This is a genomic window from Kribbella deserti (assembly GCF_042434725.1).
Classification (GTDB): domain Bacteria; phylum Actinomycetota; class Actinomycetes; order Propionibacteriales; family Kribbellaceae; genus Kribbella; species Kribbella deserti.
In genome coordinates, this window is sequence record NZ_JBHLTC010000027.1 from 1 (window position 1) to 47,820 (window position 47,820).

41 protein-coding genes are annotated in these 47,820 nt (G+C 69.1%); 13 read left to right on the top strand and 28 right to left on the bottom strand.

Going from position 1 to position 47,820, the window contains the following annotated elements; genetic code table 11:
• Window positions 1-135 precede the first annotated feature (135 nt).
• The 3 genes from ACFFGN_RS20555 to ACFFGN_RS20565 all read left to right on the top strand — a co-directional run bounded on the left by ACFFGN_RS20555 (window position 136) and on the right by ACFFGN_RS20565 (window position 5,856).
• Complete coding sequence (locus tag ACFFGN_RS20555; protein WP_380050079.1) at window positions 136-1,371, top strand: MFS transporter; 1,236 nt, start codon at window positions 136-138, stop codon at window positions 1,369-1,371.
• 145 nt (window positions 1,372-1,516) lie between these two features.
• Window positions 1,517-2,461, top strand: coding sequence for a pectate lyase family protein (locus ACFFGN_RS20560; RefSeq protein ID WP_380050082.1), 945 nt, complete (start codon window positions 1,517-1,519; stop codon window positions 2,459-2,461).
• Window positions 2,462-2,619: 158 nt separating this feature from the next.
• On the top strand, window positions 2,620-5,856 hold the full coding sequence (locus ACFFGN_RS20565) for a substrate-binding domain-containing protein (protein WP_380050085.1): 3,237 nt from the start codon (window positions 2,620-2,622) through the stop codon (window positions 5,854-5,856).
• On the opposite strand, the gene ACFFGN_RS20570 is transcribed toward ACFFGN_RS20565, so the two are convergent.
• From ACFFGN_RS20570 to ACFFGN_RS20605, 8 genes are all read right to left on the bottom strand, one after another.
• Entirely contained in the window at window positions 5,783-6,238 is a 456-nt protein-coding gene (locus tag ACFFGN_RS20570) for a hypothetical protein (protein WP_380050088.1), read from the bottom strand. The two genes, ACFFGN_RS20565 and ACFFGN_RS20570, sit on opposite strands and share 74 nt — an antisense overlap.
• Before the next feature lie 267 nt (window positions 6,239-6,505).
• Entirely contained in the window at window positions 6,506-7,492 is a 987-nt protein-coding gene (hemB, locus tag ACFFGN_RS20575; protein ID WP_380050091.1) for a porphobilinogen synthase, read from the bottom strand.
• Window positions 7,493-7,497: 5 nt separating this feature from the next.
• The gene (locus ACFFGN_RS20580) at window positions 7,498-9,231 is read right to left on the bottom strand and encodes a bifunctional uroporphyrinogen-III C-methyltransferase/uroporphyrinogen-III synthase (RefSeq protein WP_380050094.1); all 1,734 of its coding nucleotides are present in this window, start codon (window positions 9,229-9,231) and stop codon (window positions 7,498-7,500) included.
• Window positions 9,228-10,109, bottom strand: a complete 882-nt coding sequence (gene hemC / locus ACFFGN_RS20585; RefSeq protein WP_380050097.1) for a hydroxymethylbilane synthase — start codon at window positions 10,107-10,109, stop codon at window positions 9,228-9,230. Before hemC ends, ACFFGN_RS20580 begins: the two co-directional genes overlap by 4 nt.
• Window positions 10,106-11,464: a glutamyl-tRNA reductase gene (locus ACFFGN_RS20590; RefSeq protein ID WP_380050100.1), complete on the bottom strand. Its 1,359-nt coding sequence runs from the start codon at window positions 11,462-11,464 to the stop codon at window positions 10,106-10,108. The genes hemC and ACFFGN_RS20590 overlap by 4 nt, the downstream gene beginning before the upstream one ends.
• On the bottom strand, window positions 11,461-12,222 hold the full coding sequence (locus ACFFGN_RS20595) for a redox-sensing transcriptional repressor Rex (protein ID WP_380050103.1): 762 nt from the start codon (window positions 12,220-12,222) through the stop codon (window positions 11,461-11,463). The genes ACFFGN_RS20590 and ACFFGN_RS20595 overlap by 4 nt, the downstream gene beginning before the upstream one ends.
• Window positions 12,223-12,503: 281 nt before the next feature.
• Window positions 12,504-12,743 carry a glutaredoxin family protein gene (locus ACFFGN_RS20600; protein WP_380050106.1) on the bottom strand — a complete coding sequence of 80 codons (240 nt, stop codon included), beginning with the start codon at window positions 12,741-12,743 and terminating at the stop codon, window positions 12,504-12,506.
• The gene (locus ACFFGN_RS20605; protein WP_380050109.1) at window positions 12,740-14,194 is read right to left on the bottom strand and encodes a class I adenylate-forming enzyme family protein; all 1,455 of its coding nucleotides are present in this window, start codon (window positions 14,192-14,194) and stop codon (window positions 12,740-12,742) included. Before ACFFGN_RS20605 ends, ACFFGN_RS20600 begins: the two co-directional genes overlap by 4 nt.
• A 268-nt stretch (window positions 14,195-14,462) precedes the next feature.
• Here ACFFGN_RS20605 and ACFFGN_RS20610 point away from each other — a divergent pair, with 268 nt between their 5' ends.
• From ACFFGN_RS20610 to ACFFGN_RS20620, 3 genes are all read left to right on the top strand, one after another.
• Window positions 14,463-15,347, top strand: coding sequence for an HAD family hydrolase (locus ACFFGN_RS20610; RefSeq protein WP_380050112.1), 885 nt, complete (start codon window positions 14,463-14,465; stop codon window positions 15,345-15,347).
• Between the two features lie 13 nt (window positions 15,348-15,360).
• Window positions 15,361-15,933 (top strand): sigma-70 family RNA polymerase sigma factor, encoded by a 573-nt coding sequence (locus ACFFGN_RS20615; protein ID WP_328990676.1) that lies wholly within the window; start codon window positions 15,361-15,363, stop codon window positions 15,931-15,933.
• A 397-nt stretch (window positions 15,934-16,330) separates the two neighbouring features.
• On the top strand, window positions 16,331-17,269 hold the full coding sequence (locus ACFFGN_RS20620; RefSeq protein ID WP_380050114.1) for a DUF5667 domain-containing protein: 939 nt from the start codon (window positions 16,331-16,333) through the stop codon (window positions 17,267-17,269).
• Between the two features lie 616 nt (window positions 17,270-17,885).
• On the opposite strand, the gene ACFFGN_RS20625 is transcribed toward ACFFGN_RS20620, so the two are convergent.
• From ACFFGN_RS20625 to ACFFGN_RS20660, 8 genes are all read right to left on the bottom strand, one after another.
• Complete coding sequence (locus ACFFGN_RS20625; protein ID WP_380050117.1) at window positions 17,886-19,151, bottom strand: hypothetical protein; 1,266 nt, start codon at window positions 19,149-19,151, stop codon at window positions 17,886-17,888.
• Window position 19,152: 1 nt separating this feature from the next.
• Entirely contained in the window at window positions 19,153-20,484 is a 1,332-nt protein-coding gene (locus ACFFGN_RS20630) for a hypothetical protein (RefSeq protein WP_380050120.1), read from the bottom strand.
• 135 nt (window positions 20,485-20,619) lie between these two features.
• Window positions 20,620-21,798 carry a lysophospholipid acyltransferase family protein gene (locus ACFFGN_RS20635; RefSeq protein ID WP_380050123.1) on the bottom strand — a complete coding sequence of 393 codons (1,179 nt, stop codon included), beginning with the start codon at window positions 21,796-21,798 and terminating at the stop codon, window positions 20,620-20,622.
• Entirely contained in the window at window positions 21,791-22,798 is a 1,008-nt protein-coding gene (locus ACFFGN_RS20640; protein WP_380050126.1) for an NAD-dependent epimerase/dehydratase family protein, read from the bottom strand. Before ACFFGN_RS20640 ends, ACFFGN_RS20635 begins: the two co-directional genes overlap by 8 nt.
• A 29-nt stretch (window positions 22,799-22,827) precedes the next feature.
• Window positions 22,828-22,929 (bottom strand): 30S ribosomal protein bS22, encoded by a 102-nt coding sequence (locus tag ACFFGN_RS20645; RefSeq protein ID WP_008356322.1) that lies wholly within the window; start codon window positions 22,927-22,929, stop codon window positions 22,828-22,830.
• Window positions 22,930-23,103: 174 nt separating this feature from the next.
• Window positions 23,104-23,628, bottom strand: a complete 525-nt coding sequence (locus tag ACFFGN_RS20650) for a GNAT family N-acetyltransferase (protein WP_380050131.1) — start codon at window positions 23,626-23,628, stop codon at window positions 23,104-23,106.
• 105 nt (window positions 23,629-23,733) lie between these two features.
• Window positions 23,734-23,949, bottom strand: a complete 216-nt coding sequence (locus ACFFGN_RS20655; protein WP_012923942.1) for a helix-turn-helix domain-containing protein — start codon at window positions 23,947-23,949, stop codon at window positions 23,734-23,736.
• Between the two features lie 184 nt (window positions 23,950-24,133).
• Window positions 24,134-25,309, bottom strand: a complete 1,176-nt coding sequence (locus ACFFGN_RS20660; protein WP_380050136.1) for an acetoin utilization protein AcuC — start codon at window positions 25,307-25,309, stop codon at window positions 24,134-24,136.
• Window positions 25,310-25,457: 148 nt separating this feature from the next.
• Between ACFFGN_RS20660 and ACFFGN_RS20665 the strand changes: the two genes are divergently transcribed.
• The 4 genes from ACFFGN_RS20665 to ACFFGN_RS20680 all read left to right on the top strand — a co-directional run bounded on the left by ACFFGN_RS20665 (window position 25,458) and on the right by ACFFGN_RS20680 (window position 29,321).
• The gene (locus tag ACFFGN_RS20665; protein ID WP_380050139.1) at window positions 25,458-26,597 is read left to right on the top strand and encodes a GDSL-type esterase/lipase family protein; all 1,140 of its coding nucleotides are present in this window, start codon (window positions 25,458-25,460) and stop codon (window positions 26,595-26,597) included.
• A gap of 245 nt (window positions 26,598-26,842) precedes the next feature.
• Window positions 26,843-27,811 (top strand): tryptophan--tRNA ligase, encoded by a 969-nt coding sequence (trpS, locus tag ACFFGN_RS20670; protein WP_380050142.1) that lies wholly within the window; start codon window positions 26,843-26,845, stop codon window positions 27,809-27,811.
• Between the two features lie 24 nt (window positions 27,812-27,835).
• Window positions 27,836-28,591: an endonuclease/exonuclease/phosphatase family protein gene (locus ACFFGN_RS20675; protein ID WP_380050144.1), complete on the top strand. Its 756-nt coding sequence runs from the start codon at window positions 27,836-27,838 to the stop codon at window positions 28,589-28,591.
• A gap of 70 nt (window positions 28,592-28,661) precedes the next feature.
• A complete protein-coding gene (locus tag ACFFGN_RS20680; protein ID WP_380050147.1) occupies window positions 28,662-29,321 on the top strand; it encodes a hypothetical protein in 660 nt (219 codons plus the stop codon).
• Between the two features lie 22 nt (window positions 29,322-29,343).
• Here ACFFGN_RS20680 and ACFFGN_RS20685 read toward each other — a convergent pair whose 3' ends face one another.
• From ACFFGN_RS20685 to proC, 3 genes are read right to left on the bottom strand one after another with little or no spacing between them, the layout of a single operon-like run.
• Window positions 29,344-30,240 carry a TIGR03560 family F420-dependent LLM class oxidoreductase gene (locus ACFFGN_RS20685; RefSeq protein WP_380050150.1) on the bottom strand — a complete coding sequence of 299 codons (897 nt, stop codon included), beginning with the start codon at window positions 30,238-30,240 and terminating at the stop codon, window positions 29,344-29,346.
• A gap of 21 nt (window positions 30,241-30,261) precedes the next feature.
• Window positions 30,262-31,896: a hypothetical protein gene (locus ACFFGN_RS20690; protein ID WP_380050153.1), complete on the bottom strand. Its 1,635-nt coding sequence runs from the start codon at window positions 31,894-31,896 to the stop codon at window positions 30,262-30,264.
• Window positions 31,897-31,951: 55 nt separating this feature from the next.
• Entirely contained in the window at window positions 31,952-32,761 is an 810-nt protein-coding gene (gene proC / locus ACFFGN_RS20695; RefSeq protein ID WP_380050156.1) for a pyrroline-5-carboxylate reductase, read from the bottom strand.
• Window positions 32,762-32,866: 105 nt separating this feature from the next.
• Between proC and ACFFGN_RS20700 the strand changes: the two genes are divergently transcribed.
• The gene (locus ACFFGN_RS20700) at window positions 32,867-33,337 is read left to right on the top strand and encodes a hypothetical protein (RefSeq protein WP_380050159.1); all 471 of its coding nucleotides are present in this window, start codon (window positions 32,867-32,869) and stop codon (window positions 33,335-33,337) included.
• Window positions 33,338-33,346: 9 nt separating this feature from the next.
• On the opposite strand, the gene ACFFGN_RS20705 is transcribed toward ACFFGN_RS20700, so the two are convergent.
• The 9 genes from ACFFGN_RS20705 to ACFFGN_RS20745 all read right to left on the bottom strand — a co-directional run bounded on the left by ACFFGN_RS20705 (window position 33,347) and on the right by ACFFGN_RS20745 (window position 45,280).
• A complete protein-coding gene (locus ACFFGN_RS20705) occupies window positions 33,347-35,944 on the bottom strand; it encodes a tetratricopeptide repeat protein (RefSeq protein ID WP_380050162.1) in 2,598 nt (865 codons plus the stop codon).
• A gap of 160 nt (window positions 35,945-36,104) precedes the next feature.
• The gene (locus ACFFGN_RS20710) at window positions 36,105-36,560 is read right to left on the bottom strand and encodes a hypothetical protein (protein WP_380050165.1); all 456 of its coding nucleotides are present in this window, start codon (window positions 36,558-36,560) and stop codon (window positions 36,105-36,107) included.
• A 262-nt stretch (window positions 36,561-36,822) separates the two neighbouring features.
• Window positions 36,823-39,360 carry an ATP-binding protein gene (locus ACFFGN_RS20715; protein WP_380050168.1) on the bottom strand — a complete coding sequence of 846 codons (2,538 nt, stop codon included), beginning with the start codon at window positions 39,358-39,360 and terminating at the stop codon, window positions 36,823-36,825.
• 114 nt (window positions 39,361-39,474) lie between these two features.
• Entirely contained in the window at window positions 39,475-40,404 is a 930-nt protein-coding gene (locus ACFFGN_RS20720; RefSeq protein ID WP_380050172.1) for a proline dehydrogenase family protein, read from the bottom strand.
• A gap of 978 nt (window positions 40,405-41,382) precedes the next feature.
• Complete coding sequence (locus ACFFGN_RS20725) at window positions 41,383-42,108, bottom strand: ABC transporter permease (protein WP_380050175.1); 726 nt, start codon at window positions 42,106-42,108, stop codon at window positions 41,383-41,385.
• A gap of 8 nt (window positions 42,109-42,116) precedes the next feature.
• Complete coding sequence (locus ACFFGN_RS20730) at window positions 42,117-42,839, bottom strand: ABC transporter ATP-binding protein (protein ID WP_380050178.1); 723 nt, start codon at window positions 42,837-42,839, stop codon at window positions 42,117-42,119.
• Between the two features lie 59 nt (window positions 42,840-42,898).
• Entirely contained in the window at window positions 42,899-43,471 is a 573-nt protein-coding gene (locus tag ACFFGN_RS20735; RefSeq protein ID WP_380050181.1) for a TetR/AcrR family transcriptional regulator, read from the bottom strand.
• Window positions 43,471-44,343 (bottom strand): sugar phosphate isomerase/epimerase family protein, encoded by an 873-nt coding sequence (locus tag ACFFGN_RS20740; RefSeq protein WP_380050184.1) that lies wholly within the window; start codon window positions 44,341-44,343, stop codon window positions 43,471-43,473. The genes ACFFGN_RS20735 and ACFFGN_RS20740 overlap by 1 nt, the downstream gene beginning before the upstream one ends.
• Window positions 44,344-44,356: 13 nt before the next feature.
• Window positions 44,357-45,280, bottom strand: coding sequence for a Ppx/GppA family phosphatase (locus tag ACFFGN_RS20745; protein ID WP_380050187.1), 924 nt, complete (start codon window positions 45,278-45,280; stop codon window positions 44,357-44,359).
• An 80-nt stretch (window positions 45,281-45,360) separates the two neighbouring features.
• On the opposite strand from ACFFGN_RS20745, the gene ACFFGN_RS20750 reads away from it, so the two are divergent.
• Window positions 45,361-46,116 (top strand): DUF3109 family protein, encoded by a 756-nt coding sequence (locus ACFFGN_RS20750; RefSeq protein ID WP_380050190.1) that lies wholly within the window; start codon window positions 45,361-45,363, stop codon window positions 46,114-46,116.
• 37 nt (window positions 46,117-46,153) lie between these two features.
• Window positions 46,154-46,786: a VOC family protein gene (locus ACFFGN_RS20755; protein WP_380050193.1), complete on the top strand. Its 633-nt coding sequence runs from the start codon at window positions 46,154-46,156 to the stop codon at window positions 46,784-46,786.
• Window positions 46,787-47,820 lie beyond the last annotated feature (1,034 nt).

Below are 47,820 nucleotides of genomic sequence, written 5' to 3' on the forward strand. Positions count from 1 at the left end.
CGAACCCACCCAGCAACCCGCGCCACACCCAAAACGCAACAGGCTCTGCAACCGGGTAGCGCCGCAACAACCCGGCAGCGGCCTCGAGGGGTAATCGCTTGCCCCAGAGCGCCCGGCGGACGAGAATCGCCGGTTGTGCCTGATCCTCGCCGTCTGTTAGCCGATATCCGGCCACTCCGGGAGTATCCGGCCTACCGGCGATTGTGGATCGGGCAGTCACTCTCCTCGCTCGGCAGCTTCATGACCGGCGTCGCGGTGGCGATCCAGGTGTACGACCTGACCGGCTCGTCCTTCGCCGTGGGCGCGGTCGGCCTCGCCACCGTCGTACCGACCGTGGTGCTCGGTCTGCTCGGCGGCTCGATCGTGGACGCGGTCGACCGCCGCAAGCTGGTCCTGATCACCAGCCTTGGCCTGATGGTGGTCGCGATCGGCCTCACCGTGCAGGCCTTTCTCGACCTTCGGCAGCTGTGGTTGCTCTACGTGCTCGCGGCGGTCGGCGCGGGATTCACCGCGGTGGACATGCCCGCGCGGCGAACCATCACGGCCCGGCTGCTGCCACCCGAGCGCCTGGCGGCAGCCGCCGCGTTGCACCAACTGAACTTCCAGGTGACGCTCATCCTCGCGCCGCTACTCGCTGGAGTGCTGACCGCGGCGGCCGGGCCCGAGGCGGTCTATATCGCCGACGTGGTGACGTTCCTGGCCGTGCTGTACGGCGTATGGCGGCTCGCGCCGATGCCGCCCCACGGTGGCGGGACGACGGTCAGCTTCCGGGCGGTCGCCGACGGCCTCGCGTACGCCCGGCGGAACCGGCTGATCGCCTCGATCTTCCTGACCGACCTGTTCGCCACCGGACTGGCCATGCCGAGCGCGCTCTTCCCGGCGCTGGCCGCCACCCATTTCCATGGCGGGCCGGAAACTGTCGGCCTGCTCTACTCGTCGATCGGTATCGGCGGACTCGTCGCGGCGGTGCTGTCCGGCCCGCTGAGCCAGCTGCGCTACCAAGGCCGGGCGATGCTCGTGGCGGTCGGGATCTGGGGCGGCTCGATCGCGGCGGTCGGGTTCACCTCGTGGCTGTGGCTCGCGGTGGCGCTGCTGATCCTGGCGGGCGCCAGCGATATCGTCACCACGGTCTTCCGGGCGACGATCCTGCAGGTGAACACCCCGGACGAGCTGCGCGGCCGGCTGAACAGCCTCGATTTCGTGATCGGCGCGGGTGGTCCGCGTGTTGGTGACGCTCGTGCCGGTACGGTGGCGGGCGTCACCGATCCAGTGGTCAGCATCATCGCCGGCGGGCTCGCCTGCCTGACCGCGGTCGTGGTCCAGGCCGCCACCACCCGCACGCTGACCGGTTACACCGCCGACCAGGGCTGATTCCGTCGTCGCGTCAGGCAATCGCTTTCCGTCAAAGTCCACAGCTTCGTCGCGATTGTCCATCCGAGCTTGCCTAGCGTGCCCGTATCGGCCCTCTAGCGCCGATCCCGGATTGAGAATCCGCAGCAGAATGGGAGACGGAACCATGCGCACAGCGATGAAGCGACAAGGCCTGGCGATCACAGTGGTGATGATGTCGGCAGCGGCCCTGCTGGTCGGATCGGCCGGTACGGCGGCAGCGGTCGGTACGCCGACCGGATATGGCGCCGGCACCACCGGTGGCGGCAGCGCCTCGGCGGTCACCGTGACCACCGCCTCGGCCCTGACCTCGGCGCTGGCGAGCAGCGGCGCGAAGGTCATTCGGGTCAGCGGCATGATCGCGATCAGCGGCATGAACGACGTGACGTCGAACAAGACCGTGATCGGCGTCGGTTCCGGCTCGGGTATCACCGGCGGCGGCCTGGACGTCGACGGCGCCACCAACGTGATCATCCAGAACCTCAACTTCCGCAACTGGTCCGACGATGCCATCAACGTCCAGGACAGCTCCACGAAGATCTGGATCGATCACAACAGCTTCTCCAACGGCTATGACGGCGCGGTCGACATCAAGCGCGGCTCGGACTTCATCACCGTGTCGTGGAACAAGTTCGCCAACCACGACAAGGCGATGCTGCTCGGTCACAGCGACAGCAACGGCAGCCAGGACCGCGGCCACCTGCGGGTCAGCTACCACCACAACTGGTTCGACGGCACCACCCAGCGGCACCCGCGGGTCCGCTTCGGTAACCCGGTGCACGTCTACAACAACTACTACGGTGGCGTAAGCGGTTACGGCGTCGCGTCCACGATGGAGGCGGGTGTTCTGGTCGAGGGCAACTACTTCGAGAACACCCGCGATCCGTTCCACCGTGGCGAGGGTGACTCCCCGGCCGGCGCACTGCTTGCCCGCAACAACCACTTCGTGAACTCGGGTGGTGGCCAGCAGGGTGGCACGGTCAAGGCCATTCCGTATTCGTACTCGCTGGATGCCGCCAGCACCGTGAAGTCCAAGGTGCAAAGCGGAGCGGGCACGGGCAAGGTCGCCTGACGCTCAACTATCGCTCGGCCATGGCTCCCGCACCTGGTGTGCGGGGGCCTTGCGATTTTCCCCATCGCGACGCCTTGTCCTCACTCGGTGCGATGGCTATGTTACGCAAAGTCCCGCAGCTGGATACCGCCCGTCCGCGGGGACAAAGTGAGGCACAGATGACGGAATCGAATGCGATCGAACGCGACCCCGTTCGCCGGTTGACGATCGGCCTGGTGACGGCCAACGTCTCGGTGGGCGTCGGCGCGACGTTGTGGTCGGCCGTGCTCGACGCGGCCGAGCGCCACGACGTCAACCTGATCTGCTTTCCCGGCGGCGAGGTCCGTACCACCGACCGGCCGCCCAACTCGGTGTACGACCTGGTCGATCCGGAACTGCTCGACGGGCTGATCTGCTGGACCTCGGCCCTCGAACTGCCCGCCGACCATCGCCGTACCAGCCGGCTGACCGAACGCTTCAACCGGTTGCCGCTGGTCAGCCTGAACGGCGCGATCGGCGCGGCGGATCCGCTCGTACTCGACAGCTATCACGGTATGTGCGCGGTGATCGAGCATCTGATCGAGGTGCACGCCCGTACCCGGATCGCCTTCATTCCCGGCACGGCCGCGAATCCCGCCACGGCGGAACGACTGCGCGCGTACTCCGACACCCTGTCGCGGCGCAGACTGCGGCTGGACCCCAAGCTGATCTCGACCCCGGGCGACTCCCGCACCGGCGCGGGCGCGTCGGCCATGCACGCCTTGCTGGACGCGCGCGGCCTTCAGCCCGGGCGCGACTTCGACGCCGTGGTCGCGTGCAGCGATCTGCTCGCGGCGGAGGCCCTGCGCGTGCTTTCGCAACGGGGCATTACTGTCCCGCGGGACGTGTCCGTGGCCGGGTTCAACGACTCCCCCGAGGCGCGGCTGACCGATCCGCCACTCACCTCGGTCTCGATGCCGTACGCGGACCTGGGCGAGCTGGCGGTGGAAACCCTGCTGGAGCGGATGGGCAACGCACCGGTGGTTGATCGGCCACCACCTCGTTCGAACCTGGTGATCCGCCGGTCCTGCGGTTGCCCCGGCGCGCTCACGAGCCAACCGGAGGCCGGTCTCGAACGGTTGCCACCACTACCTCGGGAGTTCCTGCTCTCGGCGTTCAACCAGGCCTTCCGCCCGGCCTCGGACGACGCCCGCTTCCTGACCGAGATCGATCGCCTGGTTCGGACCTGGGCCACCACGCCGGATCAACTCGACAGCTGGGCGGCGGCGATCGCCGGACTGCGCCAGCGCGCGGCAGCGGGCCTTGATACCGCGCAGCAGGTACGAGCCGAGCGGCTGATCGGACAGGCCCGCCTGATCGTTGCCGAGGCCGCGCATCGCCAACTGGAAGCGGAACGCTGGCAGACCGAACAGGCCTCCCGCCGTCTGCGAGAGCTGGGCAACGCCTTGTCCTCAGTGGTGGACGAAGCCGCCTTGGAGAGCGTGCTCGACCGGCAACTACCCGAGCTCGGCATTCCCGCGTGGCACCTCTCGCTGGAACGGCGGGCCAATCTCGCGGTGGCGAAGATGCTGCCGTCCGATCGCCGGTTCAGCATGGTTGCCGAGCCGCTCTATGTGCGGGATGAACTGCTCGGGTTCGGGTTGTTCGAGGTCGGCTCCCGCGATGGCACGATCTACCGGGCGCTCGGTGAGCAGATCAGCCATACGCTGAAGGAGATCCGGCTGTTCCAGGAGGTCCTCGACGCGCGCGACTCGGCCGAACAGGCGAACCAGGCCAAGAGCGGGCTGCTCGCCAGTGTGAGCGAGGTGCTGCGCGAACCGGTCGTCGGCATGCTGCGGCAGCTGGCCACTCTGCGCCGGTCGGTCGCGGCGTTGGAGGCACCACCCGACGAGCTGGTCGCCGGATTGGCCCGGCTGCGCGCCGACGCCGAACTCCAGCTCCGGGTGATCGGCAACCTGCTGGACCTGTCCCGGATCGAGATCGACGCCGTCGCCCTGTCCCCCGCGCTGCTGGATCCGCGCGATCTGCTGCACGAGGTCTTCGGCGCCCGGTTGCCGACGCGGCTGCCGTTGATCCAGGCCGATCGGGACCGGTTGAGGCAGGCGTTGATCGCGTTGCGCGTCACCACCGATCGCCTCGGCGGCCGGGTGACCCTGGAGGCCGACGTACTGCCGCCGTGCCTGCGGATCCGGTTGCGGGTGGACTGTGGCCGTTCGCTGCCGTCCGGATCGTTCGGCGCCGGCCCGGAGTTCGCGCTACCGATCGCCCAGCGCCTGATCGCGTTGCACGATGGCTCGCTGCGGTTCGACACCGGGCCGGTTGGTGGCACGTTCCAGATCGAAATACCGCTGCCGACGCCCAGTGGTCGACGCGCGCCGACCGGACCGGCGTACAGCTTGATGAGTGTTGGCACGGTTGCCGAGTCGGGTGAGATCGCGTCGCGGCTTGGCGTCAGCGTGCGGCTGCTGCGTTCGAGTGAGGCCACCGGCGATATCGCCCGGCCGGCCGGGGTGGCGTTGGATCTGGCGGAGCTGCGGACCGAGGACTGGCCGTTGATCCGCCATCTGCACGATCATCCCTCGCTGCGCCGTACGCCGTTCCTGGTCTACGGACGTCCGGAGACGACTAGCCGGGGCTTGACCGAGTTGCTCGCGTCGGCTCGTCCGGCCGGAGCCACCGCGCCCGTAGTGATCGCGGATGACTCCTGCGGGTCTCGCGAGACCTATCGGCGAATCCTGCAGCAGATCCTGCCGGGCCATCCCGTACTGGCGGCCGCCGACGGTACGACGGCCCTCACCTCGCTCGGTCAGGATGTGCCCGGGCTACTAGTACTGGCTAAGTCCTTGCCCGACATGGACGCCTTCGACGTACTCGATCGTCTCGCCACGGAAGGCGCTCCCGTACCCGCGCTGGTGCTCAGCGGCGGCCCGATCACCGCCCGCGACGTACTGCGGGCCGAGCCACATCCACGGGTTGTCCTGATCGGAGAGGGCATTCTCTCCGAGGCCGAACTGACCGATCTGCTCGTACGGCTTGTCGCGCCGGGCCATACCGCGGCCCAACTCAGCAAGATCCGGGTCCGGGAGGCGGTGGCGTACCTGCATCAGCGGTTCCATCACCCGATCAGCCGACGTCAGGTCGCGGAAGCCGCTGGAATGAGCGAGGACTACCTGAGCCGGGTCTTCCACCGGGAACTCGGCCTGTCGCCTTGGCTGTACTTGAACCGGCTGCGCATTCAGCAAGCGAAAGAACGCCTGCGCAACAGCAACGACAGCGTCCAGTTGGTTGCACGGCGAGTGGGCTTCCGCGACCGGGCCTACTTCAGCAGGACGTTCCGCAAGCTCACCGGCGTATCCCCGCAGGCGTTTCGGGAAGGAACGCCAGTTCTTCCAGGGCCGCTAGTTCCGCCTTCGTGACGTAGCTGGGGTTGCTCATCACCGGCTGCCGGATCGGCTCGATGCCGCGCAGCGGGCCGTGACCGGCGATCAAGGTTCGCGACACCGGCTGGTCGAACAACTCCAGCTCCACCGGTACGACGTACTTGCCGTGGACCTGCCGGGCAGGACCGGTCACCAGGCCACGCCCCCAGATACCGGGCTCCGGTTTGCCGCGGGCTGGTCCCGACACCCAGAACAGGACCGGCTGGCCCGCCTCGAACAAGGCCGAACGGTAGTTGTCCGCGACGCACCACGTTTCGATCGACCGGCCCCGGTCGGCCAGCAGGCTCGGCACGTTGGTGACCTTCGGGTTGCACTTCAGCACCCAGGCCCCGAGCTCGTCGATGGATACCTTCGCCATCCCCCGACCTTAGTTCGCTAGCCCACCTCCCCACGACCGCGAGTGGACGCGTCCACTCGCGGGAGAGGTGATATACGTCGGGCGCGGCCGGCCTCGGACTGTTCCGGGAAGCCTTCGGCACCGGCTGCCGGGGTTTGGCGCCGTTACCCGGTTGCAGCCGGGTAGTCGGTACAAGACCCGGTAGCGGGCTTGCGGAAAGCCGGTAGCGGGGCTGAAACCGGGTGCCCGGCGGCCTGCTGCGGGCACTGTCCCCAGCTCATCGCTTCGTTAGCGGACGCGGTCCAGTAGGTGCACGGCCTCGGCGGCCCAGTAGCTGAGAATGATGTCGGCGCCGGCGCGGCGGATCGCGGTGAGCGTCTCGAGAATCGCGCGCTCGCGGTCGATCCAGCCGTTGGCGGCGGCGGCCTCGACCATCGCGTACTCACCGGAGATGTTGTACGCCGCGACGGGTACGTCGACGTGGTCCCGGACCTGGCGAATGATGTCGAGATAGGCCAGCGCGGGCTTCACCATCACGATGTCGGCGCCTTCGGCCACGTCGAGGTCGACCTCGCGGATGGCGTCGTGGGCGTTGGCCGGGTCCTGCTGATAGGTCTTGCGATCGCCTTGCAGGGAAGAGCCGACGGCCTCGCGGAACGGGCCGAAGAAGGCCGAGGCGTACTTCACCGAGTACGCCAGGATGACCGTGTCGGTGTGGCCGGCCCCGTCGAGCGCCTTACGGACGGCACCGACCTGGCCGTCCATCATTCCCGACGGGCCGACGACGTGCGCGCCGGCCTCGGCCTGGGCCACGCCCATCTCGGCGTACAGCTGCAAGGTCGCGTCGTTGTCGACCCGGCCCGCGGCGTCGAGCACGCCGCAGTGGCCATGATCGGTGAACTCGTCCAGGCACAGGTCGGACATCACCAGCAGCTCGTCACCGGCCTCGCTGACGGCATCCCGGATGGCGACGTTCAGAATGCCGTTCGGGTCGAGTCCGCCGGAACCGGTGGCGTCCTTGTGCTCCGGTACGCCGAACAGCATCACGCCGCCGAGGCCGCGCGCGGCGGCTTCGGCGACGGCCTTGCGAGCGGTGTCGCGGGTGTGCTGGTAGACACCGGGCATCGAGCTGATCGGAATCGGCTCGGTCGCGTTCTCCCGGACGAACAGCGGCAGGATCAGCTGCCGCGGCTGCAGAGTGGTCTCGGCGACCAGCCTTCGCACCGCCGCGGACGACCTCAGCCGCCGCGGACGCACATCCGGGAAACCGCTCATCTGCCTCAGCTCTTCCTGCGTGATCCCGAGCGGCGCTCGGACGGACGGGTGACCGGATCGCCGGCCTCGATCATCGTCTCGCGACGGTCGGCGCCGAACCGGGCCAGCGCGTCCGCGAGCTCCTCGGCCGAGGGGCTCTCGGCCATCGCGTCCACCCGCAGACCGTGTTCCTCGGCGGTCTTCAAGGTGGCCGGGCCGATCACCGCGATCACCGTCGACGCGTGCGGCTTGCCGGCGATGCCGACCAGGTTGCGCACGGTCGAGGAGGAGGTGAACACGACCGCGTCGAACTTGCCGGTCTTGATCGCCTCGCGGGTCGGCGCGGGCGGCGGGGCGGCCCGCACGGTCCGGTACGCCGTGACGTCGTCGACCTCCCAGCCCAGTTCGGTCAGACCGGCCACCAGCGTCTCGGTGGCGATGTCCGCCCGGGGCAGGAAGACCCGGTTGATCGGGTCCAGTACCTCGTCGAACGGCGGCCAGTCCTCGACCAGGCCACGGGCCGACTGCTCACCCGACGGCACCAGGTCCGGCTTGATACCCCAGTCGCTGATCGCCTCGGCGGTCTTGTCACCGACGGCGGCGATCTTCAGGCCGGAGAAGGCCCGGGCGTCCAGGCCGTACTCGTCGAACTTCTCCCGCACGGCGCGCACCGCGTTCACCGAGGTGAAGGCGACCCACTCGTACCGGCCCTCGACCAGGCCACGAATGGCCTTGTCCATCTGCTGCGGGTTCCGCGGCGGCTCGACCGAGATGGTCGGCACCTCCTCGGGCATCGCGCCGTACCGGCGGAGGCGGTCCATCAGCGGGCCGGCCTGGTCCTTGGTGCGCGGCACCAGGATGCGCCAGCCGAACAGCGGCTTGGTCTCGAACCACGACAGCGTCTCGCGCTGCTCGACCACCGAGCCGATCACGATCACGGCCTCGCCGGTGATCTTCGCGCTGCGCAGATCCGCGACGATCGTGCTGAGGGTGCCGACCACGCTCTGCTGGGCGGTCGTCGTACCATCGGTGGTCAGCGCGACCGGGGTCTGCGGGTCGAACCCGGCGTCGGTCAGCGCCGCAACGGTTTCGCGCAGTACCTCCATCGCGTTCAGCAGCACCAGCGTGTGCTTGGGGTTGTACCGGCTGAAGTCCAGCTTCGCCTCGGCCAGGTCCAGCACCGCGACGTCGCGATCGCTCTTCACCGTCAGCGGGATACCGGCGTACGTCGGTACGGCGGTCACCTCGCTGACACCGGGCACCACGTTGAAGTTGATACCGGCCTTGCGGCAGGCGGTCGCCTCCTCGGCACCACTGGAGAAGGTGAACGGGTCGCCGGTCAGCAGCCGGACCACGTTCGCCGCGTTCTTGGCCGTCTTCACCACCAGGCGGGCCCGGGCCGCGGTGCGCAGCGCGCGACTGCCCTCCGCGCCGGAGGCGTCCACGATCTCGACGCCGGGGCGGCAGTAGGTCAGGAAGGCGTCGTGCCGGTTGCCCTCCACCACCACCGCATCGGCACCGGCGAGCACGTCGCGGCCGGCCAGCGTCAGCAGGGCGGGATCGCCCGGGCCGACACCGACGAACGTGACGTGGCCGAGCGGCTTGGCGGGCTTGGCCGCCGCTGTCGTCTTGGCCGCGACCTTTGCCGGCACCGGCTGAGGTGTCGTGGTGGCCGCTGCTGTCTTCGCGCTGCTCACGTTTGCTGTCGCCTTTGCCTTCGTCGTTCTCGTCGGAGAAGTCGTGGAACCGGCCTTGCTCATAGCCGCTCCAGCAGTTCGTTCGCCAGCGAGCGGCCGAGGCCCGCCGGATCGTCCACCGGTCCGTACGCCGACAGGCGGCGTACTCCGTTGTCGCCACCCAGCGCGGCCCGCAGCCACAGCTCCGGCCCGTCGTCCCCCTCGACCACCTCGGCGAGCGCGCCGACCGGTGCGGTGCAGCCGGCCTCGAGCGTGGCCAGCAACTGCCGCTCGGCCTGAACGGCGGCCCGGGTGGCCGGATCATCCAGTACCGCGACCGCGGTGATCACGGCCTCGTCGTCCGCGCGGCACTCGATCGCCAAGGCGCCCTGGCCAGGTGCCGGCAGCACCTGGATCGGGTCGATCGTCTCGGTGACCTCGTCCAGCCGGCCCAGCCGGGCCAGTCCGGCCCGGGCCAGTACGACGGCGTCGACCTTGCCGTCGGCAACCATCGCGATCCGGCTGTCCACGTTGCCGCGGATGCCGGTGAGTTCCAAACCGAGGCCGAGCGCCTCGAGCTGTGCCTGCCGCCGCGGTGCGCCGGTTCCGATCACGGCGCCGGTCGGCAGTTCGCCGAGCGTCATGCCGTCACGGGCCACCAGTACGTCGCGCGGGTCCTCCCGCGGCGGGATACCCGCGACGGTGAGCGCCTCGAGCGGCGCCGTCGGCAGGTCCTTCAGCGAGTGCACTGCGATGTCGATCTCGTTGGCCACCAGGGCATCGCGCAGCGCGCTGACAAAAACGCCGGTGCCGCCGATCTGCTCCAGCGGCGCGCGATTCACGTCACCGGTGGTGGTGATCAGCACCAGTTCGACCTCGTGGCCGTGGCCGCGCAGGGCCTCCGCCACCATCGTCGCCTGGGCGGTGGCGAGTGCCGATCGGCGTGTTCCGAGCCGGATCATGCGGACTCCCCTCGGGTCTGGCCGACCGACCTGCCGGCTGATTTGCCGGCGATCGGGCCGGCGGTGGTCTCGGCGGACTTGTCCAGCGGAGCCGTGACCGCGTCGACCGCGGCCGGGTCCAGAGCGAACAGTTCGCGCAGCGCGTCGGCGTAGGTCGGGCCACCGGGATCGGCGGCCAGTTCCTTCACCCGCACGGTCGGCGTGTGCAGCACCTTGTCGACCACCCGGCGAATGGTCCGGGCGACCTCGTGCCGTTGCGCCTCGGTCAAGTCCGGCAGGCGCCGGTCCAGCCGGGCCAGTTCCGCGTCGACGAGTTCGCCCGCCATCGTGCGCAGGGCGACCACCGTCGGCGTCACCGAAACGGCGCGGCGGGTCGCGGCGAAGGCGCCGGTCTCCTCGTGCACGATCCGGCGAACGTCCTCGATGTCCTCCTCGGCGCCACCCGCGGTGCCGACCAGATCGGCCAGCGTGATCAGCGTGACGCCGGGCAGCTGGGCCGCCTCGGGCGCGATATCCCGCGGCAGGGCGACGTCCAGCAGCCCGAACGGCCGGCCGCTGGACGCCGTACGGACCATTTCCTCGGTCAGCACCACGCCGCGCGCCCCCGTGCAGGACACCACCACGTCGGCCTCGGCCATCGCGTCGGGCACACCCGCGAGCGGAATCGCCGTACCACCGACGCGCTCGGCCAGAATGATCGCGCGGTCCAGGTTGCGGTTGGCCACCACGACGTGGGCTGCGCCGTCGGCCGCGAGGGTCTGAGCCGCCAGTGAGGCCATCGAACCGGCGCCGACCACCAGTGCTCGGCGGCCGGTCAGGCCACCGAGCGGACCGGCCACGGCGTCGAGCCCGGCGCTGACCACGGAGCGGCCGGCCGAGTCGATACCGGTCTCGGCCCGGGCCCGCTTACCGACGCGCAAGGCGTGCTGGAACAGGGCGTTCAGGCTGGTACCGATGGTCTCGAGGTCCTGCCCGACGCGCAGGGTCTCCTTCACCTGGCCCAGGATCTGGCTCTCACCGACCACCATCGAGTCCAGCCCGACCGCGACCTGGAACAGGTGCGCGACGGCGCCTTCCTCGAAGTGCACGTACAGGTGCTCGGCCAGGTCGATCAGCGGCACCCCGGTGATCTCGGCCAGGATCGCGGTGACCTCGTCCATACCCGCGTGGAACCGGTCGACGGTGGCGTAGACCTCGGTCCGGTTACAGGTGGCGAGCACGGCCGACTCGGTCACGGCCGCGCTGTTCTGTACGGCGATCGCCAGCTTGGTGGCCGCGTCCGAGTCCAGCGCGACCCGCTCGAGCACGGTGATGTCCGCACTGCGATGGGAGATCCCGACGACGAGGTAACTCATGCGCCCACACCACGCTTGGTGGGCAGGTCGTCGACCTTGGGCAGACCGTTGATCACTGGCAGTTCGGGCACCTCGGTGAGCGCCGCCTCTCCGGACTTTCGTTGTTCGTGGTACGCCAGGATCTGCAACTCGATCGAGAGGTCCACCTTGCGGATGTCGACACCGGCGGGCACGGACAGCACCACGGGCGCGAAGTTCAGAATGCTGGTCACCCCGGCGGCGACCAGCCGGTCGCACACCTCCTGGGCCGGACCGGCGGGAGTGGTGATGACACCGATCGCGACGTCCTCGGTGGCGACGATCTCGTCCAGTTCGGCGAAGTCGCGCACGACCATCTCGCCGACACGCGCACCGATCAGGGCCGGATCCGCGTCGAGCAGCGCCACGATGCGGAAACCGCGGGTGCCGAAGCCGGAGTAGTTCGCCAGCGCGTGACCGAGATTTCCGATCCCGACGATGACGACCGACCAGTCCTGGGTGACCCCGATCTCGCGCGCGATCTGGTAGCGCAGATACTCGACGTCGTAGCCGACACCTCTGGTGCCGTACGACCCGAGGTAGGACAGGTCCTTGCGAAGCTTGGCCGAGTTGACCCCCGCAGCGGTCGCGAGGTCCTCGCTCGACGCGGTGGCGGTGCCGCTGTCCGACAAGGCGGTCAGGGCCCGCAGGTACACCGGCAAGCGAGCGACAGTGGCCTCGGGAATGCCGCGCTCTGTTCTCGACGGCGCTCCGGGGCGACGGCTGCGGGCAGGCGTCACGGTTCTCCTGGACTGGTGGTTCTGAGCCGCCGCCTCACGGCTGGCGACTACCCCACTCTAGGAGTTTGTGAACGTGAGAACAAAATCGAGAAGGCCCACTGGTCTCACCGCGTGACCACTCTCACGGCGCTGGCGGCCCGGTTGGCTCTGCGTGAGCGCGAGGTCGCCCACCGGCGCCGGCCAGCAGTGGGTTGAGCCGTGACTCAGCGCACGCGTCAGGCGTGGCTCAGGCGTGGGGCAGGCTTGGTTCGGGCTTGGTTCGGGCTTGGGGCAGGCTTGGTTCAGGCGCCGAGGGCCTTGCGCAGGCGCGCGGGGTCCACTCGCCAGAAATCGTGCTGCTTGCCGTCGACCAGGGTGACCGGAATCTGCTCGCCGTACCGCTCGAACAGGGCCGGATCGCTGGTGATGTCGATCTCGGTGAAACCCGTGCCGGTCTCCGCGCAGACGGCCGCGATGATCGCCCGGGCGTCATCGCAAAGATGACAGCCCGGCTTGGCGTAGAGCGTGACGCGCTCGCTCATCGGCCCGATCCCCTCAACTGTCCCTTGGCCACCTTGCCGGTGACGGAGTGCGGCAGGTGGTCCACGATCTCCAGCTCGACCGGGCACTTGAACTTCGCCAGCCTGGTCGCGGCGAACGCGAGCACCTCGTCCTTGGTCACGGCAGCGCCGACCGCCGGCACCACGAAGGCCTTGACCGCCTCGCCGGTCTCGTCCGAAGGCACACCGATGACGGCCGCCTCACGAACGCCCGGCGCGGAGACCAGTACCTCCTCGACCTCGACCGGGAAGACGTTGAACCCGGACACGATGATCAGCTCGCGCAGCCGATCGACGAGGAACAGGTCGCCGGAGTTGTCCAGGTAACCGACGTCACCCGTGCGGTACCAGCCGTTCTCGTCGGGGCCACCCTCGCCGTCCGGCCAGTAGCCGGAGAAGAGGTTCGCGCCCCGGATGAGCACCTCGCCCGGGTCGTCCCCCTCGACGTCCTCGCCGTCCTCGTCCGCGATCCGCACCTCCACCCCGGGCAGCGGACGGCCTACCGAACCCGGCGCGGGATCACCCTCGCCCAGCGTGGTGGTGACACCCGGCGCGGCCTCGGTCAGGCCGTAGCCCTGATGCACGAACAGGCCGGTCTCGCGTTCGAAGCGGTCCGCGATCGAGCGGTCCAGAGCCGAGGCGCCGGTGAGCACCACCTTCACCTTGGCGAGGGCCTCGCGCAGGTCCGGCCGGGCCAGCAGCGCCACCAGGGCCGGTGGGGCCAGCGGCAACCGGGTCACCCCCTCACGCCGTACCAGCTCGAGAGTTTGCGTCGAGTCGAACCGGGGCTGCAGCACGATCGCGGCCCCGCTGGCGCAGGCCCAGCCGAGCACGGCGTTCAGGCCGAAGGCGTGGAAGAACGGCAGGACGCCGAGTACGACGTCGTCCGGACCCATGCGGTGATCACCGAGAGCGACCAGGTGCTCGACGTTGGCCAGCAAAGCCCGGTGGGTCAGCATCGCGGCCCGGGGGTCACCACTGGTACCTGACGTGTAAAGCAACACCGCAAGGGATTCCGGGTCGGCCTGCGGAACGACGGGCGCCGCGCCGCTGAGCTCGCCGGCCCGGACGACGCGCACGCCGGTGCCGCGCACCTTCTCCGCGAGATCACCGTCCGTGACCGCCAGCCGGGCACCGGAATGCGCGATCACTCCGGCCACCTCGGGCGCGGTCAGCCCGGTGTTCAGCGGTACGGCGACCAGGCCGGCGCGCAGGCAGCCGAGATAGCTGGTGACAAAACCCACGCTGTTGGCCATCAGCAGTACGACGCGATATCCGGGCACCAGCCCGGCCGCGGAGAACCCCTGGGCGGCCGCGTCGACGGCCGCGTCGAGCTCGGCCCAGGTCAGCCGGCGGTCGCCGTCCACGAGCGCGGGGCGATCCCCGTGCCGCTGAGCGGTGGCGCTGAGCAGGTCGGTGAAGTTCACATTCACAAAGCGAGTCTGTCACGCGGGTCCGGCCCGGTCGCGACGGTGCCGGGTTTCGCCGCGTCGGGGCAGTTCGGGCCGGTTCGTTGCAACCTGGCGAACTAGTTGAAATGCTTCGCACCGGAGCGGATCACCGCTCCGGTCCACCGCGCCCGGCCACCGGCTCGCGGTGGCCGGTTGCTTTGGTTGGGAGGCCAGGTGACGTGGTGAACACGGTGTGGGCAGGACGCGCTGCGATCGGCCGACCACGCAGAGATGCCCTAGGCTCGCATCCATGACCCGCCCACCGACGCGTGACCTGCGCGCCCGGTCGGTGCTCGCCGGTGAGGCTTCGGCCGCCGTCGCGGAACTCGAAGCCGCCCTGGAGACACCGCCTGTGGTGCACTCGGCCGCCTTCTTCGACGTCGACAACACGCTGCTCCAGGGCGCATCGGTCTTCTACCTGGCCAAGGGCCTGTACCGGCGCAAGTTCTTCAGCCGCGGCGAGATCGCGGCGAAGGCCTGGCAGCAGCTGCGGTTCCGGCTGGCCGGTGAGACCCCGCAGTCGGTGGCGAACGCCCGGGCCTCGGCCTTGTCGTTCATCGCCGGGCACAGCGTGACCGAGTTGCGCATGCTGGTCGAGGAGATCTTCGACGAGGGCATGGCCGACCGGATCTGGCCGGGCACCAAGGCGCTCGCCCAGATGCACCTGGACGCCGGCGAACGGGTCTGGCTGGTCACCGCCGCCCCGGTCGAGGTGGCGCACCTGCTGGCCCGCCGGCTCGGTCTGACCGGTGCTCTCGGCACGGTCGCCGCCGAGGTCGAAGGGGTCTATACAGGCGAACTGGTCGGCGATATTCTGCACGGCCCGGCCAAGGCGGAGGCGGTTCGCGCCCTGGCCGCCCGCGAAGGGCTCGATCTGGCCCAGTGCGCGGCGTACTCCGACTCAGTGAACGATCTTCCGTTGCTCGAACTAGTGGGGCATCCCTGTGCGATCAATCCCGATGGAAAGCTGCGCCGGTACGCCGAGGTGGCCGGCTGGCGAGTCCGCGATTACCGGACTGGACGAAAGGCGGCACGCCTTGGGCTGTTGACAGCCGGTGCATCAGGGGCAACCCTCGGTGCTGTCTCAGCAGCCGTGGCTTTACACCGGCGTGCCAGTCGTAGACGTGTCAGTTGAACGGGGAGAGATCGTGACGACGCCGGAGCCAAGCCCGGACACGATGAGACGCGCCGAACTGGTCGACCGCGCGCAAGCGGGCGACGTCGGCGCGTTCGGAGAGCTGTACGACGAATACTCACTCACGGTGTACCGCTACATCTACGCCCGGGTGTCCTCGTCCGCCCTGGCCGAGGACCTCACCAGCGAGACGTTCGTGCGGGCGCTGCGCGCACTGGACTCGTTCCGCTGGCAGGGCCGTGACTTCGGGGCCTGGCTGGTCACCATCGCCAGGAACCTGATCACCGACCACTACAAGTCCGGCCGGGTCCGGCTGGAAGTGGTCACCGACGAGATCGAGACCCACGACCGGCAGACGGACGGGCCGGAGGTCGACGTGCTGGCCGCGGCGACCGCCGAGGTGCTGCGCGACGCCGTGGCCGCCCTACCCGATGAACAACGGGACTGTCTGACCATGAGATTCTTCGCGGGACTTTCGATCGCGGAGACGGCGCGTGCGCTGGAGAAATCGGAAGGCGCTGTGAAACAACTGCAACTTAGGGCCGTGCGCCATTTGGCGAAGGTTATCCCCAAGGACTTGCGGTGAGGCGGATGACTACGCACGTCTTTCGTAACCCGTCAGGGAGTTTCCTCGTTGCCCTGGTGAGGACCGGTCGGTGACCCCGACTGGCCATTGAGGAGAACTAGGACTCATGAGTGACTTGCACAGGGCTCGAGCGCGCGCGGAGGCATTCGCGCATGCGGTCGATCACGGGCCCCGTCACTCTTCGCGACTGAGCGATGACCCCGAGCTTGCGACCGCTGTTGAACTCGTCGGACGGCTGAGGACCGCCGGCGCAGTTGCACCGCGACCGGAGTTCACTGCCGAGCTGAGGCACCGCCTCCTCGAGCAGGCCGCGGCACGAGCCGCGACGACTCCGACCGTGGTGCGCAGCGGTCCTGACGCATCGGATGACTTGCCGCCCCGCGAGGACGACGCGTCCGTGACAGATATCGGACACCGCCAGCGTCGGCGGATCAGCTTGGTCGCCTCCACGGCGGCACTGGTGCTACTCGGTGGTGGCATCGGTTCCGCAGCGGCAGCCCAGCAGGCAATGCCCGGCGACGCGCTGTACGGCATGAAACGCAGTATCGAGAACGTCTCCACCAACGTCAGCGTCGGGGATGACTCCCGAGGCCGGCGTGAGCTCGGTCACGCGATGACCCGGCTGGCGGAGGTCGACACGCTGCTGAAGGACGGCGGCGACGTCGAAACCATCAACCGCACCCTGGACGACTTCTCCGTCCAGGCCCGCCGGGGCGTGTCCCGGCTGGTCGCGGCCTATCACCAGAACGAGGACAAGTCCGCGATCACGGCGGTCACCACGTTCATCACCGACGCCCGGCAGGCTCTGGCCGACCTGGCGCCACGACTCCCAGCCGAATCGACGAAACAAGCGGTCCAGGCCCTCGCCACCATCGGCAAGCTCGCCGATCAGGCGGCCGGCGTCTGTACCGACTGCGAGAAGCCGAAGCCGGTCAAGTCCGGCGGCCCGACCAAGGTCATCGGCGGCGGTTCGGATCCGACCACGGCACCAGGCGGCGGCAACGCCACCTCGGGCCCGACGTCGATGCCGACCACGTTCCCGTCGTTGCAGACCAGCCCGAGCGTGTCCCTGGTCACCTCGGCACCAACGAAGTCGGGCGAGGTGGTCACGACGACCACAACCACGACGACCCCCAGCCCTCCGCCGGTGTTGCCGTCGGTCGACCTGACCGGGCCGGCCACCCCCAAGCCGGAGAACTCGACGAAGCCGCCCACCGGCACCACGCCGACGCTGCCGACCCCGAGTCTGCCGACCACCTCGTGGACGTTTCTTCCGTTTCCCACGTTGAGCCTGCCGAATCCGCTCTGCCTACCACTCCTGCCGCCCTGCCGCTAACAAAGCAGGCGCCCGAGTAAAGGAGGGTCTGGCCCGGTGCATCGCACCCGGCCAGACCCTTCTGCTTTCCACCGCAGCGTCAGCTGCATCCGCCCCTGCGGTCCCGTGTAGCCACGTCCCACCCCGTGCCGCCGCGCCTCCCGCACTGAAACCCACCCTGCGGCCGGGATCGCACCGGGTAACGCCACCCTGAAGATCTGGACGCCTAACAACGCGACCGCTCGCAGGTTGGTTCGACCGGCACCGGGCGAATAAACGGGTAACCCACTGAGGTGCCTTCGCGCAAAGGCCAGGTGCCAGTGATCCTAGGCCTGCCACTGCGGACACCTTGTGGGAGCCGAGCACCCTTAACCGCGTCCGAGCACGGGTAATTACCCCTGCTAGGAGACACCATCTCCCCTGCTAGCAGCCTGTTCCCACTGCTAGGGCCGGCGGCCTGCCGGCAGTTGGCGGGTCCGGTTGCTGCGAGCGCCAAGGGCATGGCCGCGTGGACACCAGCGGCGCGGGCCGCGTGGACACCAGCGGCGCGGGCCGCATGGACACCAGCGGCGCGGGCCGCGTGGATACCGGCGGCGCGGGCTGCCTCCCCGGACGGCCGAACGTCAGGCCGCGCGCGTTAGCGGGCTGTCAGGGGGAGACCCCAGGTGCGGGGGGAGATGGTGCGGTTGGCCCACGTCGTACTGGGCAGCACGATGCGGTAGTTGGTGGTACCGCGCTTGATCGCGGTCGCGGTGCCCACGCCGACGCCGCCACGCACGGGCACCGTCTGCACGTGGATCCACTTCGTGCCGTCGTACCTCTGCAGCGCGCCGTTGACGTTCACGGCGGGTTTGACCTCCAGGCGCGAGCTGACCTTCTGCCCGAGCGAGATCGGCTGGCCGTTGTTGAAGGCCCGCGGCCAGCCGACGTACGTGGTTGCGATCGTGAAGGGTGCGCCCGCGCTCCACGGCGCGACGTCTTCGGGGTACTTGGGCGCGAACGTCGGCACGACGATGCGGTATTGCCGCATGCCGTAGAGCATTGGGAAGAACTGCCCCTGGTAGCTCGTCTCGATGCGCTGCCAGGGTTTGGTGGCGTTGTCCCGCGCCTCCAGGGTGACGCCGAGGTTAGCCGAGCGGTGGCCCCACATCGGCGGTCCGGACAGCAGTGCGAAGTTGATCTGCGCCCGCGTACCGAATCCCTGGCTCTTCGGCGCTGACTCGAGCCTGGTGCGCAGGCTCTTGACCGTGACTTGGTGGTCCCACGCCTTGTAACGAGTGCCCCACACGTTGGTTGCCACCACGCCTAGGCCGTACGTCGTCGAACTCTGCCTGGGCAGCACGAACGACCTCGCGCCCGCGGGCACCGGGTAGACCTTCTGCGAAGGGCTGAGCGGGTGCACCGTCGGCCTGGCCGGGCCAAGATCGGTCGGCAGGTCGAGCGGGTCACCGGGGTTGAGATCGGTCTGCTCGTCCTGGACCCAGCTCATCGGGACCTGGCCGTCGGTCCGCGGTACGGCCCAGACGATCCGCGACACCGGCGGTCGCAGGCTGTCGAAGCGGACCGAGCGCGCCGGCACGCTTTCCGCGCTGCCGTCGTACGAGGTGACCTGCACCTCGAGGCTGGCCACGTCCAGCGGGACCTCGGAACGCCAGAACGCCGTCGAATTCCCCGTTGTGGTGCTCGGCACGTCCCGGTCAGGTCCGACGGCACTGCCGGTCGGCACGAGGCGAACGCGGTTGGCCGAGCCGGAGTCGCTCCAGCTGACCCGGATCATCTCGCGGGTAGCGTCGGCCCACTCGATCCGGACTCCGGTGGGAGCGGGCGGGGCCGCGGCCTCGGTGGCCCAGGCGGGACTGGTCAGCAAGCCGCCGAGCAGGGTGATGGCCAGCAGGATCTTCATATCAGCGCACCGTCATTCGGAAGGTCTCAGTGGTGATGCCGGAGATGTACCGGCCCGCGAAGAACGCACCGGGCACGATGTACCGGAAGGCGCTCACGCCGCGAGGAGCCGCGGTGAAGGAGTACGAGCCGGAGCCGTTTGTCAGCTGAACCCACTTCACGCTGACCCAGGAGGTGCCGTTCCAGCGCTGCAAGGTCGCGCGCGCGTTGGTGCCGGGCGCAACGCCCAGCAGCGCCGACACCTTGCTGCCGTACGTCGCCGACGGGTAGTCGATGCGAGCCCTGCGAACCACGTGGAAGGCGCTGGAAGTCACCGGCGTGGAACCGGCCACAAACGCCGCCACATCGCCGAACCCGGGCAGCTCCGCTCGCGCCGACGACGCCATCACCGCGCGGTACTGGCGGCGGCCTGGATTGGCCTGGGTGGCCCAGAAGGTGCCGTCCGGTTCGGTGTCCAGATAGGGGTTGATCGTCGACCACGCGGAATTCACGTCGTTCCGCGCCTGCAACTGGAGTCGGCCGACCGCCTCGACCCGATAGACCGGCTGCGTCACGCCCTCGGCGCATCGGCCGGGCCGAATGACCTCGAGCCGGCCGGCGAAGCGCAGGTAGGAGCCGTAGTTCGTTGCCGGAGTCACCTTTGCGCTGACCGCGTAGTCGGCCACCTCGAAGGCCTTCGTATCGGCCGGACCCCACTCGTTCGAGGCGCGCAAGAAAACGCGGTACGGACGCGGGCGCGCGGCCACGGTCGTCGTACCGGCTGAACCGGTCACCGTCGGCAGGGCCGTCCAGCCGCAGCCGACCCGGTTGCTCAGGTACGGCGTCGCGGCGGCGACGACCGGCCGGTCGAGCGGATCGCCCGGCGTGCTGTCGGTACGGCGAACGAGGTTCCAGCCGAGGCTGAGCGTGCCGTTGCCGTTGGGCTGGCGACGAGTGACCACCGGGAACTCCGGCCGATCCGTATCGAAGACCGGGGTCTGCCCGATCGTCGCGCCGGCCGCGGTCGCGCTGTCGGATTCGCGATCGAACACCGTGATGGTCAGATCGCGGTACGACGGGAACCGGCTGACGGGCAGCACCAGTTCGTTCGCGGCCGCCGCTGGTACCGGCTGCTCGAAAACGGTGCCCTGGGCATCGGTCGCGCGCAGCAGGTTGGGTTTGCCGTCCGCGGGCCAGCTGACCCGGACACCGCCGTTACTCCAGGAGAGCCCGATCGCGGCGGCCAGGCCATCGGCGGCGACGGCGGCCGCGGGTTTGGTCACCACTGGCGTGGTCGCCACCGACGCCAGCAGCGTCAGGGCAAGCGCAGACGGCAAGATGCCGAATTTGGACATGCTGAGATTGGTCCGTTCCCCAGGCCGGCATCTCTGAACCCCCGCCGGCATCGGGCGCGAACATAGCCGATCGCGACCAGGCGGGGGAAGACGATCCGGTTGCAGGTTGCTGCAAATCGACCGGCTGCGGGCGGGTCAGAAGAAGACGCTGCGGCGTTGCATGAGCAGGGCGTACAGGGTCTGCTGAATGGTTTCGCGGACCTGGTCGGTGACGTTGAAGACCAGCATCGGGTCGTCGGCGGCACCTTCGGCGAACTCGTCCGTGCGAATGGGCTCGCCGAATTCGATCAGCCACTTCGACGGCAGCGGGATCAAGCCGAGCGGACCGAGCAGCGGGAAGAACGGCGTCACCGGGATGTACGGAACGCCGAGCAGCCGCGCCAGCGACGAGATGTTGCCGACCAGCGGGTAGATCTCCTCGGCGCCGACGATCGAGCAGGGCACGATCGGTACGCCGGTGCGCATGGCGGCGCTGACGAATCCGCCACGGCCGAACCGCTGTAGCTTGTACCGCTCGCTGAAGGGCTTACCGATGCCCTTGAAGCCTTCCGGCCAGACGCCCACCAGGTCACCCCGGCCGAGCAGGCGTTCGGCGTCGTCGTTGCCCGCGAGGGTGGCGCCGCTCTTGCGGGCCATCTCCCCGACGAACGGAGTCTGGAACACCAGGTCCGCCGCGAGCGTGCGCAACGGGCGATGCGCGTGGTCCTTGACGATCAACTGGGTGATCAGGCCGTCCACCGGCATCGTGCCGGAGTGGTTCGCGACGATCAGCGCGCCACCGGTATCGGGAATGTTCTCGATACCGCGCACCTCGACCCGGAACCACTTCTCGGCCAACGGGCGCAGCAGGGTGAGGAACACCTCGTCGGTGAGCTCCTCGTCGTACCCGAACTCGTCGACCTCGTACTGCCCGGTGAGCCGGCGTCGCAGAAAGGCCAGCAATTCGGCCACTTTGCGCTCGCCGTCCGGACCGAGCCACTCCCGCACCATGCGCTCGAAGCCGAGAAACGCCTCCACCTGCTCGGCGCTGACCTCGACCGGCGGTACACCGGGGCGCGAGTCCTCCGTTGCGGCACTGCTGTCGTCGGCCTCCAGACCGGCAGGAGCATCCGGAACTGCCGAGGCGGGGGGCTCTTGCGCAGGTGGTGAATCGGCCGAGCCGTTCTGCGCTGCCTTGGCGGACGACTTGCGCGCGGTCTTGGTTTTCGCCGGACCCGCGAGCGATCGCGCCGCGGCCGAAGGCGTCGTACGACGGCCGCTGCCGCGTCCAGGCCGGCCACCGGAACCGATCGGAATGATGTCCGCGTCAGCCACGGATGGCCCCCAGGCCGGCCGAGACCAGGCGCGAGGCGGTGGTGAGGGCGCCGGAGCCGATCGCGGCGCGGAAGTCGTCGAACGCCTCGGCGGTGGTGTACTTCGGCTCGAAGCCGAACTCCGCCCGCATCCGGGTGGTATCGACCGCCCGGCCGTAGGTCAGATAGGTGATCTGGTCCGGCGAGAAGTCGGCCAGTCGCGCGCGCCGCACCAGCATCGCCGTACTCGAGGCGGTGAAGGAGGGCAGCGGCAGCGCCGGTTTGCCGAGCCGGCGGATCGCCTGGGAGAGGGAGAGAATCCCGTCACCGGCGAGATTGAAGGTGCCGGGCAGATCGTGCACCGCGGCGTGGTGGATCGCTTCGACGCCGTCGGACTCGTGCAGGAACTGCAGCCGGGCGTCGAACCCCAGCACGGTCGGCACAACGGGCATGGCGAAGTACCGCGTGATGGGTGACTCCGTCTGCGGGCCGATCCAGTTGGCCATGCGCAGCGTGGTGACGCAGACGTCGGGCCGGCGCCGCGCGAAACCCCGCACGTAACCCTCGACCTCGACGGCGTCCTTGCTCAGACCCGTCTGCGGAATCGCCCGTGGTGCCATCTCCTCGGTGAACAGGGCGGGGTCGCGAGGACCCGCGCCGTACACCGTGGTGGACGACTTGACCACCAGCTTGGCCACGCCGGGCGCCTTCTGGCACGCGGCAAGCAGCTGCATGGTGCCGATGACGTTGATCTCTTTCATCGACGACCGCCCACCGGCGCTGCCGGGGGTGGCCACCACGCCGGTGTGCACGACCGTATCGACGTCCTCACCCGCGATCACCTTGGCGATCACGGGATTGCGGATGTCGGCCCGGACGAACCGGACCCGACCGAGTTCCGCGCGCGGCGGAACCACATCGATACCGATCACCGCACCGATCGCCGGATCAGCCGCGAGCCGGCGCGCGCACCGTGCACCGGCGTCTCTCGAGACACCCGTCACCATCACTACGCGCGCCACGCAGACCTCCGGCTCATCGGCTCCGGCGGCTACTTACCGAGCTTGCGGCGCTGAACCCGCGTCTTCTTCAGCAACTTGCGGTGCTTCTTCTTCGCCATGCGCTTGCGGCGCTTCTTGATGACCGAACCCACTGTGGACCTTCCAAACTTAAGAGAGCGTCGGCAAAGCCTACCTGCTGGCCCGCCCCAGACCTAAGTCGCGCCTGTTCGGCCCTGATACTAGTACGGCCGTGTCATCACCAGCGAGACCCCTTGCCTGGTACTGCCGGGCCGCTGGATCCCTGCTGACGCCCGGTTCTGAGCTTGCTAGCGGCGGTGTTCCCAGGTGAGCAGGGTGTAGCTGCGACCCTTGTCCGAGACGAGTGAGGGCGGCATATCGGTCAGTACGTAGCCGGCGGCCTTCGCGACGCCCGCACTGGCTTCGTTGTCCGGCTCGATCTCGAGAACGACCCGGCTGATTCCGGCATCGCGATGCGCGTACTCGGTCAGTAGGCGCAGCGCCCGCGAAGCGAGGCCTTGGCCGCGATGAGCCGGGCCGATCGCGTACCCGAGGCTGCGGTACGAGCGGCTGAGCAGGACCTCGCCGAGCGGTTCCTCCCCATCGCGGGTGATCGCGAGCTGGACGCGCTCGCCGATCTCGGCCGTGCGCCTGGCGCGTTCGAGATAGGCCTGTGCCGCCGCGAGGTCGAACGGCGACGGCAGCGGCGTACGGAAAGCGATGGCGGGGTCGTCGAACAAGGCGGTCATGAGCGGCACGTCCGCGTCGCGCCACTCGCGCAGGATCAGCCCGTCGCCTACGAGCCGAACCGCCTCGCGCTCGCCGATCGTCATACCGCCAGTCTGCCTCGCCGGCGCGAACGGCGGCCCAACCAGGCGCAAGAGGGCATGGCGAAGTGGCCGGCCTCAGGGAGAGAACCGGCCACTTCGTTCTGGTAGTTATCCGGCTTGGAAGAAGGCGCCTTTGAGGTAGTCGTGCACGGCATCCTCGGAGACCCGGAAGGACCGGCCGACCCGCACCGCGGGCAACTCGCCGGAATGCACCAACCGGTACACGGTCATCTTGGACACGCGCATGGCCGTGGCCACTTCGGCCACGGTCAGAAACTTCACCTCGGCAAGCGGCTGCTCACCACCGGACTTCTTTGATGCCATAACGCACCGCACTTCCAGCACGAGTCGTGCGCCGGCTTCCCCTCCGGCACCTCCGCTCGCGCGTGCCTTGAGCCTAGTGGCTCGTGGTGCGAATGGGAAAGGGGGTGCCACAGTGACCTGACGGAATCCGTACAAAAGCCCCGGATCGACATCGAATCGAGCCGGTTCCGGCCTTTCGGTCAGGTCAGTACGTCGGGTCGAGACCCAGCAGCGGGAAGCTGACATCCCGGGTTGCCTTGATCGAGCGGTCCAGCCAGGTGTCCGGGTTGTAGCCGGACGACCAATCGGTGTACGCCGCGTCCCGGCCGTCCGTCATTCGCGACGGCGCCACCTGGCCGAGCCGCATCCGGACCTCGTCTCGCCACGACTCCGGTACGGGCGTCGCGGGATCGATCGGATGCCCGGCCACGATCGCGAGCAGGTGCGTCCACGCGCGCGGGACCACCTCCACGATGGCGTAGCCGCCGCCACCGGTCGCGACCCACTTGCCGTCGCAGATCTCGTGCGCCAGATCGTGCAGCGCGACGTACGCCGCGCGCTGGCCGTCGATCGTTTTGGTCAGATGCGCCAGCGGATCCTCGACGTGCGAGTCGCAGCCGTGCTGAGTGACCAGAACGGACGGGCGGAAGGCCTTCAAAACGTCCGGCACGATCGCGTGGAACGCGCGCAGCCAACCGGCGTCACCCGTTCCCGGCGGCAGCGGGATGTTCACCGCCGTACCGGGGGCGTTCGGGCCGCCGGTCTCCCCCGCCGAGCCGGTACCCGGGAAAAGAGTGGTCGGCGACTCGTGCAGGCTGACCGTCAGCACCCGCGGGTCGTCGTAGAAGACGGCCTGCACGCCGTCGCCGTGATGAACGTCGACGTCCACATAGGCCACCCGCTCGGCGCCCTGGTCGAGCAGCCACTGGATCGCGACGGCCGGATCGTTGTAGACGCAGAAGCCACTTGCGAGGGACGGCATCGCGTGGTGCAGGCCGCCGGACACGTTCGCGGCGTGCACCACCTCGCCCGACCAGACGGCCCGCGCGGCCTCGACCGAGGCGCCGACCACATGGGCCGAGGCCTCGTGCATGCGGGGAAAGCAATAGGTGTCGTCGGTACCGAGGCCGTGCTCCAGATCGGGCACGTCCGGATTCTCACCGGCCCGTTTCACCGCGGCGATGTACTCGGCGGTGTGCACGGTGGTGAGCAGCGCGTCGTCCGCGATCGGGGCGGGCACCACCTTGAGCTGATCGAGTACGCCGAGGGCGCGGGCCAACCGAACGGTCAGGTCCACCCGGACCGGGCTCATCGGATGACCATGACCGAAGTCGTAGGCGGTCAATCCCTCGTCGAAGACCAGCATCGCCTCACCACTCATGCCCCGACCTTAGCCCGCGCGGCGGCGGTGGTCCCCCGGCCGCGGTGTCAAGTGCTCTACCAGTGAGGTGGAAACGATTGGCCACGGCCGGTCCGGCCAGGAGGATCAGCGAGCGTCATCCCGTCAGTCCGCCGAAGGGAAACACCTCATGCGTGCCCTGGTCAAAGCCGTTCCCGTCGCCGTCGCGGCGGCCGCTCTCGTTCTCAATGTGAGCCCTCCGCAGTCCAGTCTCCAGTCGGCCGCGAGTAGTGGTCAGCAGGCCGCGGCCGCGGCGCCCGCCGTACCGCTGGTCCGGGCCACGCCGACGAAGGTGATGCCGATCGGCGACTCGAACACGGGCGGCGCCGATGCCGCCGCGGGTGGTTACCGCACCGACTTGTGGCAGTTGCTCCGGGCCGACGGCCGCCCGGTCGATTTCGTCGGGTCGCTCCGGGCCGGTTCGGCCGCGCTCGGCGATCACGATCACGAAGGCCACGGCGGCTGGACCATTCAGGGCATCCACGACAGCGTGGCCGGCTGGCTGCAGACCTACCAGCCCGACGTGGTGACCCTGCAGATCGGCACCAACGACATGTACGACGACACCGGCGCGGGCCTCGCGCCGGGCCGGCTGTCCGCGCTGCTGGATCGGATCACCCAGACCGCGCCGAACGCGCGGGTGTTCGTGACGAGCATTCCGCCGACCCGGATCGAGGCCGACCAGCGCCGTACCCAGGCCTTCAACGCCGCGATTCCGGGCATCGTCGCCGCGAAGGTTGCCGCAGGCAAGCAAATCGGCTACGTCGACACCGGCACGGCCTACGTGGCGCCGTTCGACCTGATGGACAACGTGCATCCGTACTACGGCGCGGCCTCCCGGGCGGCGGTCAAGTGGTACGCCGCGCTGACCGATCAGACCGTGAGCCGCTACGAGGCCGAGCAGACCGCCAACGCCGCGATCACGCACGCCGTCCGCACGACGATCACCTCCGCCTCGGGCAACGGCAAGGTCGGCTACATCGACTTCGACGACAGCGCGGTGGTCTTCACCGTCCAGGTAGGGGCTGCAGGCAACTATCGGGTCCGCGCGCGCGGCGCCAACGGCATGGGCACCACCTGCAGCCACCGGATCGCCGCGAACAACGGCCCGCAGCAGCCGGTCGTCTACCCCTCGTACTCGTGGGACCTCTTCCACGTGACCGCGGTCGACGTACCCCTGAACGCCGGGACCAATACGATCCGCTTCACCAAGGGCGACTGCTACACCGAACTGGACGCCATCGACCTCTCCCCCACCCCGACCGCCTGACGCCGTGTTCCCGGCCGGGCGCTCCGGCCGGGTCCAGGCCCGTTCGAGGGCGTGACGGGACCGGCGGGTTGTGGGTATTCTGCTCGCGTGAACAACGAACGCCTCCTGACTTTCGGGCAGTGGTGGACCGCCTAGGGCGGACCCACTGCGTTCACGCGCATTCAAAGGCCGCCTCGCCGAGGCGGCCTTTTTTTGTGCCCGCACCGGCGGTGGTGACCACAACCCACTGAACGGAAGGCACTCTGATGGTCTCGGTATCCGGCATCACCCCATCCGGACGGCTCACGCTCGGCAACCACCTCGGCGCGCTGCGGCGGTTCGGGGCCGACTCGGCCGGTGACGACTTCTACTTCGTCGCGGATCTGCACGCCATGACCACCAAACACGATCCACGCCGCCTCGCCCGGCTGACCCGGGAGGCGGCCACCTTGATGCTCGCGGCGGGCCTGCCACCGGGTTCGGTCTTCATCCAGTCGGCGGTACCGGCCCACGCCCAGTTGGCGTACCTGCTCGAGTGCACGTCGTACGTCGGGGAGTTGTCCCGGATGATCCAGTACAAGGAGAAGGGCAACGGCCGCCCGATGACCCGGGCCTCACTGTTCACCTATCCGTGTCTGATGGCGGCCGACATTCTGTTGTACGGCGCGGAGAAGGTGCCGGTCGGCGGGGACCAGGACCAGCACGTCGAACTGGCCCGGGACATCGCGATCCGGTTCAACCGAGAGTACGGCGAGACCTTCGTCGTACCGCAACTGGAGAAGGCGAAACAGGCCGCGCGGGTTCGCGATCTGGCGACGCCGACGGCCAAGATGGACAAGTCCGCGCCGGACGACGCCATCGGCACGATCCGGCTGCTCGACCCGCCGGACGTGATCCGCCGCCAGGTGATGCGGGCCGTCACGGACTCCGGGGACGAGGTGCGCCACGACTACGAGCAAAAGCCGGGCGTGACGAACCTGCTGGAGATCCTCGCGGCTTGTACGGACGGCGACGCGGTCGAGCTCGCGACGGCCTACTCGTCGTACGGCCAGTTGAAGACGGATGTCGCCGAGGCCGTGCTGGCGGTGATCGAACCCCTGCAGAAGCGGTACGCCGACCTCGCCACCGACCAGGCCGAGCTGGACTCGATCCTCGCGGCTGGCCGCGACCGCGCGATCGAGGCCGCCCAGCCTCGTCTGCGGGCCGCTCTGCACGCCATGGGCCTCAACGGTTGAAGGGAGCCGTGGCAGGATCGGGTTATGGAGCTGAGGGTCGCGACGTTCAACATCCGCAATTCGTCAGCTGATGACGGGAACGACTCGTGGCCCTTGCGGCGCGAGGCGACCGTCGCGGCGGTCGCTGCCCTCGACGCGGAGGTGGTCGGGTTGCAGGAGGTGCTGCCCGACCAGCTGGCCTACCTCCGCGAAGCGCTTCCGGCGTACGACGTGGTCGGGGCCGGGCGGGACGACGGGGATGCGACAGGTGAACATGCGTCCGTGCTCGTACGGCGAGACGCGTGGCGGATCGAATCGCACGAAACCCGCTGGCTGTCGCTCGAACCGGAACGGCCCGGGTCCGTCGGCTGGGACGCACACCTGACGCGGATCGCGACCCTGGCCCGGTTGCGCCGGCGTGAGAGCGGCCGGGCCGTCGGAATCGCCAACACGCACTACGACCACGCTGGGGAAACCGCCCGGATCGAGTCGTCGAGGTTGCTCGGCCGCTGGCTCGCGGCGGAACCCGGCTTGCCGTGGATCATCCTGGGCGATTTGAACGCCACGCCCGAGTCAGAACCCCTGCGGGCGTTGACGTCCGAGGGCTGGCGGCAGACCTTGCCGGCGGATGCGGGCGGCACCGAACACGCCTTCAGCGGCGCCGAGGACGGCGACCGGATCGACCACATCCTGATCGGCAAGGGACTGACGTGCCGCGGCGCGCGAATCGCCTGCGAACGATTCGAGGGACGTCTGCCGAGTGATCATTGGCCGGTTGTGGCCGATCTCGTTTTGACGTGAGCATGATCTGACTGTGATCATCACGTAACCTTATGCACGGTCGCGGGGGCGGCACGCGGAGGAGAGAGATGTGAAGGTCTTCAGGGTTCCACCTGACTGGCCCGCGCCACCACGCCGGAACTGGGAGCCGCCAAAGGGCTGGCAACCACATCCGAGCTGGCCACCGGCTCCACCGGGCTGGCACTTCTGGGTCGACGGTGACGGCGCTCCGGTCCGTGGTCCCATCGGCCTGTACGGCGGTCCAGAGCGCTCGAACAAGGTCGGCGCGGCGGTCACCGCCGGAATCACCCTGATCGCGGCCGGCTGGATCGTCGCCGTGATGAACACCGGCGACGGTAGTGACGCTCAGGCCATCACCGCCACCACGACGACCACCACCACCTCGACTCCGGCTCGCAGCCCGAAGGCGAAACCGGTCCGTAAGCCAGTCATCCCCAACGCGAAGCCGTCCAAGGCCAGCGCGAAGCCGGCACCACGGCGGACCCCGTCGAAGCCGGTGATCAAGCCGACCAAGTCCCCGGTCAGCCCGACCAGACCACGGCTCACACCCCGGCCGACGCCTACGCCGACCCCGACGCCGACCCGGGCCACCGTGCCGCCGACGCCACCGCCCACCACCGTGACCATCCGGAACATGGAGGACTGGCAGAAGTACTGCGCCCCGGGCAAGCCGTACGAGAAGTACTGCGGCGTCGGCGCCTGGAACACCACCACCCCGGACGGCCGGTAACCGCCTTTCCTGCAGTCATTCGTCAGGCGAAGGCTTCCTGGCGGAGGCGTTCGAGGGCGTCGAAGCGGCGGGTGCCGTCGCCGAGCACGGAGTCGGGCACGATCAGCTCGTCGATACCGGCTTCGGCATAACGGCCGACGGCGTCACGAACCTCTTCCGCGCTGCCCATCACCACGTGCGGCATCCGCGCTGACAGGCGCTCACGCTGCTCGGCGGCCTCGGTATCACCCGGCTCGATGATCGCGATCAGGGCCTGCGCGGACCGTCGTACGGTGGCGGGGTCGCGGCCGATGCGCTCGCAGTGGTCGCGGAAGACCTTGCCCTTGTGGGCGGCGAGTTCCGGCGTACCCCAATGGTTCCATTCGTCGGCGTAGCGGGCGACGATGCCGAGCGCGACCTGCTCGCCCGCGGCCCCGATCAACAGGGGCAGGTGCGCGGGCTTGGGCTGCATCGGCGCGTCGGACAACTGGTAGAACCGGCCCTGGAAATCGGCTCGCTCCTGGGTCAGCAGCGCGGTGAATACCTGGCACGCCTCGTCGAATCGCGCGAGCAGTTCCTTCACCGGCGGCAGGTCGATGCCGTACGCCGCGTGCTCGTTGACCTGCCAGCCCGCGCCGATGCCGAGCACGAACCGGCCAGCGCTCAGCTGGTCGATCGCCGCCGCCTGGTTCGCGACCACCGCGGGATGGCGATAGGTGTTGCCCGCCACCAGGGAGCCGATCCGGACCCGCTCGGTACGGACGGCGAGCGCGGACAGTACGGCGAAGCACTCCAGGATCGAGCCGGACCGCTGCTCGTTGTTGTCCATGAAGTGGTCGGCGAACCAGACGCCGTGCCAGCCCGTGCGCTCCGCATACTCCGCGCCTTCGAGAATGCCGTTCCAGTCCCGGGACAACGCCGGCCACAACGAGAAGTCCATCCGCCGAACCTATCCCGGGAATCAGTAGCGGAGGAAGAAGACCGCGGCGCAGAGCAGCACGTAGGCCACGACGATGACGGCACCAGGCGCCGGCCGGATCTGAGCGGAGGCCGGTCGAGCCTGGCGACGGATGGTCTCGGCCACCGAGGCGACGTACTCGGGAGTGGTTCGTTTGTCGTCGAATCCGCCCACCACGTGGAGGTCGTGCTCGGTTTCGAAGGTGATCTGCCTGCCCGCGACGTCGATCGCGCGGAGGTCCTGCCACGGCACACGGTGGATCTGGTTCGTCGACCGGATCGCCAGCACGTCCGCCTCGAACGTCAACCGCTGCAGGAGTTGCAGGCACGCGAAGTTGATGCCACTGCCGCCTGCGGCCACGACCAGCAAAGCGGTCTGCCAGGCGCCGGGATCGAACCAGAGCACCGGTGGCGCGATCAGGAAAGGTGCCACGAGCAACAATCGCGACCACCACGGCGCCGGCTCGAGCGGCACCTGCCACGGTAGCGCCGGGACTTCGCCCGCGGGTTGGGCAACCTCGACGACCTCGCTGTCTTCGTACTGCTCGTCGCCGGCGGACAGGTCTTCGTCGGCGGACAGGCCATCGAACTCCTCCCGGCCGCGCGCGAAGGGCAGAACGTCGAGCGGGTTGGTCCTGGGCGCACGGAAGGGGCGGGACGCGCGCATCACGGTGTCACCGAGAACGAGAGTGACCCAGGCCCCGTCGGTCAGATCGCCTACCAGCAAGGCGTTTCCTTGGTACTTGCGCAGGTCCGTCTCCCATTGCCGCCGGACCGAGGCCGGTGCGAACTCGGTTACGTCCTTCTCCAGGACGTCGTACGCCGCGTCGAGTTCCCCGGCCTGATCCGGGTCGTCCGGCAACGCGCCGACAAAGCCGAGCACGTTCTCGAACTTGAGGTCATCCGCCGCGAACACCCCCAACCGCATCCCCGCAGCCGGCGCGATCCGAACCGGCAGCCCGGTCGTCGTCACCGGCCGCGTAGGCCGATTGCGCCGCCGTTGCAGATCTCTGCCCGCCAGCAGTACACCGAGCAGCAGGGCACTCCCGGAGACGGTGTACCACCAGGTGTTGTCCGCCGGTTCGGCCACCATGCCGAACCAGTCCGGATCCTCGGCGTCCTGCAAGCGCATCGCCGCCATGCCGGCAACGGCCACCACGATCGCGACCGCCAGTGCGGCGAGCGGCCAGGTGAAGCCCGTCCGTTCGGCCGGGGGCAGAACTACCGGGCGGCGGGCGAGATCGCGGGTCCGGGCCAGCTGGCGGTTCCGGCTGATGGCGAACCAGGCCAGCAACAGCAGGCAGAGCCCGCCGTACGTGCCCCAGGCGGCCACGGCCTCGGGGGTGTCATCGAACGCGACCTCAAGGGCCGCGAAGGCGATCCCGAAGCAGGCCGCCAGCCGCGGCATCCACCACCACAACACGAGGGAAGCGAGGCATATGACAAGGCTCAACGCGAAGCTGACGTCGGGTCCGCAGCTGCTCGGGTCCTGCTCCGAACACGGCACTTCGTCCCCGAAGGCCAAAGAGACCGCCACGGCGGCGGCCCAGAGCGCGGGCAGCAGGTAACGGTAGATCCAGCTCGGCACGACCACCGCCAGCCAGCGGCGCGCGACCTCAGCATCCAGCGTGTTCGCCATGCCCGACCTTAACGGCCCACCCGGCCGACCCCGCCCAACTTTCCGCGAAGGCGGGTTACTCGGCGGCTAGGGCGCGGGAGCGGTTGCGGGCGGCTTCGATCGCGGAGAGGAACGCGGCGCGGACCTTGTGGTCCTCCAGTTCACGGACGGCGGCGGCCGTCGTACCACCGGGTGAGGTGACGCGCTCGCGCAGCACGGTCGGGTGCTCGCCGGTCTCGCGCAGCAGCTTGGCCGAACCGACCACCGTCTGGACCACCAGTTCGGTCGCCGTCGAGCGCGGCAGGCCCATGTGCACGCCGGCCTCGATCATCGCCTCGACCACAAAAAAGATGTATGCCGGGCCGGAGCCGGACACCGCGGTGACGGCGTCCTGCTGCTTCTCGGGCACCCGGACGACCTTGCCGGTGGCGGCGAGCAGGCCCTCGGCGAGCACGAGGTGGCTCTCGTCGCAGTGCGCGCCCCGGGAGATCGCGGCCATGCCCTCGTCGACCAGGGCCGGCGTGTTCGGCATCACCCTGACGACGGCGACGCCTTCGGGCAGGCGGGACTCGATGAACCCGGTGGTGATACCCGCCGCCAGCGACACCACGGTCTGCTCCGGGCGAACCATCGGCGCGATCTCGGCCAGCAGTTCGGGCATGTCCTGCGGCTTGACCACCAGTAGCAGCGTCTCGGCCTTCGCGGCGGCCTCGGAGTTCGTCACCACGTCCACGCCGTACCGCTCGCGCAGCTCGTCGGCGCGTTCCTCCCGGCGCTCGGTGATCAGCAATTCCTCCGGCCGGCGCCCGGCCCGCAGCAGCCCGGAGAGCAGCGTCTCCCCCATCACACCCGCACCGAGAATCGCGACCTGGCCTGTTCCTGTCATATGGGCAGCCTAGTGGTCGAATTTGATCGAGAAGGGGGTTTGGCCACGGGGTGGACCGCGAGGGTTTGGGCTGTCAGACAGACCCCGCCATGGAAGGACCTCCCTATGAGCACGCTTCTCGGCACCACTCGACGCGTCCTGACGGCCGTTGCCGCCACCGCGATGCTGACGCTGACCGGTGCCGGCATCGCCGCCGCGGCTCCGGCCGTCGACGAAGGCCCGGCCAAGTCGGTCGCCACCTCGGCCGGAACGCTCATCGCAGCCGCTCCGCCCGCCTGCAACGTCCGGATCGCCGTTTGGTACGGCGAGACCTGCTTCCAGGCCAACGGCGACGAGCAGTGGATTCGCGACCTCGACCCGAACGGCTGGCAGGCCTGGGTGCACGTGCAGACCAACTACGGCAAGAACCGCTACTGCGGCGCCCTGCCGGCCGCGGACGGCTGGGGCAAGTGCTCGTACGACCACGACGAGACCAAGTGCGTCCGCTTCCGGATGTACGAGGAGAAGGCCGGCGAAGAGCGGAACTTCACCAGCTGGACCGCGTGGCACAAGGTTTCGACCGGCGCCCTCTGCTGAACCAGCGGATCAGGTCGCGGCCGTCGGGAGTGACTCCCGGCGGCTTCGGCCGTTCCGGACCAAACTCGCCTTGGCGGTCACCATCGCCAGGGCCTTCCGCGCTCCGGTGGCCTCCGGCGTGTGCAGCGCCTCGAACAAGGTGAGGGCCTGCTGCCAGCACCGTTCCGCCTCGGCGAACGAGCCTTCCTGAGCCCAGAGCCCGCCCAGCCCGGCATGCGCCCGGGCCAACTCGAAACGATCGTCGAGAGCCTTCGCCTCTTCCAGTGCGACCTCGAACTGTTCCAGGGCCAGATCCGGCTGGCCCGTTTGCTGGTAGGCCCGGCCGAGGTCGTTGCGGATCTCGATCGTGAGCGGCCGGTTGCCGATGTCGTCGCACAACTCCAGCGCCTCGCGATGACAGCGCACGGCCCAACCGCCCCGGCCTTCCGCCCGGTGCAACCGGCCAAGGCCGCTCAACGCGTCGCTTTGCCCGGCGGGATACCCGAGCCGCCGGGACAACGCGAGCGACTGCTCGAAGTGGATCCGGGCCTCCGGCAACCGCCCGAGCGCTTCGTATCCCACCCCCGCGTTCGCCAACGCGTAGGCCTCTTCGAAGGTGCCGTCATCACCCAGCCCACGGGTGATCTCCAGGCTCTGCAGGAAATACGCCAGCGCTTCGTCGTACCGGCCGAGCCGAAGCGAACTCCAGCCGAGCCCGGCGAGCGTCGTGCTCATCCGCGGTTTGTTGTCGATGGCGACGAAGATGGCGAGCGCCTCGCGATGGCTGTCGACCGCGTCCTGGTAGCGGCCGAGCCGGAAGTGGCCGAGGGCAACGTTCGACAAGCCGCTGCCGACACCCTTTTGATTGCCGACGGCCCGGGCGAGTTCGAGCGCGCGCAGATAGGCGGCCCGGCCGTCGGCGTAAGACCCCAGCCGCCAGTAGACACAGCCCAGCACGTTGTACGCGCGACTGCGGGTGTCGTCGTCGAGGGCGCAGCGCACGGCCTCTTGATGCAGCGTCTCGGCCTCGCAGAAGTATCCGGCGGTGTCGAGGTAGTAGTGCAGCATCATCGACATGTCCGTCACGTACGACGGGCGGCCGGATTCCGCCGCGCACAAGGCGGTCGCGACCAGGTTCAGCCGTTCGCGGTCGAGCCAGGTCCGGGCCGCGGCCGGATCCGTCGCCCGGGGAAGCTCACCCATGCCGACGGCATCACCCCAGCGCAGCCAATCGTGCGGCGCGTAGCTGGTAACCGCTGAGGCCACAGCCGATCGGTAGTACGCGAAGAGCCCATCGAGGGCCCCGCGTCGTACCGCTGGAGCCTCCTCGTCCTGGGCCCGGTCCGAGGCCAGCACGCGGATCAAGTCATGCAGGTCGTACCGGCCGTGCCCTCGGTCCTGAACCAGGCTCGCGCGCACAAGGTCCGCCAGGAGCGGTGAGGCCTCGTCCGGTTCGAGCCCGGCAAGAGCGGCCGCCGCCCCTTCGTCGAAGTCGCGGCCCGGGTGGACCGACAGCAAGCGCAACAACCGTTGCGCGTCCGGCCCGAGCGCCTCGTACGACGAGGAGAGCGCGAGCGCCACGCCATCGTCGAGGCGCAACCGGGACCGGTGTTCCACCAGCCGCTCGAGGTGGTCCCGCAACGACCACCCGGGCGATGCCTTGATCCGGCTGGCCAGTACGGCGAGGGCCAGCGGTAGATGCCCGGCCAATTCGGCGATTCGCCGCGCGGTCGCCGGGTCGGCGTCCACCACGGCCGAGCCCGCCGTACGGCGAAGCAGGTCGAGCGACTCGGGCAGCGCGAAGACGCCGAGTCGAAGCCGCCGGGCATCGGGTAGACCGGCGAGATGGCGACGGCTGGTCACAATCGTGAAGCTGTTCGACCCGGGCGACAGCAACGGCTCGACCTGCTGCTCGGAGGCCGCGTTGTCGAGCAGGATCACCGCCTGCTTGTCCGCGAGCAACCGGCGGAAGAGGGCCGACCGGCCACAGAGGTCGAGACCGTGGATGCGGCTGCCGGAGACCCCGAGGCGGCGAAGAAACCCATCCAGTACCGCGGCCGGATCAGCCGGCAGACGGTCCGGATCATGGCCGCGCAGGTTCACCGCGAACTGGAGTTCGCCGCCTTGCCCGCGTTCGATCAGCTGGTGCGCGAGATGGGTGGCCAGGGTGGTCTTGCCGACGCCCGGCATTCCTTCCACCAGCAGCAGGCCTCGCGTCGTACTGCTCTCGAGGGCGGCGGCCAGTTCGGCGGCGCGGCCGGTGAAGGCGCCCGGGTCCTCGGGCAGAACGTCGACGCTGACCACGGCGGCATCCGCCGCGAGGCCGCTCACCACCTGGTGGGCCTGGCGCCACTCGGCCGCCCGGGTCTCGTCGTCGAGCAGAACGCGGGCGATGTCGACGACCAGCTCGACGTCGAGCCGGCAGCGGCCCGGGCTGAGGCAGCGGTAGACGGTGTTGTACGCCGGGATCTCGGCCACGTTCCGCTCCTGACGCGAACGCACCACGCGGCGATGGATCTCCCGGTACGACACCCCCGACCAGGCCTGCAGTGCGCGCAGACACGCGCTGAGTTCCTCGACCGTCCGGGCTCCTATCGGGCCCGGCGCCCCCTCCGCGACCAGCTTCACGTGGACCTCCCCAGTTCCGAAGGGAGTCTAACCGTTTGTCACAGTCCGGTTACAGAAACGGAGTGTCGGCTCGTGTCCGGCTGGTCCGCCACGGCAGCCGGCCGGCACCGTGGGGGCGGGGCCGGCCGGGCTGCCACTGTGGGGGCAGTGGATCTGCGTGTTACCGGGTGTGCGGGTTGTCGCGGAACTCCGACTCGCACTTGAGGCGGTCGCCGAGGTCGACGCAGACCTGAATACCCGCGCGCATGATGTCGCCGCTGGTGTTCAGCTCACGGCCGCTGTAGGGGCCCCACGGCTCGCTCTCACACGTGCCGTCGTCCTCGTGCCACGCGCCGTTGGCGTAGGCGCCGCTGCGCAGCTGGGCGCGGGCTCGCGCGATCACGCGGAAGCCGTCGCCGGGGCAGGTGTCGTTGATGACCCATTTGTTGTACGTGACCGAGCGCGCGGCGGTGAAGTTGAGGTCCGCGTAGGACGAACCGCCCGAGTCACCACCCGACGGGTAGGTGTGGACCTTCACGTAGATGTGGCCGTCCTCGGCCACCGCGGGGGTGATACCGAGCGTCAGCAGGGCGGCCGAGGTGGCCGCGATGCCGAGCGTCCTGAGGGACATGCGCATGACAAAACTCCTTCTCACTGAGCGGTCCTGTCCAGTCACGAACAGTTGCCCGAACGCTCGCACCTGCACCGCCCAGCTGTCCCCGTTCCCGATCAAATCCGGTCAGCCGACGGCAGCTGGCATTCATCGGCGCCAAGAAATGGGTGGTCAGCCGTCCTCGGCGGCGGGCTCGCCGGCCATTTGGCAGGCGCCGTTCTGCAAGCGCCGGATCAGCCGACGGCGCTGAGAGGGCGGATTCCGACGAATGAACGCATGGAAAAGGTTAGGCGGAGAGCGCGGCCAGGTGGGTGGCTACGGTGTCGGCCTCGGGGGTTTGCAGGCGGTCGAAGAGGACCAGGGCGAGGCGGAGTTCGGCCTGGGCGGCGGTGTGATCGCCGAGCCGGACCAGCGCGCGGGCCGAGCCGAGATGACTCCGGGCCCGTTCGTACGGATCACCGAGTTCCGCCGCGATCGCCAACGCCTCGCGGTGCTGGTCGAACCCGGCCTCAGGCGATCCGGCCAGGCTGTACACGGTGCCGGACTCGTTCAGCGCTAGGGCCTCGGCATCGCGGTTGCCCGCCTCGCGGGCGATCGCCAGCGCGAGGTCGAGCCGGGCTCGCGCGGGTTCGGTCGCACCGAGAGCGCCCAGGGCCCGGCCGAGCGTGGTCAGGGCATAACCCTCGCCGATACGGTTGCCGACCTCGCGGGCGACGGCCACCGCCTCCTCGGCGTCCGCGCGGGCCTGGTCGAGCCTTCCCAGGCTGAGATTGACCAGAGCCCGGCTGTTCAGCGCGCGGCCTTCGGTTACCCGGTCGCCGGTTTCGCGCAGCATCGCCAGGCAATCCTGCGCCCGGTCGTACGCCTCGTCGTACCGGCCGAGCCGTTCGGTCAGGTGGACCACGTTGTGCAACGCGTGGGCCGTCGCCACCCGGGAGCCGATCGAGGTGGCGATCTCGATGGCCTGGTAGTAGTTCGCGAGGGCCTCGCCGTACGAGCCCACGCGTTCGAGCACCAGGCCGAGGTTGATCAGGGCCCGGATCCGCTCGCGGTGATCGCCGTCGGCGGTCGCGATCGCGAGCGCCTCGGCGTACACCTCGCGGGCCTCGCCGAACTTGCCCAGGCGCCAGTAGACGACCCCGAGGCTGCTGAGGGCCTTGCCCCGCGAAGCGCGCGGCGCGACCTGGGCCGCCCGCGTGTGCAGGACCTCGCCATCCGCGTAATGCCCGGCGTCGTCGAGGTACCGATAGAGGATCGAGGACAGGTCGACGGCATGCCCGGGTAACCCCTGGTCGGCGGCCCGCAGACCACAGGCAACGAGGTTGACCCGTTCCGCCTCCAGCCAAGCCAGTGCCTCGTCCCGGTCGGCCGGTGCCACCAGCGGTACGGCGGATGGCGCCACCCGCGGACGCCAGTCCGTCTCGTGCGGCGCGTATACCGACATCGCTACGGCCGCCATCGCCCGGTAGTGGTCCATCAACCGGGCGAAGGCCGCGCGCCGCGAACTCGCCGGGTCCTCGTCACTGCCACATCGCGCGGCGTACACCCGGACCAGGTCGTGCATCTCGAACCGCCCGGGCGCGCGTTGTTGCAGCAGGCTCCCGAGCAGCAGATCCCCCAGCAGGCTTGACGTTTCAGCCTCGTCGCCGCCCGCGAGAACGGCCGCCGCGGCAGTGTCGAAATCCGCGCCCGGGTGCAAAGCCAGCATGCGCAGCAAGGTCCGATGCGCCGGCGACAAGCTCGCGTACGACTGGGCCAAGGCGATCTCCACGGCATCGTCGAGGCACAACGTCTGGCCGCGTTCGACAAGCCGCTCGAGGTGATCGGTGAGACTCCAGTCCGGCCGGGCCTCGATCCGCCCGGCGACCAGGGCCAGCGCGAGTGGCAACTGCCCGACCTGTACGGCGATCCGCCCGGCCGTGTCGGGATCCGCGTGGATCCGCGCGGGCGTGACCGATTTCGCCAGCAGCTCGGCGGATTCGGCCGGCGTGAACGGGCCGAGCTGCAGCCGTTCCGCGCCGGGCAGCTCGAGGCGCCGCCGGCTGGTGACCAGCACCAGGCTGCCGGGTACGCCGGGCAGCAGGGGCATCACCTGATCGGCCGAGGCGGCGTTGTCCAGCAGCAGCACGGACTTCTTGCCGGTGAGCAGTTCGCCCAGTTTCGCCGTACGGGCCGCGCAGTTCGTACCCGGCAGGCGGTTCGTCCGCACCCCGAGCAGGCGCAGGAACGCGTCCAGCACGGCACCGGGATCGGCCGGTTCGCGTGGGTCGTAGCCGCGGAGGTTCACCGCGAGGACCTGCTGCACGCCGCCCAGTTGGTGCGCCGCGTGCACGATCAGCCGGGTCTTGCCGACTCCGGCCATACCGTCGACCGCGATCACCACGGGTTCCGACCGCCCGAACGCGGACCGCCGCAGCCGCCCGAGCGCCTCGGCCCGGCCGGTGAAGACCTCGAGGTCATCCGGCAGGTGGTCCGTCACGTTCACCACCGCCGCGTCGGAGGCGGCGCCCGTGACGAGCTGGTAGGCCTGCCGCCATGCGAGCACGGCCTGCTCGTCGGACTCCCCCGGCTCTTCCGCCAGCAGCGCCCGTACGACGTCGACGACCAGCTCGACGTCGAGGCGGCTCCGCCCCGGCTGCAGACAGCGATAGACCGTGTCGTACGCCGGGATCTCCGCGACGCCACGCGCCGTCCGGCTCTTGACTATGCGGCGATGCAGCTCGCGGTACGACAGGTCGGACCAGGCCCGCAGTTCGCGCAGGCGTGATCCGAACGCGGCCATGCTGTCAACGCCGTCAGGCCGCGGCGGTACGGTTCCGGACATTCGCGTGCGCCTCCCGTGGTTCCCCCCGAACCAGCTCGCCGGGCGAGGCTAACCGGTCCAGACGCAGAACGCGACGGTTCACTCACCGAACGTCGGCGAATCCTGGGTAAATATTTACTTCTTGCTGATCAGCGAGCGCAGGAAGAACTGGAGATTGGCCGGGCGCTCCGCGAGGCGGCGAACCAGGTAGCCGTACCAGTCCTCGCCGTACGGCACGTAGACGCGCACGGTGTGACCCTCGCTCGCCAGGCGGCGCTGCTCCTCCGGGCGAATACCGAAGAGCATCTGGAACTCGAAGGTGTCCTTGTGCCGGCCGGCGCGATCCGCCAGCGAACCGGCGATCCGGATCAGCCGCGGGTCGTGCGAGGCCACCATCGGGTAGCCGGCGCCGTTCATCAGGATGCGCAGGCAGCGCACGTACGACTTGTCGACCTCGGCCTTGTTCTGGAAGGCGACCGACTCGGGCTCCTTGTAGGCACCCTTGCAGAGACGGACTCGCGAACCGGCGTGAGCCAGATCACGGCAGTCGGCCTCGGTCCGGCGCAGGTAGGCCTGCAGCACCGCCCCCGTCTCGGGGAAGTCCTGCCGCAGCTCCCGCAGGATCTCCAGCGTCGAGTCGGTGGTGGTGTGGTCTTCCATGTCGAGCGTCACGGTGGTCCCGGCGTTGCGGGCCGCGTGGCAGATCGTGCGCGCGTTCTCCAGCGCGATCTTCTCGCCATCACCCGGCAGCGCCTGGCCGACCGCGGAAAGCTTGACCGAAACCTCGGCCTGCTGGGTCAAGCCGGCCTCGGACAACTGGCGCAGCAGCTCCAGGTAAGCGTCGGTGGTCGCCGTCGCGTCCGCGAGCTCGGTGACGTCCTCACCGAGGTGGTCCAGCGTGACGAACAAGCCGTCGCTGACCAGCTTCTCGGTCGACAGCACGGCCTGGTCGGCGCGTTCACCGGCGACGAACCGGGCCACGATGCCGGACGAAACCGGCAGTGACGAAACGGCCTTCTTGATCTTCGGGCTGCGAGACACACCCAGCAGGACCTGGCGAAGCACGACGTTCCTCCTTCATGGCACCCGGCCCCGTATGCCAGGGGTGTTAGCAGGTTACGCGGATGATGCCCCGTCCACTAAATCGGACCACTGCCACGCGTGGTATACCCCCGCTCACCCTCCGCACACTCAAGGGAAAACCCGCATTTCCCAGCTCTTCACTCCCCAGTACCCCACCCCGTCGGCCCCACTCCGGCGAGCGGTCACGCCCAACCCCCAGCCAGGTGGCCGCCTTCAACCACCCCTTCTTCGCTGCCGTGTCCTTCCGCGAGCCATGCACGGCTCTGGCGTGCGACCCGTTCCGGGCTGAAGTTGGAGTGATGGCCGGGGTCGCTGTAGTTCGTTTTGGGGCCGTCCGGCGAGTGGTCGGGTCGTGCTCAGGGGCTTGCGCGCGTGGTCGCGTGTGCGCACCTTAGCCGGGCTGGTCTAGTGCCGATGGCAGGGTCGTCTTGGTGAGTCCACTCGACATTTTCCGGACCGCAAAACGTCCGGTGGACTCACCAAGCACTTCCATCAACCGCATGGTTCGGGCGGCGTTGTGCATCACAGCCAAAGGGGGGCACCTCCCGCTGACGGCAGTTCATCGTGTCCTAGCAGGTGTTATCGGCCCCTGCGCGGACACGAGTGCGGGTGCCCGGCTCCCACAACATGTCCGCAGACGCGTACACCAGCACCCGGCTTTCGGCAGCCGAGGCCGAGTCGCACGCCCCGCCCATCCACTTTCGGACTAGTGGACACCTTCAACCACCCGCGAGTGGTCGCCCCGAAGGTCTGGGCAACTGGCCGCCTATTCCGACCGTCGGCGGTCGGAATCGGGGGTGGACCTGTCAGATCTCGCACGTCTACCCCCTATTCCGACGGTCGACCCTCGGAATTCGGTCGACGCCCACAGGCGCAGCGCCGGGTGGCGGCCCAGAGGTTCGCAGGCGTGACGGATGGCGGTTAGCGATGGCGGTTAGCGATGGCGGCTAGGGGGTGCGGCTAGGGGGTGCGGCGGCGGAGGGTGGCGGCGGCGAAGGCCAGGGCGGCGAGGATGAAGGCCAGGACTACGAGGGCATCCGTGCCGGCGCCTTGGCCGAACCCGCGGCCGATCGCGACTCCGCCGACGGCGTCCACGGCGTACGAAAGCGGGAGCACGTCCGAGACGGCTTGCAGTACGGCGGGCAGGTGGTCGCGTGGTACGAGCAACCCGCACAACAGGAGTTGCGGGATCATCACCGCGGGCATCATCTGAACCGCCTGGAACTCGGTCGAGGCGAAGGCGCTCGCGAGCAGCCCGAGCGCCGTACCGAGCACACCGTCGAGAACCGCGACCACGCCGAGCTGCCAGGCCTGGCCGCGGATGTCCAGATCCAAGGCATACAAGGCGATCGAGACCACGACGGCCGCTTGCACCACCGCGATCAACGCGAAGGCCAGCGCGTAACCAAGCAGGAAATCGAGCTTGCCCATCGGCAGGGTGAACAACCTCGACAAGGTGCCGCTCGAGCGTTCGCGCAAGGTGGCAACCGAGGTGACGATGAACATGATGATCGAAGGGAAGACCGCCAGCAGCGCACCACCAACGCGGTCGAAAGTCTCGGGCGTCTCAGCGAACATCCACCACATCAACGTGACCAGCAGCGCGGGCATCACCACCAGCATCGCCACGGTTCGGTGGTCCCGCCGCAACTGGGCGAGCACCCGGGCGGCGATCGCAAACGTCACGCGCGGGTTCATCGGATTCCCTCCCGCTGCTCGATCAAAGCGAGGAAGGCGGTTTCGATATCGCTGGTTTTCGCCTTGTCCAGCAGGGATTGCGGCGTTCCGTCGGCCAGCAGTTCACCTTCACGCATCAGCATCAACCGGTCGCACCGTACGGCCTCGTCCATCACGTGACTCGACACCAGCAAGGTCGAACCACCTTCGGCCAACCGGTGGAACAACGCCCACAGATCGCGCCGTAGTACGGGATCGAGGCCGACCGTCGGTTCATCCAGTACGAGCAGTTCGGGCTTGCCGAGCAGTGCCGCGGCCAGCGAGGCGCGGGAACGTTGACCACCGGAAAGCCTGTCCACCAAGGCATTCGCGTGATCCGTCAGCGCGACGGCCTCGATCACCCGCTCGACGTCAGCGCCGTCGGCACCGAGCACCGCCGCGAAGAAGCGGAGATTCTCCGTCACGGTCAGATCGCCGTACACGCTGGGTTCCTGAGTGACGTAGCCGATTCGGCCGCGGAGCTTCCGATCACCCGCGGGCAGGCCGAGCACCTCGACCGTGCCGGTGACCTTCGCCTGCAGACCGACGATCGCGCGGATCATCGTGGTCTTACCGCAGCCCGACGGCCCGAGCAGGCCCGTCACCGATCCGGCCGCGAGATCGAAGTCGATGCCGTGCAGCACCTCGCGATCGCCGCGTACGACGGTCACGCCACGGCCGGTCACCGCGTTATTCACCATGTGATGAATTTAGACCTCGGCCCGACACCTTGGCAACCACTGGCGGCTGCCGAAAAAGCTCAGCGGGTGAGGTAGCCCTGGAGGGTCGGGGCGATGCGGGTGATGACCTCGTCGGGGGTGGCCGAGGCGAGCGGCTCCAGCTCGATCACGTAGCGGGCCAGCGCGAGACCCATCAGCTGGCTCGCTACCAGGGCCACTCGCTGCGTCGCGTCGGGCGTACCGAGGACGGCCGCGACCGGGGTGAAGATCATCCGGGTGATGCCCTCGCGCACCATCTTCGCCACCTCCTCACTGGTGACCGCGCCGCGCAGCATCGCCTTCATCCGGGCCTGCCCGGCGTCGGTCTCCCAAACGCTCAGGAAGGTGGTGACGATGCGCGCGCCGAGTTCGTCCAGCGGCCCCCGCATCAGCTCGGTTGCGATCACCCGCGGGTCGATCGGCAGTTCCAGCGCGGCGATGAAGAGGTCTTCCTTGCCGTCGAAATAGTGATGCACCAAGGCCGCGTCCACCCCGGCGTCACGGGCCACCCCGCGGATCGACGTACGGTCGAATCCCTTGCTAGCAAAGGATTCCCGGGCCGCGGCGACGATCTCGCCGCGGGTATCCGGACCACCGGGACGACGGCCGGCCATCAGGTCTCGAGCTCGGAGACCTCGCCGTCGGAGGTGACCGAGTACGACGCGGTACGGCGGCCATCGACCGCGACGGGTCCACGGGTGAAGTGCTTGCGGGTGAACTCCAGCGACTCGACCAGATCCACCTCGCGCTCGGACCGGCTGGCCGAACGGCGGGTGTTGATCTCGATCACGATGTGGCCGCGGAAGTCCCGATTGGCCAGCATGGCGAGCAGATCGCCCGCGCGCTGGGTGCCGCGGCCCGGAACCAGGTGCTCGTCCTTGGCCGAACCGGTGCCGTCGGTCAGGTGGATGTGCGTCAGCGTCTCGCCCATCCGGTGCGCCAGCTCGACGCAGTCCTGCTCGGCGGTCGAGGAGTGCGACAGGTCCAGCGTGGTGTGCGCGTACGAGTGCTCGGTCGGGTCCCAGCTCGGCGCATACGCCTGCAGGCCCTTGCCCGGTGCTCGCCAGGGGTACATGTTCTCGACCGCGAAGGCCACGCCGGTTTCGGCTTCGAGCCGGGCCACGCCTTCGACGAATCCCTTCGCGTATTCGCGTTGCCAGCGAAAGGGCGGATGTACGACGACAACGTCCGCGCCGAGCTCGGTCGCGGCCTCGGCACTTCGTTCGAGCTTGCCCCACGGATCGGTTCCCCAGACCCGCTGGGTGATCAGTAGACAGGGCGCGTGGATCGCCAGCACCGGCAGCTGGTGGTAGTCGACCAGCCGCTTCAGCGCGTCGACCTGGGTGCTCAACGGGTCGATGCCGACCATCACCTCGACCCCGTCGTACCCGAGCCGGGCCGCCAGCTCGAAGCCACTGGCGGTCGACTCGGGATACACCGAGGCGGTGGACAGGCCGATCTTCGGCCCGCGATTTCTCGTGCTCACAGCTCTACTCTCTTTACAACTGGTCCAGGCGTGCCAGGATCACGCCTTCGCGCAGGGCCCAAGGGCAGACCTCGAGCTCCGGTATGTCGAACAGGTCCATCACCGCGTCCGCGACCAGTGCGCCGGCGATGAGCTGATGGGACCGGCCCGGCGAGACGCCGGGCAGATCGGCACGCTCCTCGGCGGTCATCTCGATCAGCTTGGGCAACCATTCGATCAGGTCGGCCCGGGCCAGCGTGCGCGGCACATACGGCCCGTCCGCCGACGGCGCGGCGCCACAAACCCGCGCGAGCGAGCGGAACGTCTTGCTGGTCGCCACGGACCGCTGCGGCCGCCCGGCCCGCAGTACGTCGCCGGCGACCGCCGCCATCTCGATGCGGATCCGCTTGCGCAGCGCCTTGATCTCGTCCTTGTCCGGCTGACTGGTCGAGAACGACTCGCGGGTCAGCCGGCCCGCACCGAGCGGGACGGACACCGCCACGGTCGGGGACTCGTCTGACCCGGCAGCGATCTCGAGGGACCCGCCACCGATGTCGAACACCGCCAGCCGGCCCGAGGACCAGCCGAACCAGCGCCGTACGGCCAGGAAGGTCAGCCGGGCCTCGTCCGTACCGGTGAGCACGACCAGGCGGACGCCGGTCTCGGCCCGGACCCGCTCGAGCACCTCTTCGCCGTTCGGCGCCTCGCGAATCGCCGAGGTGGCGAACGCGTAAACGGATTCGCAGCCCTTGTCCTCGGCCAGCTCCGCCGCTTCGGCCACGAACTCGACCAGGCCGTCGGCGCCGGCGGGCTCGATCAGCCCACGCGGGTCGAGATGCTCGGCCAGCCTCAGTTCGATCTTGTGGGAGTACGCCGGCAAGGGCGCGGCACCACGATGTGCGTCCACCACGAGAAGGTGGACGGTATTGGAACCCACGTCGAGTACGCCGAGCCGCATGCCCTCACGCTACTGGACTGGGCGAAGTGCTGGATCGGCGCTGCACCCGGTTCCGGCGGGTTTGCCCGTAGGCTTAACCGGTGCCTGAGGTTTCTCTCGATTTCCCCCGTGCCTTTGCCGAGTTCCCCGACCCCGCCGACGCCGACCAGATCTTCCGCGTCGACCTGACCTGGCTGACCTCGCGCTGGAGCTGCATCTTCGGCGGTGGTTGTCAGGGCATCTACGCCGGCCGCCCGAACGACGGCTGCTGCACGCTGGGCGCCCACTTCTCCGACGATGACGACGAAAAGCGCGTCAAGACGTGGGTCAAGCTGCTCGGCAAAGAGGACTGGCAGTTCCGCAAGGAGGGCAAAACCAACGGCTGGGTCGAGACCGACGACGACGGCGATCGCAAGACCCGCGTCTTCGACGGCGCGTGCATCTTCCTGAACCGCCCGGGCTTCGAAGGCGGCGCCGGTTGCGCGCTGCACGGCCTCGCGCTGAAGAAGGGCGTGCACTTCGTCGAGACCAAGCCCGACGTGTGCTGGCAACTGCCGATTCGCCGCACCTTCCGCGAGGTCGAGCGCCCGGACGGTACGACGTACACCGAGGTCGGCATCGGCGAGTACGACCGGCGCGGCTGGGGTGCCGGCGGCCACGATCTGGACTGGTACTGCACCGGTAACACCGAGGCTCACGTCGGCGTCGAGGCAGTGTTCGAGTCCAGCCGGGTCGAGCTGCAGACCCTGATGGGCGAGGGCGCCTACGCGATCCTCGAAGGCCTGTGCCGCAACTACCTGGCCACCGGCCGGCCCTTGCTGGAGCACCCGGCCACGACGGAAGTTATGACACCCTAATTCTGCGGGCGCCGCCGCTGGGGACCAGAATGGCGGCATGCGACTTGATCATCTCTCGTACGCCGCCGGCCCCGACGGTGTCCACGCCACGGTCGAGCGCCTGTCCGCCCTGCTCGGCGCCGAGTTCGTCGACGGCGGTATCCATCCACGCTTCGGCACGGTCAACTTCGTGCTGCCGCTGGAGAACGACCGCTACATCGAGGTGGTCGACGTACTGGACCATCCCGCCTCCGACAAGGCGCCGTTCGGCCAGGCCGTGCGCGCCCGCAAGGAGATGGGCGGCGGCTGGCTCGGCTGGGTCGTCTGCGTCCGCGACATGGCCCGGATGGAACAGCGCCTCGGCCGCGAAGCCGTGCCCGGCAACCGTCACCGCCCGGACGGCGTCAACATCACCTGGCGCCAGATCGGCGTCAAGGGCCTGATGGCCGACCCGCAGCTCCCGTTCTTCATCAAGTGGGACGACGAGACGCAGCACCCTTCCGTCGGCGGCAAGGACATTCGCCTCAACGCCCTGGAGATCGCCGGCGACCCCGTCCGCGTCACCGAGTGGATCGGCCACCCCGCCGACCACCTCCTCGACGACCTCGACGTCGCCTGGGTAGGCCCCAACGGCCAACCCGGCCTGGTCGCCGCCATCTTCCAAACCCCCACCGGCATCGTCCGCCTGTAGGTTCCGCTTGGCCCGGTCGACCGGGGGCTTGTCCTTCCGGTCGCCGCTTGGTGCAACCGCCTTGCCCGGTCGGGTTGGCCGGTCGGGTTGGCCGGTCGGGTTGGCCGGTCGGGTCGCCCGTTGGCGCGGGTCGACGGTTGGGCTGGTTGTGCCGTGCACCCGTCCCCCTGAGTCTTCGAATTGTCAGGTGAACCCGGGCCGCGTCAAGGGTCGAGATCGGCTGCGCCGACGCATGCGCGCCCTTGCCCCACCCCGGGTCCACCAAGTGCGGCGGGCTATCAGGGGGGACGGGTGAGGTATGCCCGATTGCGCCGAGTGATCCCGTGGCACGCCGACAGCCTGGTGATCCCCCTCGCGGGAGGCCCGACCATTCGAGTACGACGTCCAGGGGCTCCGCTACGGCGTCCCAAGTGGCGGGTACGGCGTCCCCGGGTGTCCGGTACGGCGTCCCCGGGTCTCCGGTACGGCGTCCCCGGGTCTCCGGTACGGCGTCCCCGGGTCTCCGGTACGGCGTCCCCGGGTCTCCGGTACGGCGTCCCCGGGTCTCCGGTACGGCGTCCCAAGTGGCGGGTACGGCGTCCCGGGCGTCCGGTACGGCGTCCCAAGTGGCGGGTACGGCGTCCCGGGTGGCGCGTGATTCCGCCGGAGGCCCGGCTCGGTGACTACCTGCCGCCAGCGGCAGGCGATCGGCCGAATTCCGGCGCTCTCGGGCGATCATTCCGGCAGCAGGCGCGGCTCCAGCCGTAGGCGCCACGTAGAGCGGCCCTGGCAGTGGCTGGCCACTCGCGTGGTGGGTTACCACCTGGGATTCCGGGGTGGTAACCCACCAGCGCAGTGGCTGGCCACTCTCAGGACTGCTGTGGATCGGTGTCGGTGACCTTCGACCGCAGGCTGGTCGGCGTGGTTTGGCCTCGCGAGAGCCGGGGTTCCGGGTGGGCTACCGGGTTTCGCGCGGCTACCGGGTTTTCGGGTGGCCGCTGCCGAGTTGTTTGACCGCTACCCGGTTGCAGAGCCTGTTGCGTTTTGGGTGTGGC

Excerpts from the sequence above, each read along its gene's own strand:
- trpS (WP_380050142.1), top strand. The coding sequence starts at position 26,843 with ATGGTCTCGGTATCCGGCATCACCCCATCCGGACGGCTCACGCTCGGC.
- ACFFGN_RS20580 (WP_380050094.1), bottom strand. The coding sequence starts at position 9,231 with ATGAGCAAGGCCGGTTCCACGACTTCTCCGACGAGAACGACGAAGGCA.
- ACFFGN_RS20730 (WP_380050178.1), bottom strand. The coding sequence starts at position 42,839 with ATGGTGAATAACGCGGTGACCGGCCGTGGCGTGACCGTCGTACGCGGC.
- ACFFGN_RS20690 (WP_380050153.1), bottom strand. The coding sequence starts at position 31,896 with ATGGCGAACACGCTGGATGCTGAGGTCGCGCGCCGCTGGCTGGCGGTG.
- ACFFGN_RS20660 (WP_380050136.1), bottom strand. The coding sequence starts at position 25,309 with ATGAGTGGTGAGGCGATGCTGGTCTTCGACGAGGGATTGACCGCCTAC.
- ACFFGN_RS20755 (WP_380050193.1), top strand. The coding sequence starts at position 46,154 with ATGCGACTTGATCATCTCTCGTACGCCGCCGGCCCCGACGGTGTCCAC.
- proC (WP_380050156.1), bottom strand. The coding sequence starts at position 32,761 with ATGACAGGAACAGGCCAGGTCGCGATTCTCGGTGCGGGTGTGATGGGG.
- ACFFGN_RS20655 (WP_012923942.1), bottom strand. The coding sequence starts at position 23,949 with ATGGCATCAAAGAAGTCCGGTGGTGAGCAGCCGCTTGCCGAGGTGAAG.
- ACFFGN_RS20625 (WP_380050117.1), bottom strand. The coding sequence starts at position 19,151 with ATGAAGATCCTGCTGGCCATCACCCTGCTCGGCGGCTTGCTGACCAGT.
- ACFFGN_RS20600 (WP_380050106.1), bottom strand. The coding sequence starts at position 12,743 with ATGAGCGAGCGCGTCACGCTCTACGCCAAGCCGGGCTGTCATCTTTGC.
- hemC (WP_380050097.1), bottom strand. The coding sequence starts at position 10,109 with ATGATCCGGCTCGGAACACGCCGATCGGCACTCGCCACCGCCCAGGCG.
- ACFFGN_RS20570 (WP_380050088.1), bottom strand. The coding sequence starts at position 6,238 with ATGGCGAAGGTATCCATCGACGAGCTCGGGGCCTGGGTGCTGAAGTGC.
- ACFFGN_RS20715 (WP_380050168.1), bottom strand. The coding sequence starts at position 39,360 with ATGTCCGGAACCGTACCGCCGCGGCCTGACGGCGTTGACAGCATGGCC.
- ACFFGN_RS20560 (WP_380050082.1), top strand. The coding sequence starts at position 1,517 with ATGCGCACAGCGATGAAGCGACAAGGCCTGGCGATCACAGTGGTGATG.
- ACFFGN_RS20630 (WP_380050120.1), bottom strand. The coding sequence starts at position 20,484 with ATGTCCAAATTCGGCATCTTGCCGTCTGCGCTTGCCCTGACGCTGCTG.
- ACFFGN_RS20590 (WP_380050100.1), bottom strand. The coding sequence starts at position 11,464 with ATGAGTTACCTCGTCGTCGGGATCTCCCATCGCAGTGCGGACATCACC.
- ACFFGN_RS20565 (WP_380050085.1), top strand. The coding sequence starts at position 2,620 with ATGACGGAATCGAATGCGATCGAACGCGACCCCGTTCGCCGGTTGACG.
- ACFFGN_RS20650 (WP_380050131.1), bottom strand. The coding sequence starts at position 23,628 with ATGACGATCGGCGAGCGCGAGGCGGTTCGGCTCGTAGGCGACGGGCTG.
- ACFFGN_RS20610 (WP_380050112.1), top strand. The coding sequence starts at position 14,463 with ATGACCCGCCCACCGACGCGTGACCTGCGCGCCCGGTCGGTGCTCGCC.
- ACFFGN_RS20710 (WP_380050165.1), bottom strand. The coding sequence starts at position 36,560 with ATGCGCATGTCCCTCAGGACGCTCGGCATCGCGGCCACCTCGGCCGCC.
- hemB (WP_380050091.1), bottom strand. The coding sequence starts at position 7,492 with ATGAGCGGTTTCCCGGATGTGCGTCCGCGGCGGCTGAGGTCGTCCGCG.
- ACFFGN_RS20685 (WP_380050150.1), bottom strand. The coding sequence starts at position 30,240 with ATGGACTTCTCGTTGTGGCCGGCGTTGTCCCGGGACTGGAACGGCATT.
- ACFFGN_RS20745 (WP_380050187.1), bottom strand. The coding sequence starts at position 45,280 with ATGCGGCTCGGCGTACTCGACGTGGGTTCCAATACCGTCCACCTTCTC.
- ACFFGN_RS20675 (WP_380050144.1), top strand. The coding sequence starts at position 27,836 with ATGGAGCTGAGGGTCGCGACGTTCAACATCCGCAATTCGTCAGCTGAT.
- ACFFGN_RS20735 (WP_380050181.1), bottom strand. The coding sequence starts at position 43,471 with ATGGCCGGCCGTCGTCCCGGTGGTCCGGATACCCGCGGCGAGATCGTC.
- ACFFGN_RS20665 (WP_380050139.1), top strand. The coding sequence starts at position 25,458 with ATGCGTGCCCTGGTCAAAGCCGTTCCCGTCGCCGTCGCGGCGGCCGCT.
- ACFFGN_RS20700 (WP_380050159.1), top strand. The coding sequence starts at position 32,867 with ATGAGCACGCTTCTCGGCACCACTCGACGCGTCCTGACGGCCGTTGCC.